This window comes from Pseudomonas shiyinii, assembly GCF_056725765.1.
This window is the reverse complement of record NZ_CM161522.1, coordinates 456,027-511,164: the sequence shown is the minus strand read 5'-3', so window position 1 is coordinate 511,164 and position 55,138 is coordinate 456,027. Positions and strand designations below refer to the sequence as shown.

The 55,138-nt window shown below is 60.2% G+C and carries 53 protein-coding genes, 6 tRNA genes and 3 rRNA genes (2 of these 62 only partly in view); 17 read left to right on the top strand and 45 right to left on the bottom strand.

The annotated features are described in order from the left end of the window. The 6 genes in view from ACXHGZ_RS02500 to ACXHGZ_RS02475 are tightly spaced (at most 25 nt apart) and all read left to right on the top strand, a layout consistent with a single transcriptional unit that may run on beyond the window. A protein-coding gene (locus ACXHGZ_RS02500; protein WP_480462222.1) for an arsenic transporter crosses the window boundary here: on the top strand, nt 1–974 show its 3' portion. It extends 310 nt beyond the left edge of the window; only the last 974 of its 1,284 coding nucleotides appear in the window; its start codon lies beyond the left edge, outside the window; its stop codon occupies nt 972–974. A 14-nt stretch (nt 975–988) separates the two neighbouring features. Continuing rightward, the gene (locus ACXHGZ_RS02495) at nt 989–1,459 is read left to right on the top strand and encodes an arsenate reductase ArsC (protein WP_480462220.1); all 471 of its coding nucleotides are present in this window, start codon (nt 989–991) and stop codon (nt 1,457–1,459) included. Between the two features lie 23 nt (nt 1,460–1,482). Next, the gene (gene arsH / locus ACXHGZ_RS02490) at nt 1,483–2,196 is read left to right on the top strand and encodes an arsenical resistance protein ArsH (RefSeq protein WP_023048559.1); all 714 of its coding nucleotides are present in this window, start codon (nt 1,483–1,485) and stop codon (nt 2,194–2,196) included. Nucleotides 2,197–2,200: 4 nt separating this feature from the next. After that, nucleotides 2,201–2,704 (top strand): cyclin-dependent kinase inhibitor 3 family protein, encoded by a 504-nt coding sequence (locus ACXHGZ_RS02485; RefSeq protein ID WP_023628512.1) that lies wholly within the window; start codon nt 2,201–2,203, stop codon nt 2,702–2,704. Between the two features lie 25 nt (nt 2,705–2,729). Next, the gene (locus ACXHGZ_RS02480) at nt 2,730–3,812 is read left to right on the top strand and encodes an ArsO family NAD(P)H-dependent flavin-containing monooxygenase (protein WP_480462217.1); all 1,083 of its coding nucleotides are present in this window, start codon (nt 2,730–2,732) and stop codon (nt 3,810–3,812) included. Beyond that, a complete protein-coding gene (locus ACXHGZ_RS02475; RefSeq protein WP_480462215.1) occupies nt 3,805–4,365 on the top strand; it encodes an arsinothricin resistance N-acetyltransferase ArsN1 family B in 561 nt (186 codons plus the stop codon). Before ACXHGZ_RS02480 ends, ACXHGZ_RS02475 begins: the two co-directional genes overlap by 8 nt. A gap of 179 nt (nt 4,366–4,544) precedes the next feature. On the opposite strand, the gene ACXHGZ_RS02470 is transcribed toward ACXHGZ_RS02475, so the two are convergent. The 10 genes from ACXHGZ_RS02470 to ACXHGZ_RS02425 form a co-directional block, all read right to left on the bottom strand. Further along, nucleotides 4,545–5,402, bottom strand: a complete 858-nt coding sequence (locus ACXHGZ_RS02470) for a coiled-coil domain-containing protein (RefSeq protein WP_480462214.1) — start codon at nt 5,400–5,402, stop codon at nt 4,545–4,547. Nucleotides 5,403–5,491: 89 nt separating this feature from the next. Next, nucleotides 5,492–8,380, bottom strand: a complete 2,889-nt coding sequence (locus ACXHGZ_RS02465) for a DUF927 domain-containing protein (protein ID WP_480462212.1) — start codon at nt 8,378–8,380, stop codon at nt 5,492–5,494. After that, complete coding sequence (locus ACXHGZ_RS02460) at nt 8,377–8,661, bottom strand: DUF3077 domain-containing protein (protein ID WP_480462210.1); 285 nt, start codon at nt 8,659–8,661, stop codon at nt 8,377–8,379. Before ACXHGZ_RS02460 ends, ACXHGZ_RS02465 begins: the two co-directional genes overlap by 4 nt. Then, complete coding sequence (locus tag ACXHGZ_RS02455; RefSeq protein WP_480462209.1) at nt 8,658–8,945, bottom strand: hypothetical protein; 288 nt, start codon at nt 8,943–8,945, stop codon at nt 8,658–8,660. Before ACXHGZ_RS02455 ends, ACXHGZ_RS02460 begins: the two co-directional genes overlap by 4 nt. 541 nt (nt 8,946–9,486) lie before the next feature. Next, nucleotides 9,487–9,819: a hypothetical protein gene (locus tag ACXHGZ_RS02450; RefSeq protein WP_480462208.1), complete on the bottom strand. Its 333-nt coding sequence runs from the start codon at nt 9,817–9,819 to the stop codon at nt 9,487–9,489. Continuing rightward, entirely contained in the window at nt 9,816–10,076 is a 261-nt protein-coding gene (locus ACXHGZ_RS02445) for a helix-turn-helix transcriptional regulator (RefSeq protein ID WP_480462206.1), read from the bottom strand. The genes ACXHGZ_RS02450 and ACXHGZ_RS02445 overlap by 4 nt, the downstream gene beginning before the upstream one ends. A 69-nt stretch (nt 10,077–10,145) precedes the next feature. Beyond that, a complete protein-coding gene (locus tag ACXHGZ_RS02440; protein WP_480462204.1) occupies nt 10,146–10,934 on the bottom strand; it encodes a hypothetical protein in 789 nt (262 codons plus the stop codon). A gap of 271 nt (nt 10,935–11,205) precedes the next feature. Further along, entirely contained in the window at nt 11,206–12,495 is a 1,290-nt protein-coding gene (locus ACXHGZ_RS02435; RefSeq protein WP_480462203.1) for a tyrosine-type recombinase/integrase, read from the bottom strand. Between the two features lie 161 nt (nt 12,496–12,656). Further along, nucleotides 12,657–12,732: transfer RNA gene (locus ACXHGZ_RS02430), tRNA-Thr, on the bottom strand. Between the two features lie 82 nt (nt 12,733–12,814). Continuing rightward, complete coding sequence (locus ACXHGZ_RS02425) at nt 12,815–13,225, bottom strand: pilin (protein ID WP_465001721.1); 411 nt, start codon at nt 13,223–13,225, stop codon at nt 12,815–12,817. A gap of 220 nt (nt 13,226–13,445) precedes the next feature. On the opposite strand from ACXHGZ_RS02425, the gene ACXHGZ_RS02420 reads away from it, so the two are divergent. Genes ACXHGZ_RS02420 through yacG form a run of 4 tightly spaced genes read left to right on the top strand, consistent with a single transcriptional unit; the run spans nt 13,446 to nt 16,342 of the window. After that, a complete protein-coding gene (locus ACXHGZ_RS02420) occupies nt 13,446–14,654 on the top strand; it encodes a type II secretion system F family protein (RefSeq protein ID WP_480462200.1) in 1,209 nt (402 codons plus the stop codon). Nucleotide 14,655: 1 nt separating this feature from the next. Then, entirely contained in the window at nt 14,656–15,522 is an 867-nt protein-coding gene (locus ACXHGZ_RS02415; protein ID WP_084857053.1) for a prepilin peptidase, read from the top strand. After that, a complete protein-coding gene (coaE, locus tag ACXHGZ_RS02410; RefSeq protein ID WP_084857051.1) occupies nt 15,522–16,145 on the top strand; it encodes a dephospho-CoA kinase in 624 nt (207 codons plus the stop codon). Before ACXHGZ_RS02415 ends, coaE begins: the two co-directional genes overlap by 1 nt. Then, a complete protein-coding gene (gene yacG / locus ACXHGZ_RS02405; RefSeq protein WP_084857049.1) occupies nt 16,142–16,342 on the top strand; it encodes a DNA gyrase inhibitor YacG in 201 nt (66 codons plus the stop codon). The genes coaE and yacG overlap by 4 nt, the downstream gene beginning before the upstream one ends. A gap of 1,137 nt (nt 16,343–17,479) precedes the next feature. On the opposite strand, the gene ACXHGZ_RS02400 is transcribed toward yacG, so the two are convergent. The 5 genes from ACXHGZ_RS02400 to ACXHGZ_RS02380 form a co-directional block, all read right to left on the bottom strand. Beyond that, nucleotides 17,480–17,839, bottom strand: a complete 360-nt coding sequence (locus ACXHGZ_RS02400) for a hypothetical protein (RefSeq protein WP_480462198.1) — start codon at nt 17,837–17,839, stop codon at nt 17,480–17,482. 112 nt (nt 17,840–17,951) lie between these two features. After that, on the bottom strand, nt 17,952–18,317 hold the full coding sequence (locus tag ACXHGZ_RS02395) for a hypothetical protein (protein ID WP_480462196.1): 366 nt from the start codon (nt 18,315–18,317) through the stop codon (nt 17,952–17,954). Continuing rightward, on the bottom strand, nt 18,317–19,291 hold the full coding sequence (locus ACXHGZ_RS02390; RefSeq protein WP_480462194.1) for a hypothetical protein: 975 nt from the start codon (nt 19,289–19,291) through the stop codon (nt 18,317–18,319). Before ACXHGZ_RS02390 ends, ACXHGZ_RS02395 begins: the two co-directional genes overlap by 1 nt. A gap of 9 nt (nt 19,292–19,300) precedes the next feature. Then, nucleotides 19,301–19,789 (bottom strand): Hcp family type VI secretion system effector, encoded by a 489-nt coding sequence (locus ACXHGZ_RS02385; RefSeq protein WP_084857041.1) that lies wholly within the window; start codon nt 19,787–19,789, stop codon nt 19,301–19,303. 396 nt (nt 19,790–20,185) lie between these two features. Beyond that, nucleotides 20,186–20,866 carry an energy-coupling factor ABC transporter permease gene (locus tag ACXHGZ_RS02380; RefSeq protein ID WP_368829381.1) on the bottom strand — a complete coding sequence of 227 codons (681 nt, stop codon included), beginning with the start codon at nt 20,864–20,866 and terminating at the stop codon, nt 20,186–20,188. 141 nt (nt 20,867–21,007) lie between these two features. Here ACXHGZ_RS02380 and ACXHGZ_RS02375 point away from each other — a divergent pair, with 141 nt between their 5' ends. The 3 genes from ACXHGZ_RS02375 to ACXHGZ_RS02365 all read left to right on the top strand — a co-directional run bounded on the left by ACXHGZ_RS02375 (nt 21,008) and on the right by ACXHGZ_RS02365 (nt 23,323). Then, nucleotides 21,008–21,637, top strand: coding sequence for a DUF1780 domain-containing protein (locus ACXHGZ_RS02375; RefSeq protein ID WP_084857037.1), 630 nt, complete (start codon nt 21,008–21,010; stop codon nt 21,635–21,637). Between the two features lie 132 nt (nt 21,638–21,769). Beyond that, the gene (locus ACXHGZ_RS02370) at nt 21,770–21,943 is read left to right on the top strand and encodes a DUF3094 family protein (RefSeq protein ID WP_084857035.1); all 174 of its coding nucleotides are present in this window, start codon (nt 21,770–21,772) and stop codon (nt 21,941–21,943) included. An 84-nt stretch (nt 21,944–22,027) separates the two neighbouring features. Beyond that, nucleotides 22,028–23,323 (top strand): NAD(P)/FAD-dependent oxidoreductase, encoded by a 1,296-nt coding sequence (locus ACXHGZ_RS02365; protein ID WP_084857033.1) that lies wholly within the window; start codon nt 22,028–22,030, stop codon nt 23,321–23,323. A gap of 178 nt (nt 23,324–23,501) precedes the next feature. Here the strand turns inward: ACXHGZ_RS02365 and ACXHGZ_RS02360 are convergent. The 6 genes from ACXHGZ_RS02360 to rluD all read right to left on the bottom strand — a co-directional run bounded on the left by ACXHGZ_RS02360 (nt 23,502) and on the right by rluD (nt 28,626). After that, nucleotides 23,502–23,577 (bottom strand) — tRNA-Lys (locus tag ACXHGZ_RS02360). 6 nt (nt 23,578–23,583) lie between these two features. Next, nucleotides 23,584–23,660, bottom strand: a tRNA-Pro gene (locus tag ACXHGZ_RS02355). A gap of 4 nt (nt 23,661–23,664) precedes the next feature. Further along, nucleotides 23,665–23,740 (bottom strand) — tRNA-Asn (locus ACXHGZ_RS02350). A 368-nt stretch (nt 23,741–24,108) separates the two neighbouring features. Continuing rightward, entirely contained in the window at nt 24,109–26,673 is a 2,565-nt protein-coding gene (gene clpB / locus ACXHGZ_RS02345; protein WP_480462191.1) for an ATP-dependent chaperone ClpB, read from the bottom strand. Between the two features lie 256 nt (nt 26,674–26,929). Continuing rightward, nucleotides 26,930–27,667, bottom strand: coding sequence for a peptidoglycan editing factor PgeF (pgeF, locus tag ACXHGZ_RS02340; protein WP_480462190.1), 738 nt, complete (start codon nt 27,665–27,667; stop codon nt 26,930–26,932). Next, nucleotides 27,664–28,626 (bottom strand): 23S rRNA pseudouridine(1911/1915/1917) synthase RluD, encoded by a 963-nt coding sequence (gene rluD / locus ACXHGZ_RS02335; RefSeq protein WP_196144454.1) that lies wholly within the window; start codon nt 28,624–28,626, stop codon nt 27,664–27,666. Before rluD ends, pgeF begins: the two co-directional genes overlap by 4 nt. A gap of 148 nt (nt 28,627–28,774) precedes the next feature. Between rluD and ACXHGZ_RS02330 the strand changes: the two genes are divergently transcribed. Both ACXHGZ_RS02330 and ACXHGZ_RS02325 read left to right on the top strand, forming a co-directional pair. Beyond that, complete coding sequence (locus tag ACXHGZ_RS02330) at nt 28,775–29,794, top strand: outer membrane protein assembly factor BamD (protein WP_084857026.1); 1,020 nt, start codon at nt 28,775–28,777, stop codon at nt 29,792–29,794. A gap of 94 nt (nt 29,795–29,888) precedes the next feature. Continuing rightward, nucleotides 29,889–30,119: a PP0621 family protein gene (locus ACXHGZ_RS02325; protein WP_084857024.1), complete on the top strand. Its 231-nt coding sequence runs from the start codon at nt 29,889–29,891 to the stop codon at nt 30,117–30,119. A 63-nt stretch (nt 30,120–30,182) separates the two neighbouring features. Here ACXHGZ_RS02325 and thiO read toward each other — a convergent pair whose 3' ends face one another. The 5 genes from thiO to ACXHGZ_RS02300 are packed head-to-tail and all read right to left on the bottom strand — an operon-like array spanning nt 30,183 to nt 33,192. Further along, complete coding sequence (gene thiO / locus ACXHGZ_RS02320; RefSeq protein WP_480462188.1) at nt 30,183–31,283, bottom strand: glycine oxidase ThiO; 1,101 nt, start codon at nt 31,281–31,283, stop codon at nt 30,183–30,185. A 35-nt stretch (nt 31,284–31,318) separates the two neighbouring features. Further along, on the bottom strand, nt 31,319–31,723 hold the full coding sequence (locus ACXHGZ_RS02315) for a type IV pilin protein (RefSeq protein ID WP_480462186.1): 405 nt from the start codon (nt 31,721–31,723) through the stop codon (nt 31,319–31,321). 1 nt (nt 31,724) lies between these two features. Next, a complete protein-coding gene (locus ACXHGZ_RS02310; protein ID WP_480462185.1) occupies nt 31,725–32,207 on the bottom strand; it encodes a hypothetical protein in 483 nt (160 codons plus the stop codon). Next, a complete protein-coding gene (locus tag ACXHGZ_RS02305; protein WP_480462183.1) occupies nt 32,204–32,869 on the bottom strand; it encodes a PilW family protein in 666 nt (221 codons plus the stop codon). Before ACXHGZ_RS02305 ends, ACXHGZ_RS02310 begins: the two co-directional genes overlap by 4 nt. After that, nucleotides 32,866–33,192 carry a type IV pilus modification PilV family protein gene (locus ACXHGZ_RS02300; RefSeq protein WP_480462181.1) on the bottom strand — a complete coding sequence of 109 codons (327 nt, stop codon included), beginning with the start codon at nt 33,190–33,192 and terminating at the stop codon, nt 32,866–32,868. The genes ACXHGZ_RS02305 and ACXHGZ_RS02300 overlap by 4 nt, the downstream gene beginning before the upstream one ends. A 128-nt stretch (nt 33,193–33,320) precedes the next feature. On the opposite strand from ACXHGZ_RS02300, the gene ACXHGZ_RS02295 reads away from it, so the two are divergent. Next, the gene (locus tag ACXHGZ_RS02295) at nt 33,321–33,812 is read left to right on the top strand and encodes a GspH/FimT family pseudopilin (RefSeq protein WP_480462179.1); all 492 of its coding nucleotides are present in this window, start codon (nt 33,321–33,323) and stop codon (nt 33,810–33,812) included. On the opposite strand, the gene ispH is transcribed toward ACXHGZ_RS02295, so the two are convergent. From ispH to murJ, 6 genes are all read right to left on the bottom strand, one after another. After that, nucleotides 33,813–34,760 carry a 4-hydroxy-3-methylbut-2-enyl diphosphate reductase gene (gene ispH, locus ACXHGZ_RS02290; protein ID WP_084857016.1) on the bottom strand — a complete coding sequence of 316 codons (948 nt, stop codon included), beginning with the start codon at nt 34,758–34,760 and terminating at the stop codon, nt 33,813–33,815. It abuts the gene before it with no gap. 14 nt (nt 34,761–34,774) lie between these two features. Further along, nucleotides 34,775–35,212 (bottom strand): FKBP-type peptidyl-prolyl cis-trans isomerase, encoded by a 438-nt coding sequence (gene fkpB, locus ACXHGZ_RS02285; RefSeq protein ID WP_480462177.1) that lies wholly within the window; start codon nt 35,210–35,212, stop codon nt 34,775–34,777. Continuing rightward, on the bottom strand, nt 35,205–35,720 hold the full coding sequence (lspA, locus tag ACXHGZ_RS02280) for a signal peptidase II (RefSeq protein ID WP_196144465.1): 516 nt from the start codon (nt 35,718–35,720) through the stop codon (nt 35,205–35,207). The genes fkpB and lspA overlap by 8 nt, the downstream gene beginning before the upstream one ends. Then, nucleotides 35,713–38,544 (bottom strand): isoleucine--tRNA ligase, encoded by a 2,832-nt coding sequence (ileS, locus tag ACXHGZ_RS02275; RefSeq protein WP_084857011.1) that lies wholly within the window; start codon nt 38,542–38,544, stop codon nt 35,713–35,715. The genes lspA and ileS overlap by 8 nt, the downstream gene beginning before the upstream one ends. Beyond that, on the bottom strand, nt 38,541–39,491 hold the full coding sequence (gene ribF / locus ACXHGZ_RS02270) for a bifunctional riboflavin kinase/FAD synthetase (protein WP_480462175.1): 951 nt from the start codon (nt 39,489–39,491) through the stop codon (nt 38,541–38,543). The genes ileS and ribF overlap by 4 nt, the downstream gene beginning before the upstream one ends. A 118-nt stretch (nt 39,492–39,609) precedes the next feature. Beyond that, nucleotides 39,610–41,148, bottom strand: a complete 1,539-nt coding sequence (gene murJ, locus ACXHGZ_RS02265; protein ID WP_480462173.1) for a murein biosynthesis integral membrane protein MurJ — start codon at nt 41,146–41,148, stop codon at nt 39,610–39,612. A gap of 251 nt (nt 41,149–41,399) precedes the next feature. Here murJ and rpsT point away from each other — a divergent pair, with 251 nt between their 5' ends. After that, nucleotides 41,400–41,678, top strand: coding sequence for a 30S ribosomal protein S20 (gene rpsT, locus ACXHGZ_RS02260; RefSeq protein WP_023382471.1), 279 nt, complete (start codon nt 41,400–41,402; stop codon nt 41,676–41,678). A gap of 130 nt (nt 41,679–41,808) precedes the next feature. Here rpsT and ACXHGZ_RS02255 read toward each other — a convergent pair whose 3' ends face one another. The 13 genes from ACXHGZ_RS02255 to ilvN all read right to left on the bottom strand — a co-directional run. Beyond that, nucleotides 41,809–44,109 carry a PqiB family protein gene (locus ACXHGZ_RS02255; protein ID WP_480462171.1) on the bottom strand — a complete coding sequence of 767 codons (2,301 nt, stop codon included), beginning with the start codon at nt 44,107–44,109 and terminating at the stop codon, nt 41,809–41,811. After that, complete coding sequence (locus ACXHGZ_RS02250; protein ID WP_324818724.1) at nt 44,102–44,725, bottom strand: paraquat-inducible protein A; 624 nt, start codon at nt 44,723–44,725, stop codon at nt 44,102–44,104. The genes ACXHGZ_RS02255 and ACXHGZ_RS02250 overlap by 8 nt, the downstream gene beginning before the upstream one ends. Next, on the bottom strand, nt 44,712–45,371 hold the full coding sequence (locus ACXHGZ_RS02245; RefSeq protein WP_368829389.1) for a paraquat-inducible protein A: 660 nt from the start codon (nt 45,369–45,371) through the stop codon (nt 44,712–44,714). The genes ACXHGZ_RS02250 and ACXHGZ_RS02245 overlap by 14 nt, the downstream gene beginning before the upstream one ends. A 299-nt stretch (nt 45,372–45,670) precedes the next feature. Then, a 5S ribosomal RNA gene (gene rrf, locus ACXHGZ_RS02240) occupies nt 45,671–45,786 on the bottom strand. A gap of 127 nt (nt 45,787–45,913) precedes the next feature. Continuing rightward, nucleotides 45,914–48,806: ribosomal RNA gene (locus ACXHGZ_RS02235) — 23S ribosomal RNA — on the bottom strand. Nucleotides 48,807–49,048: 242 nt separating this feature from the next. Beyond that, nucleotides 49,049–49,124, bottom strand: a tRNA-Ala gene (locus tag ACXHGZ_RS02230). A gap of 21 nt (nt 49,125–49,145) precedes the next feature. Beyond that, nucleotides 49,146–49,222, bottom strand: a tRNA-Ile gene (locus ACXHGZ_RS02225). An 85-nt stretch (nt 49,223–49,307) separates the two neighbouring features. Further along, nucleotides 49,308–50,844, bottom strand: a 16S ribosomal RNA gene (locus ACXHGZ_RS02220). Together the 16S, 23S and 5S rRNA genes with 2 tRNA genes alongside form the textbook arrangement of a ribosomal RNA operon. A gap of 486 nt (nt 50,845–51,330) precedes the next feature. Beyond that, nucleotides 51,331–51,939, bottom strand: coding sequence for a protein-methionine-sulfoxide reductase heme-binding subunit MsrQ (msrQ, locus tag ACXHGZ_RS02215; protein WP_480462168.1), 609 nt, complete (start codon nt 51,937–51,939; stop codon nt 51,331–51,333). Then, complete coding sequence (gene msrP, locus ACXHGZ_RS02210; RefSeq protein ID WP_480462167.1) at nt 51,939–52,952, bottom strand: protein-methionine-sulfoxide reductase catalytic subunit MsrP; 1,014 nt, start codon at nt 52,950–52,952, stop codon at nt 51,939–51,941. Before msrP ends, msrQ begins: the two co-directional genes overlap by 1 nt. 71 nt (nt 52,953–53,023) lie before the next feature. Then, nucleotides 53,024–53,881 (bottom strand): CDP-diacylglycerol--serine O-phosphatidyltransferase, encoded by an 858-nt coding sequence (gene pssA, locus ACXHGZ_RS02205; protein ID WP_084855446.1) that lies wholly within the window; start codon nt 53,879–53,881, stop codon nt 53,024–53,026. A gap of 154 nt (nt 53,882–54,035) precedes the next feature. Further along, nucleotides 54,036–55,052 carry a ketol-acid reductoisomerase gene (gene ilvC, locus ACXHGZ_RS02200; protein WP_043215774.1) on the bottom strand — a complete coding sequence of 339 codons (1,017 nt, stop codon included), beginning with the start codon at nt 55,050–55,052 and terminating at the stop codon, nt 54,036–54,038. A 58-nt stretch (nt 55,053–55,110) separates the two neighbouring features. Further along, nucleotides 55,111–55,138: the 3' portion of an acetolactate synthase small subunit gene (ilvN, locus tag ACXHGZ_RS02195; protein ID WP_003250040.1), read on the bottom strand. 464 nt of this gene lie beyond the right edge of the window; the window shows 28 of its 492 coding nt (coding positions 465–492); the start codon falls outside the window, past its right edge; the stop codon is at nt 55,111–55,113.

Here is a 55,138-nt window from a genome sequence, read left to right as displayed (position 1 = left end):
CCGTCTCGGCGCTGTTCGCTAACGACGGTGCGGCACTGATCCTGACCCCGATCGTCATCGCTATGCTGCTGGCCCTGCGCTTCTCCCCGGCGGCGACGCTGGCATTCGTCATGGCGGCGGGCTTCATCGCCGATACCGCGAGCTTGCCGCTGGTGGTGTCCAACCTGGTGAACATCGTTTCCGCCGACTACTTTGGCATTGGCTTCAACGAGTACGCCTCGGTCATGGTGCCGGTGAACCTGGTCAGCATCGCCGCCACCCTGGGAATGCTGCTGTGGTTCTTCCGCAAGGACCTGCCGCGTACCTATGAACTCGACCAACTGAAGGCTCCCGAAGCCGCTATCCGCGACAAGGCGACGTTCGTTGCCGGCTGGTGGGTGCTTGCGCTGTTGCTGGTGGGCTTCTTCGCCGTCGAGCCACTGGGCGTTCCGATCAGCGCCATCGCTGCGGCCTGTGCGCTGATCCTCTACCTGATCGCCGCACGCGGGCACGTGATTTCTACCCGCAAGGTGCTCAAGGACGCGCCTTGGCAGGTCGTGGTGTTCTCGCTTGGCATGTACCTCGTGGTCTATGGCCTGCGTAACGCCGGCCTCACCGAATACCTGACGCAGATCCTCAATGTTTTCGCCGGCTACGGGATATGGGGCGCATCCCTCGGGACGGGGCTGCTCGCTGCTGGCCTGTCGTCGGTCATGAACAACATGCCCACTGTGCTGGTAGGGGCCTTGTCGATCCATTCCGCCGAGGCCAACGGCATCGTGCGCGAGGCCATGGTCTACGCCAACGTCATCGGTTGTGACCTCGGTCCGAAAATCACCCCCATCGGCAGCCTGGCCACTTTGCTGTGGCTGCACGTGCTGGCCCGCAAGAACATCGTCATCACCTGGGGTTACTACTTCCGCACCGGCATCGTCCTGACGCTGCCGATCCTGCTTGCCACCTTGGCCGCATTGGCCATCCGCCTGAGCTTTTGAACCGGAGATACCTGATGAAAGTCTTGTTCATGTGCACCCACAACAGCTGCCGCAGCATCCTGTCCGAGGCGCTGTTCAATCACCTGGCCCCCGAGGGTATGGAAGCTGTGAGCTCGGGCAGCTTCCCAAGCGGTAAGGTCAATGAGCGGGCACTGAATACCCTGGAAGCCGCCGGTATCCCCACCGCTGGCCTTTCAAGCAAGGCCTCGGATGCCTTCGAGAGCTCTCCTCCCGACATCGTTGTCACCGTGTGCGATCGCGCTGCCGGCGAAGCCTGCCCGATCTTCTTCGGTCCATCGCTCAAAGCCCACTGGGGCCTGGCCGATCCTTCGGCGGTCACCGGGAGTGAGGCAGAAATCGAAGAAGCCTTCCAGACAACACTTGCGAAGATCGATGAGCGAGTGCGCGCCTTCATTGCGCTGCCTCTCTCGCAACTGAGCCAGGACGAACTGAAAGCCGAACTTGCCCGCATCGGCGCGCTGTAGGCCCTGGATCAATGGAGACCGAAATGAACGACCATCTGCCAAATGTCCAACCAGAACTGATTGATCTGCCGTCGCTGGAGCGGCTGGCGCCGAAGGATCCTTCCACACACAAACCGCGCATCCTGCTGCTGTACGGATCGACCCGCGAACGCTCATTCAGCCGCTTGATGGTTCAGGAAGCTGCGCGCCTGCTGGAAGAGTTCGGCGCCGAAACCCGTATTTTCGACCCTTCCGGTCTGCCGCTGCCGGATGACGCTCCGGACTCCCACGAGAAGGTGCTGGAACTCCGCGAGCTGATGCAATGGTCCGAAGGCCAAGTGTGGTGCTCGCCCGAGCGTCACGGCTCAATGAGTGCTGTCTTCAAGGCGCAGATCGATTGGGTACCGCTGGCCATGGGCGCCGTTCGCCCAACCCAGGGCAAGACCCTCGCCGTGATGCAGGTTTGTGGAGGCTCGCAGTCTTTTAACGTGGTGAACCAACTGCGCGTGCTTGGCCGCTGGATGCGAATGTTTACCATCCCCAACCAGTCGTCGGTGCCGAAAGCCTTCCTGGAGTTCGATGAAGCCGGGCGCATGAAGCCGTCTTCTTTCTACGATCGACTGGTCGACGTAATGGAGGAACTGACCAAGTTCACGCTGCTGCTGCGTGATCGCCAGGATTATTTGGTAGACCGCTACTCCGAGCGCAAAGAGTCGGCGGAAGAACTATCCAAGAGAGTCAATATTCGGTCCATTTGAGGTCATGAGCATGTCGCATCCTTACTCATTGAAATCGTTGCCCCATGCTCCGGGCGTACTGATTTTCACGCCTTGTCCGGGCACCCAGAGCAGCGCTCTCGCTGAAAGCCTGGAAACGCTCAAGCAGGCCGGTGCCGTAGCGCTGGTTACGCTGATGTCGGACGCAGAGCTTCAGGAAAACGGCGTCGGCGAGCTTGGCATCGCGGCCAAGCAGCATGGGTTGGAGTGGTACCAGCTGCCGATCGAGGATGATCAGGCCCCGGATAAAAACTTCGAGGCCGGGCTGGGAGAGATCCGCCACCAGTTGGACGCTTTGCTCGCATCCAACAAGGCCCTGGCCATCCACTGCAAGGGCGGCTCCGGCCGCACCGGGCTGTTCGCTGCCCGTCTGCTGATCGAAACCGGAATGCCGCGCCGCGAGGCGATCGCATGGGTGCAGGAACTGCGCCCACGCGCGATTCAGAAGCCTGCGCACATCAACTACATCAACCAGTTCGGCGAAGACTGAGCGCCTCAGCCTGACAGGAGAAACCATGGCCACCGAAGGCGAACTACTCGATGTCATCGTAATTGGCGGCGGGCAGTCCGCGCTGACGGTGGCTTATTTTCTCAAACGGGCCAAGCTGTCGTTCCTGCTGCTCGACGCCGAAGAGGCAGCGGGCGGGGCCTGGCGCCATGGCTGGAACTCGCTGACACTGTTCTCGCCCTCCGCTTGGAGCTCGATCGCGGGCTGGCCGATGCCGCCAGTCACCGAAGGTAATCCCGATAGGGATCACGTGGTCAGCTATCTGGAGCAGTACGAGGCACGCTATGGGTTTCCTATCGTTCGCCCCGTCAGCGTCACGGCGGTGGAGCGAACCGGGCGTGGCCTTCGTGTGCGCTCTAAGGACCGCAACTGGGAAGCCCGTGCCGTCATCAGCGCGACGGGGACCTGGAGCAAGCCCTATGTTCCGGCCTATCCGGGAATAGAGCTGTTCCAAGGGCAGCAGATTCACTCTGCCCATTACCAGTCACCAAAGGCTTTCCAAGGGAAGCGTGTGCTGGTCGTTGGTGGTGGCAACTCGGGGGCGCAAATCTATGCGGAGCTGTCCGAGGTCGCCGACGCAACGTGGGTAACCTCGGAGGAGCCGGCGTTTCTGCCTGATGACGTCGATGGCCGGGTGCTGTTCGAACGGGCTACCGAGCGCCTCAAGACTCAACAGGAGGGCCGTGTTATCAACGCACCGGTCGGCGGGCTTGGCGATATAGTCATGGTGCCCCCGGTGGTCCGGGCCCGCGAGCGAGGAGCCCTGCGGTCTGTAAGGCCTTTTGTCTCATTCACGCCTGACGGGGTCGTCTGGCCCAATGGTGAGAAAACCCAGGTCGATGCGATGATCTGGTGTACAGGTTTCCGGCCGGCTCTGGATCACTTGCGGGACTTGGACGTGCTGGATGACAGCGGTAAGGTCGAGGTTGACGGGTCGCGCTCTATTCGCGAGCCGCGCCTCTGGCTGGTCGGATATGGCGACTGGACCGGGCTAGCCTCGGCGACGCTGATCGGCGTCACCCGTACCGCGCGCAGCACCGTAAACGAAGTAGTGGAATACCTGAGCAGCTTGGAGCAGACGGATGCATAGCGGAATCGAGATTCGTGTCGCCAGATCAGAGGATGCAGAAGAGATTCAGGCCATTTACGCGCCCATCGTACTTGATACGGCCATTTCATTCGAAGAGGCAGTGCCGAGCGTGGAGCAAATGCGTGAGCGGATTGCCACGACACTGCAAACCTACCCGTATCTGGTGGCTGTGCGAGAAGGACGGGTAGTCGGCTATGCCTACGCCAGTCAACACCGGGCGCGCGCGGCGTACCGGTGGGCGGTGGATGTGACGGTGTATGTCGCCGAGGGGCAACGCCGCAGCGGGATTGCTCTCCAGCTCTATGACGTGCTGCTGCAGGTTCTGAAGCGCCTGGGATATCGCTCGGCGTATGCCGGCATTGCCTTGCCGAATGAAGGCAGTATCGGGCTGCACGAGCGACTCGGTTTCCAGCACATCGGTACGTTTCCGCAGGTCGGATTCAAGCTCGATGCTTGGCATGATGTGGGGTATTGGCGGTTTGATTTCGGAGACGAAGGCCTTCGCCCCGAGGCTCCAATAAGCTTCCTATCCCAAATTCCAATGCCACGTTAGAGCGTCCAGTGAGTTTAGCTGTCTTCCGCGAAAGGCAGCTATAGGTCGATAACGGTCCGTCGCGGCTAGCTGTTCTCGAACCCTATTGGACATCCACGAGCTTCGCCAAACTGCTTTATGACGGGATCAACGAAACCATAGCAATAACAAACAGCCCGCATCTGCGGGCTGTTTCAGGGTTACGCTTCGATCAGGTCTGCTAAGGTGATGCCCTCAGCGCCGTCTAGCACATCATTGCGGCGGAGCTCCCTGGACGAAGGACCGAAGCCCGGTATCGACAGCTCTATCAGCTGCATCCCGCCTCCACCTCGATGACGATTAGCGGCCAGGATCTTCGAGCCGACGGCGGCCAGTTGCTTGACCAAGCGATTCCATTCCTCGCCGAGGACCAACTCGGCGGCGACCAGAGCGTTGTCCTGGGCCTGGCTACGCTGCTGTTGAGCATCGGCAATCTGGGTGTCGAGCGTATCAATTTCTGCCTGCAACGCCGCGACAATCAGATCCTGGCGCCTTGCATGTTCATCAGCCTCAATAAGCAAAGTGCTAGCTTTTTGCATCTCATTGGTTGCAGCTTTTTCACCTGCGCTGTCACCGGTTGCTACGCTACGTGCGTAGAGGTTCGCGGCATCAACCTCAGCTTTTTGTGCCCTTTCGATGGCCAGATCTGTTTCTTTTTGAATCGCCTGGAGACGCTCAAGCACGAGCCTGCGAGTGTTCTCCAATGCAGCGACGGTGTTAGCGGAATCGGACATGACTTGGCGTGCCTCAGCCTTGACCTGTTTCGCATTCGCCAAGCGTTCTTGATAACTGATCTCGAGATCAATTCGTTCAATAGCACCAGGAATACTGCGCAAGCGACCCTCTGCGTTGGAAAGCTTATCCATAGCCGCCCTTGACTCTGGGCTACCTATGCAATTGCCCCGGTGGTCATAATTACTTGGCATCGTTTGCCAAGCTGCCCGAAGGCCTGGAATGCTGGCCTCAAGAGCGTCACGTTCGGAAATCAATGCATCGCGTTGTTTTTTCAGTTCTTTCATGGTCAGTCCCTAAAGATGGAAAATTGTCGTGTCGAGGCTGGCAAGGCCATATGTTGCCGACACCACCTCGTGGGTTTAGAGGTAGTGGTTCAAGCGGCCTGTGCTTCGTTTTCAGCCGGTTCAGGGATAGTAACGACGACGTAGCAGCGCTGTAGGCCGAGGCCGGGCAGGCGCACAGAGGTGGAGGCCTTGCCATCTTTGCCAGGCTCTAATACCCGACGCCTCAGCAGCTCTTTGTTCACTGCATTGATGTTCATGCCTCGGAAGATTTCAGAGCGCCAAGCTTCGGGAAGTACGTAATAGGTTGTCGTCGTGTGCGACGTGTCACCCATGCCGTGCTCCATCGATTTGCGAAAGCCGAGCCGGTCAATAGTGCGGGGGCCGTGTTCATCTACCTTGGCAGCCGTCGATTCCCAGCGTGTAAAGCGACTTTCTCCAAACCTCTCGATCACTTGGCGGAGGCGGGCAAGAACTGCATCGCCCTCCATGTTCCCGGCGCCGCCTCTCTCAGCCAACCAAGCCTTCAGGCATACGCGGGCAGAGTCGAGAGCTAAGCCATCCGGCCACCCGGTAACGCCCAGGGCGGTGGCCAACTCTCCAGCCGCTGCTGCCAACCCAAAGCGAGTAGCCGCTCGCTGAGCCTGTCCGCTCGCTGTGACTGGCAGTGCCTCTGCAGTAAAGCGCTCCACTGTACTGCGGACCATGGCTATGTAGGCGCGTAGTTTGACCGGGTCGCACAGGGCCGACAGGAATGCCAGTGCAGGTGATCCGTAGGACTTGGTCACACGGGCTTTCAGCGCATCCGAAAGCGCAGCGGCATCTTCAAAACCATGCAGTTCCTCAAACAACCCCAGTCCTTTTCCGGCATCAGCCGGCACGGCTAATAGCCGTACTTCCATACCCGCCTTCAAATCCTTGTTTGCTTCGGCCATGTGCTGCGCAAGGGTCTTTTCCCCCGTGGAAAGGAACAGCAGTCGCCATTCTTGTACCTGGCGCCCGCTCATCCCACGGTCATTCGCCCGGGCTTTGCCTGTGCCGTTGCCAAGCATGTAGACCGTCTCCCCGATGATCCGTGGATCGCACATCCCGATTTCATCAAGCACCAGAAGGCCGTCGGAGTGTGCCGCCGCGATACTCTCCAGCGCGTTATCGGTAGAACGCCAGGAGCGCACCAGGCGTGGCCCTCCCCAAACCGAAGCGGCCACCTGTAAATGGGTGGTCTTCCCGCCGGAGCTGTCGCCGTAGAGGTGGAAGCCGCCTGATTCATGGCCAAGTAAGTGCAGCACCGCTCCAGCAAAAGCTACGCACACGACGAACGTCAGGCGGTTGTTCCCCACGCACAACGTACCGATTTGCTGTTGCCACTGCTCTAGTGTTCCAACTTGGGTAATGGGTGGGAGCTGGGCGCCGGCTTCATAGAAGTGCAGGTATTCCGTGCTGGCACCGATCTGCCGATCCGGCACTAGGTAAGCATCCCCATGCCAGCCCAGACGAGTGACCAAGCGAGCGCGCTCGGAGCCGTCATAGCCTTGCAGGTAGCTCTGCAGGTCGTTGCGCGAATTGCGAGCAGTACGCACGGGCGCCAGGCGCAGCCCCATGTCGACCAGTGGAGCGAGCACCTCCTTACCAAAGTCACCCGCCATCGCCCTGGCCGGAATGTTGAGGCGTTTGCTGGCCCCATCCGGATCATCAAACTCCACCAGCAGGCCCCAGCCGTGGCCCTTTTCGTCACGGGTGCGAGCCAATATCTCTAGCCGTGAACAAACCTGGCGTGCTTCGCCATCATTGCCGGCATAGAACACCCCATCTTTTGTGACACGGAAGCCGCTCGGGGCCGGGGCGGTTTTCTTCTCGGGTTGCGACTTGGCCTGGCCAGTGGTCTTGCTCTGCTTAGTGGGTGTGGCGGCAGGTGCGAGGGCGAACAGCTCCCCGGTGCGCTGCAGCTCTGCCAAGTGTAGAGCAGTCCAGCCTTTGGATTGGGCATCCGCCGCATCGTCACCTTCTCCCCACTCACCGCCTAGGGCGAAAGTGGGGCGCTCACCGTCAATACCAGGGAGTTGCCCGAACACCGCCAAGGCTACTGTTCGTACCGTGGCTGCTCCGAGCTTTCGCAGGTGATCGGCCAAGGCATCCATGCATTTCAAGCCTGGAGCGTCGTTGTCTGGCCACAGCAATACGTCGCGCCCGACTAGCGCCGCGAAATCAGCCTTCTGCCAAGAGTTCGTCCCGTTAGGCCAGCAGGTGGCAACATGCTCGGGCAACAGATCGGCAGCGGCATCAGCGGCCTTCTCACCCTCGCACAATACGACTGGTGCCGAGGGACGTTTAGCCAGCTCATCAAGGCGCAGGAGGGGGCGTGGCTCCGATAAGCCCTGCCAGCGCCAGGCCAGCGAGCCGTTAGCAGAGTTTTTGCACCAGGTGAGGGGCGCGAAGACTTTGCGCGCCGCGCCGGTCTCATCCGGCCCAAGGTCAAAACGGTACAGCACCATAAGTGGCTGACCGTTGGCGTCATGGTAAATCCAAACCTTGGAAGGTTTACCGTGCTGCCGGTGCACTTGCAGCACCTTCTGCATTGCCTGCTCAGGAATGGGCAACACGGGCACCCACTCTGGCTTTTTGGCTTGGCCAGTGGGTGGTGTGACGTTGTTGCTATTCGTTGCCTCGACACCGAGGAAAGCCGCCAGCTTGTTGCAAGCTTCCACATCGGTGCCGCGATCAAGGTAGCGCACCAGGTCGATCAAATCGCCGCCTTTGTCACCGGTGGCGAAGTCGCACCAGGTAGCTTTGGCCAGATTCACCTTGAGCGATCCTGAATGCTTGTCAGCTCGGGTTGGGTTGGGAGCGGTGTATTCCTTGCCGCCGTCTACACGCTTGCCATTGGGAAGCCAATGGGCTAGCACGCGATCAATCGCCGCCAGGGAAGCCGCTTTGACCTGGGCAAAGGTCGGATGCCGGAAATTGGGGGTGGTCCTGCTCATGCTTGGCCCCCCTCGGCAATCTGAATCCCAGTGGTCACATCATCGACAAGCGCCTTAGCCTGCTCGCCCAGATAATGTGCCGCCCACACCAGTGCATTGTTGTCTTCGCTTACGCCAGCCAGCTGGGTCAGTTTGCTCACGCAGCTCATCAGCACCGACGCCTGCTCCAACGCTTCCTCACCGGAGATACCGGGGCATACCCGGAAGAATGGTTGATTCAAGGAGTTGTGCTTAGAGAAGGTGGCTTCACCCGCTGTATTAACCTGAATGTGCGCGCTCATTTCCGCCCCCTTTCCGCGACATGGCAGGTCGAGTCGTCGGCATGCACGACCAGGGTACGGATCTGCTCCAGCGTTCCGCGTACGTCCCACAGGGCCCCGAGGATCACACGGTTAGCCAAGCGTTGGCCCTGTTCCGACTCGAACTGATCCTCCAGCAAGCACAGCACTGCTTGGGCTCGCTCAATGGCGCAGGTGAGCGCATCAATCGGGACGCCTGCCGGCGCTTTCGCTGTGATGCAAAGCAGGTCTTCTGGCTGAGAAAAGTGCTGTGTTGGAGTGGTCATTGGGCACCCCCGTTTGCTTCCAGGGCGCGAGCACGGGCCATCGCAGCGTTGTAACGCGCCAAGCGGACGGAGAGGGACGAGTCGGCGTGCAGTGCCGCAATGGCACGGGCCTTCAGGGCAGCAATGTGGTTCTGGAGGGCGGACGGATTGAGGGCGTGCATGGGCGGAGCTCCTTCTTAAATGGGAGCTGCCACGGTCCGTCGCCAAACGAATTAGGGTGGCAGCTGTGCGCAGGTTGGCGAACCGGGTAAGAAGGAACCCGGCAGACCCGAAGGTCTCCCACGCACAGCCGCCATAACACGGGAATGCGGGCACAAAAAAAGCGCCTGCAATCGTGATGGGGGCGCCTGTGCGCCTTCTTAAGCTCGGGTCGCCAAACCCGGTCGCTGAATTTGCAGCGACCTGCGAAGAGTAACGTGTGAACCGACGAGGCGCAAGCTGATAAGTGTGGGCAGGTTGCATGGCTCTGGGCCATGGCATAGAGTAGGCGGGCAAAGTGAATATCCTCAGACGCCCTCGGTTGCAGCCGGGGGCGTTCTCGTTAGTGGGCGGCGACCGGGCGGCGCTCAAGCTTGAGCCAGGTGAGATTGCGGCCTTGCCGCGCCTTCTCATACATCTGCCCTAGTGCATCGGGATTGGCGAGCACGTTGGGAACCAACTGCGCCGCATCTCGAATCGTCACGTCGCCAGGCGTCTCGATAGCCAGTAGCCCCCAATCGAGAGTCGGCCAAATCAGCAGCAGTACGTGCGCCCCTTTGGCCAGCGCTTCGTCCCGCAGTTTTTGCAAGCGCACCAACCGCCCATGTGTTGGAGCCTTTTGACCCAGTTCGTCGATTGCATCGAGCGCTGCGTGAGGGAGGAAAATGGGCGTCATGCGGCCACCTTGTCACGCGCAGCGATACGAGCGCGCGTCCAGGCCTGAACTTCAGAAAGAACCCAAGCCACGGGAGCGCCGCGGGCGGTGCTGTCAGTGAGTTTCACAGGCTGAGGGAAGGTGCTTTCAGGTTGGCTCATGAGTTTGTAGATTGTCGGGCGTGCAAGCCCCACGAGCTCTAAAACTTCTTTCATACGAATGAGCCTGGCCGACTGATCGATTACGGCGCCGGCCAGCGGTGCGGATTGGAGTGTCATGGCTGTATCCCTGTATTGGTTTTACAGGGCGGAGCCTATGCAGGGGCTACCTAGCTGTGAACGTTCACTTTACTTTTTGCTTAGTGAACTGGGAGGGTTATAACCCAGCCAGGGAATGCGCTTTAGGATTGTCCCCATCTGAACTTTCGATAGCGACGCCCCTGTTTCGCGCTCCTGCCAGGCACGTAGTTTGCTGTTCAGATTGTGCATGGCTGTTCCTGCGTTGATGAGTTCCAGCGCTTTCGCTTCGATGGATTGATCACGGCTCTCCAAGCCTTCCCGACGCCGAGCAATCCTACTCAACACCCCGTCGATTTTGGTGTCCGCATGCCTCGACGCTGCGTTGGCCAAGTCGCCTATCTCGCAGCATGCTGCATTTTCATCAGGATCTAGCCAGGCGCTAGCACCAGGCACGTAGTTCTCAATGCAGTTGAGGTGCATCTGATAATACTCAAGTGCCGGTATTTCCTGCCCCGGTGTACTCAGGTGCTCGGCTAAGCCGCATAAGGCATGGACTGCACTTGCCAGTGCGAAAGCGGCAATAAGCTGTATATCTGTTGCCGCTTCGAGGTCGGTGAAGCTGCGAAGCTGGGCCGCTAACTGGCTAGCCCCATAGTGAGAAATCACCTGATAAATCGCGTCATTGTGTTGCAGCGCAGCATTGCTCAGCTCTGCGCCGATTTCTTCCGGGAGCCAGTGGCGGCAGAGCTCCATGATATTCAGCACGGCATCAACCTCTGGAGCGTAGCCGCTGAAGATTGGAAGACGCTTCAGATGTTCCCTTATGGTGCTGGATTCAGTCCGGGTTGGGTGGATGGCCAGCCCTTCAATAGACCACGAGTCACGCTGCATCAACATTCCCCCACGCCCCGGCAGTTTGCGCCGAGCCCGCGATTCGCATTGACCTGAGAGAGCATGCGCATGGGCCAGCAGGCGGGCGAGGGGCTATTGGCGTTACACGGGACGGCGAGGTTACACCGGGTGTACGAAAATATTCTAGTCGGTGTTACGTGCCTAATCCCCAATGATTTCAGCGTCTTGGCCTGATCCGTTACACGGGTTACACCTGGTACACCGGCTTTTGATGGGACAAGCATTGTCATGCCCTCCACCATCATCTCAGTCTGCTTCATGGATGGAGGGACCTCCCATGGGCAAAATCATAGGGAGTAATTGCATCCCTGCGATTAGCATCCAGATAGTCGGCCCACCACTGCACCATAAGCCTCCGCTCTTGTAAGTGCTCAGCCTTGTGAATGTAGGCGGCACGTACTGTGTTTCTCTCTTGGTGGCTCATTTGCCGCTCGACCGCGTCTTTACTCCAAAGTCCAGACTCAACCAGTGCAGAACAGGCCATTGTCCGAAAACCATGGCCGCATACCTCTGCTTTGGTGTCATACCCCATTCGTCGCAGCGCTTTGTTCACGGTGTTCTCGCTCATGGGCTTCCAGTGATTGTGGTCACCCGCAAACACCAGATCGAAACGACCAGTGAGGTTACGAACTTTCTCCAGCACCTCTACAGCCTGTCGGCTGAGCGGCACCAAGTGTGGCGTGCTCATCTTGGTGCCTCGATGGGAGTTCTTCACCCCCTCAATAGCCACCCTTTCGCCAGGGATTTCCCACATCAGCCTCCCCATGTCTATCTCTCCCCAGCGAGCGAAGCGGAGCTCGCTGGAGCGGATGAACACCAACATGGTCAGCTGCACCGCGAGCTTGGTCAGGCCGCGCCCGCTGTCGGCATCTATCCGCTGGAGAAGCTCAGGTAAGCGCTCGAATGGCAAAGCAGGCCGATGCGCTGTTTTGCGGGTAGCCGTGGCGCCTTGCAGATCGATCGCAGGGTTGAAATCTAGATGGCCATGCTGAACCGCCATACGGAGGATGCCCGTCATGTACTGGCGTAGGCGTGCAGCCGTATCCAAGGTATCCCGCTTTTCCGCCGCTTTCAGCGGAACAAGCAGATCCCGTGTTTTCAGCTCCGCGACCGGACGATCACCGAGAGTGGGCAACAGGTGGGATTCAATGCGTCGCCAAACTGTGGAGGCATGACCAGGTGTCCACTTACGAGCGCAGGCCGCATGCCATTCCTGTGCAAGCAAACGGAAGGTATTCGCCCGGGCATTGACCGCTTCCTGTTTGTCCAAGCGCGCCTGCTCGATGGGGTCTTTCCCAGCAGCAAGGAGTTCAAGCGCCTGAGCGCGTCGCTCCCTGGCCGCTTTCAAGCCGAGCGCCGGATAGTTGCCAAACGTTGCTAAACCATCACGGCCATCAGGTTTGGTGTACTTCATACGCCAAGTCTTGACGCCTGACGGCTTCACCAGCAGGTAGAGGCCTTTGCCATCGAACAGCTTGTAGTCCTTCTCCCGAGGCTTGGCCGCATCACATTTGGGATCGGTGAGAGGCACCACTGTGCGCGCCATAGGGATACGTTTCCTTGTCGAACCGAGATATCCCTAACCATATCCCTAAATCGCATAGATGCCCAGAGACAAAAAGAGACAGACAGAAACAACAAAGCCCGCAATAGGCGGGCTTTGTGAGGTGTTTCGTAGACAGTCATAGACTTCTGGAAACTGGTCTCTGGTGCCGGAGACAGGAATCGAACCTGCGACCTTCGCGTTACGAGTGCGCTGCTCTACCGACTGAGCTACACCGGCGTGAGCGCAACGCTACCACTGCCGCGGGCGTTACGCAAACCCCTGTTTCCCCTCGCTTATTCCCCCTCCCCTGGCGCCAGCCTCAGGCGCCCTTGCAGCCGTTCGGCGCGAGGTCTACTTCCACCGTGGTGGTGCAGCGCCAGCCGGTGGTGGTGCGGGTCAAGGTCAGGGTCTTGCCGAGTACGTTGGCCGGTGCATCGGCGAGGGTACAGGTGATTGCCGCGGTGCCGTCGGCTGCGGTACCACGGGCGGTGATGGCGCAGTGGGCGGTGGTGGGCTGGCCGCCGAGGGCGGTGACGTCGGCGACGTCCTTGCCTTCGTTCAGGCGCAGTTCCATGGCGGTCTTGAGTGCGGAGATTTCCGCAAGGCCGGCGCTGGCTTTGGCGCGGGCTTGCTGGTTGGTGTACATGGGAATGGCGATGGTCGCCACGATGCCGATGATCGCCACGACGATCATCAGCTCGATCAGGGTGATGCCCCGTTGCCCTTTCATGAACGCTTTTCCTTGTTGATACGGCTATGCCTTGGATCCAATCTCGGACACCTAGGACAGACAGGCGCGCAGTAGAGCCGAACCGACACCTTTTGTCACCCCTGCCCGCCTGGATGCCGGGCTCGCTGGACTACTCTAGTGACCAACAGGGAAACCCGCCCGGCCATGGGCACGGCAAGCTGTTACGAGGCTTGTCGGCATTGCAACAAAGGACTTTTGCATGAGCCATTCGACACGCGTGTACGCCTGGGAAGGCACCACCATCAACGGCAACAGAATCAACGGCCGCACCGAGGGGCGCAGCCTGGCATACGTGCGCGCCGACCTGCAGCGCCAGGGTATCCGCGTGGGGCGGGTGCGGCCTGCGAGCCGCGTGCAATGGCGCTGGCCAGCAGGGCGTGGCAAGGCGGATGCGGCGGGGTTCAGTCGGCAGCTGGCGACTTTGCTCAAGGCGGGCGTGCCGCTGCTGCAGGCATTCGAGGTGATGGGGCGCAGCGGGGGCGATGAGCACCTGGGGCGGTTGCTGGCGCAATTGCAACAGGATGTTGGCGCGGGGCTGGGCCTGGCCGAGGCGCTGCAACGCCACCCGGCGTGGTTCGACCGGCTGTACTGCAACCTGGTGCGGATGGGTGAGCAGTCCGGCACGCTGGATGGGCAGCTCGAGCAACTGGCGGGCATGCTGGAGCAGCGCCAGGCGCTGCAGCGGCGGGTACGCAAGGCGATGCTCTATCCGTTGCTGCTGTTGCTGACCGGGCTGGGGGTGTCGGCGCTGTTGCTGCTGGAGGTGGTGCCGCGGTTCCAGGGGTTGTTCGCCAGCTTCGATTCGGCGCTGCCGGCGTTCACGCAGTGGGTGATCGACTTGTCCACAGGGCTTGGTCGTTATGCGCCTTGGTTGGTGGCGGTGGTTGTGTTGTTGATGGTGGGCGTGCGCGAGCTTCACCGGCGTCATGCGCCGGCTCGACTGTGGATAACACGCCAGGCGTTGCGGGTACCGGTGCTGGGCAAGCTGCTGGGGCAGGCGGCGTTGGCACGCTTTGCGCGGGGCCTGGCCACGGCCTATGGGGCTGGGGTGCCATTGCTCGATGCGCTGGGTACGGTGGCGACGGTATGTGGTGGGCAGGTGCATGAGCAGGCGGTCTTGCGCCTGCGCCAGGCCATGGGCAACGGCCAGGGGTTGCACCAGGCGATGGGGGCGGACCCGCTGTTTCCGCCCTTGCTGGTGCAACTGGCGGCGATCGGCGAATCCAGCGGCACGCTCGACCAGATGCTGAAAAAAGCCGCCACACACTACGAAGAACAGGTCAGCCAGGCTCTCGACCAGTTGACCAGCCTGCTGGAGCCAGCCATCGTGCTGGTCCTCGGCGTGGTGGTGGGTGGCCTGGTGGTCGCCATGTACTTGCCGATCTTCCAGTTGGGTAACTTGGTCTGACATGAATCTCTGGACTTTTCTCGCCGGCCAGCCGGCACTGTTTTTGACTTTTGCAGGCCTGCTGGGCCTGCTGGTCGGGAGCTTCATCAATGTGGTGGCGTATCGGCTGCCGATCATGCTCGAACGCCAATGGCAGCGCGAGGCGCAGGACGTGCTTGGCCTGCCCGTGCAAGAGCACGAGCGCTTCGACCTGTGCCTGCCGGCATCGCGTTGTTCTCATTGCGGGCATCGTATTCGCGCCTGGGAGAATATCCCGGTGCTCAGTTACCTGGCCCTGCGTGGGCGGTGCTCGGCGTGCAAGGCCTCCATCGGCATCCGCTACCCGCTGGTGGAGCTGGGGTGCGCTGTGCTTTCGGTGGTTGTGGCTTGGCAATTCGGGCCGACGCTGCAGACGCTGCTTGGTCTGGTGCTGACCTGGAGCCTGTTGAGCCTGAGCCTGATCGACAGCGATCACCAGCTGCTGCCCGATGCGCTGGTCAAGCCGGTGCTTTGGCTGGGGCTGGCCTGCAACACCTTCGGCGTGTTCGTGCCGCTGCCTGAAGCCGTGTGGGGGGCGATCATCGGTTACCTGAGCCTTTGGGCGGTGTACTGGCTGTTCAAGCTGGTCACCGGCAAGGAAGGGCTGGGCTACGGCGATTTCAAACTGCTGGCACTGATCGGCGCCTGGGGCGGCTGGCACGTGTTGCCGCTGACGCTGTTGTTGTCATCGGTGGTGGGGGCGGTGATCGGCGTATGCCTGTTGCGCCTGCGCAAGGCATCGATGGGCTCGACCATGCCTTTTGGGCCGTACCTGGCCATTGCGGGCTGGATCGCGATGCTCTGGGGTGATGAAATATACGTCTCTTACATGCAACTGCTTGGAAACTGATGACCACTGCGGCATTTACCCCCTGGATTCTCGGGCTCACCGGCGGCATCGGCAGCGGCAAGAGTGCCGCGGCAGCGCGTTTCGTGGAGCTGGGTGTGCACCTGGTCGATGCCGACCAGGCGGCGCGTTGGGTCGTGGAGCCTGGCCGGCCGGCATTGGCGAGCATCGTCGAGCGCTTCGGGCCTGGCGTGCTGCAGGATGACGGGCAGCTTGACCGCGCGGCCCTGCGCCAGCTGATCTTTGCCGATCCCACCCAACGCCGCTGGTTGGAAGAACTGCTGCACCCGTTGATCGGGCAGGAGATCTTCAGCTACCTGGCCAAGGCCGAGTCGCCCTATGCGATCTATGTCTCGCCGCTGTTGGTGGAGTCTGGCCAGATCGAGAAGACCCAGCGGGTGCTGGTGATCGATGCACCGCAGGCGCTACAGATCCAGCGCACCCTGGCGCGGGACAACACCAGCCCCGAGCAGGTGCAGGCGATCCTCAAGGCCCAGGCGGCCCGCGAGGAACGGTTGCGCCATGCCGATGACGTGGTGGTCAATGACCGTGACCTTGGCTGGTTGCATGAGCAGATCGACCGTCTGCACCACTTTTACCTGACGTTACGAGGAGGCCAGCCATGAGCCAGCCGATGACTGTGGACTGCCCGACATGCGGTGCACCTGTGGAATGGAGCGAGAAGAGCCCGTTTCGGCCGTTTTGTTCTGACCGTTGCAAACTGATCGACCTGGGGGCCTGGGCGGCTGAGGAACATAAGATTCCGGGGGCGGATGAGTCGGAGGATGAGCTTTATTCTGGGGATCTTGAGCCTCGGCATTGAACTGTGGACAAGCGTCCCGAGTGCTCTGGGGCGCTTTCCGTAAATTGTTGCCAGCCTATTTAAAGCATTGACCTCACGCCTTACATACCGCTAGCCCCCCTTTGGATCACAGATCATCATCGCCCCTATTACAAAAACGCTAAAATAAAAATTGAATGCAAGCCACAATCTTGCAGGAGCAGGGAAGTGTTCAAAATCATTAGAATCGAGCAACCCTCTCTATATAAAAAACCTAGGAAATGCCAGCAACAACGCGATTGAGTAAAGACGCGTCATCCTGCTCCGCACGCCACCATCCAGAGCAACTCGATTCGCGATGATAAAAGTGCTATTTGACAACAGCGCCTCTACATAGCCCAAGTACCGGCCCGACATACAAAACAAAGAGCACGAAATCAAAATCATCGCTAAAAATAAAAAAAGCTCTATCAAGCCAAGATCACCACACATTTAAAAAATCAACCAGATACATTTATATCTTTACGCCCCGCAACCAAACGAAGACTAACAACACCTCATAACCCCCAAGACCACACTGCCTTTTTATTTGCTCAGACGCTTATATTCCAGCAATATCTCAAAAAGGGGCCAATATAAATAACAGCACACAGAGTATTGAATTAAGGTTCCACGTCGAGACTAAAGCCCACCTCATGCCAGCAGGGAACTTTTTTAGCGCAGCCATATCAATAGCCCCTCTAAGCGCGTAAAGTTTAGGAACAGTCAACACCCCGGCAACCACGCCCGTATACATAACTTTACCTACAAGCCCAAACCCAAAAAAAAGATTCTCCCCCTGATTCAGAAATACATTCCCCATTAATGACTCTATATATTCAGCATGGCGATGAGCGATATACACCAAGACTGAAAAATTAAGAATCATTATTACAAATAGACACAATAGAGCCAAACGTAAATCAATATCCTCCACGCTGCCCCCAAAACGCTTAACTCATCGCCATCCACATACGGAAATAACCGCCCGCTTCGACAGGTACAGCCAAAGTTTCCTATAACCACGTGTCCCTACGACAAAAGCATGGCAGCTCGGAAAAGATAACGCGGCCCGTCGCTGGGCAAGCCCGCTCAACAGTGCATGACAAGCACCTATCGATTACCGGCATAAACTTTAAATCAGGCATCTATCGAATAAGCAAAAAACATCGCAGCCGCAATTAAAAAAACCATGAGAAACCAAATGCCAACCAGCAAAAACCTTACACCAATTGGAACACCATAAACTTCCCTTATATCAATCAAGCTCTTGCTAGAAGCAAACTTAGGAACGCTCAAAATTAGTGCAATCGTGCAAGTACGCACCACCTTTCCCGGCAATCCTGCGTAAGCAAAGTTCCTCTTATTCAAGCGTACCAATGCACTACCAGGCAATAGACCCTCAAAATACTCAACATAGCGATACGATATATAAATCAACACACAAAAAACCAGAACGAGCGCCAAAAACACCCCCAACCAAAATCCATTAACTTCCATTTCATCACCATTCTATTTCATCATAGATACACACCTATCTTTTTCCCCAACGTACCCACGCCATTCCCTCCCCGACAGCACTACACTTAGCTAAAACAAAACCCGAGCCTCGTTATATTCCAATGAAAAAACCAACCCCCAACAATATAAACAATAGAGCCACCCACCCATTCCATAGAAATATTAGAAACCACTTCATTCGCAAAGGAAAATTTTCTATCTCTTTAAGATTTACCGCCCCCTTACGAGCAAATAGGTTGGGTGCCGTTAAAGCCACTGCTATCGCACCCGCACGCAAAACCTTACCAAGCAGCCCCATCTCTGAGAAATACAACTTATTACCCCTCATATAATGACTGGTAGGTAGATATGACTCCATATAGTCCACATAACGGGCTGCTACGTAACAAAACATTAAAAAACCACTAACAGCCAATAAAAATAATAACAACATCAACAGTGCCGGATGAATACTCATCAATCACCTACACGTTCGTACAAGTATTTCCCAACAAATTCCCCATGGTTACTTCCTAATGCTCCTCCAACCATTCCCCCTACAGCCCCACCTGCAATTCCACAAAAAAAAGTCCCCAATCCATATGTCGAAAAACCCAGCGCCACGCACAATGAGCTCGCAGCTGTAGAGCCTACAGCCCCCAACAAAAATCCTTCCCCAACTCCCCCTACGAGCGCTCCCCATTCGACATATTTTGCTTCCCGACATTCCTCCTCACGCCCCAACGTACAAGCCTTATAAATAGACACTCCCGTCATCGTAACATCAAGCGAAATACCAATAGGCGTCCCCATTTTTAACAACTTGCTGGCCTTGGCAACTCCGGAGAGCTTTTCTGCATACTCAGCTATCTCTCCGGTATGCAGATAGCTCTTGGTCGAGATATTCAGCGTTCTTTTAACCGAACTTTCTCGACGCAAGCGTGAGCCATATGAGGCCATATTGTCCAGTTGCTCCCCCAGTTTCAAAAACAAGGCACTGCGCTTGGCGTAGAACTCATCCCGTGCCTTCAGGGTACCTTTCCCCAAATATTCCCGATAAAGACTCTCGATCTCCAGAAGCGTAGCGTGAATTCTGTCCAGGTGTTTACTCCAAGCCCCGCTGACTACACCAATGCCCAACGATGCATTGGGGAGTAGACTCTTCAGCAGATCGAAATTCTCTAGAAGAAAATCATCCGCGCCAGGGCCACGTAGTAATACGTCCCTATGCACACTAATAGCCAGATTCATCAGATAGGCTTCGTGACTAGTACAGCCGGGGGTGATCGGGTCACCTAAGATGACGAGCTCCCCCGGCAGCACTACACTATCGACAATATGCGCATTCAGAACATCGAATTTCGCTCGCTCATTTCTTGAGAGTACCAAACCGGCCTTGAGCGATTCGTAAGTTTGTGTCTTGGCATTAATGAAGGATCGAGCGCTGGACATCTCAATACCTCATGCGTATTTTTTGTTGCCGATCCGATCCCAGCCCCCTGCTACGCTACCGCCACCGGTACCGTCCTGCCGTTTCTGCTGGATATACGTCGTTTTGATTCGCCCGTAATTCAACTGCACTATCTCGACAGGCACGCCACCACCCACTTCTTGCGTATAGTCGGCGATGATCACTTCTTCGAGAATGACTTCATAATATTTGAGCTTCTCGCCGCCCGCTCTGCAGAGTGCAAGCTTCACCTCCTTCAGATGCTGCCCGGCGCAACTGGCTTCCATCAGTTTGCAACTGGCACTGTCCAAGAACTTAGTGAAAGTAAAATTCGTCAGGTTGGTACGCCCCGACGCTGCACCGCCTGCAGAGCTTGCTGTCGCAGATGTGCTTTGATTCACGCCAAAACTATAACCGGTGATTTCAATCCACTTGTTGTACTTCTCATCCAGCGCTTCGCCTGGAATTCCATCGATTTGAATGAATGCGTCGAACGACATACGTACCTTCTCCTTGGTCATTATTAAAAGAAACAGACCTCGCAATGGGTCGTGCAGAGCGAGGCTAGGCGCTGGAGAACGACGCTGCAATGGAGAAAAGGCGGTAAAATGGCAAATCGGAAATGGACTACGAACAATAAGGAAAAACTGATTTATATAGTTAGGAAATTGTTTCTGGGAATGCCAAAGGAGCGCGGCCCATCGCGGGGCAAGCCCGCTCCTACAAGAAGGGGTTCGGAGTTTTGAAGTTAGCCTGGCTCGGTGGGTGCGGCGGCCCGACTGGCCCTGCGATTAAAACCGGCCCAGCCCTCCGCGGCGGCATAGCAAGGGCTTCGCCCTTGATCGCGGGACAAGCCCGCTCCCACAGGGCCGCGCCTTATTGGCTGCGACACGGCCTCAGCGATCTTCGTCGTTCCAAGGTGCCTGCAGGTATCGGGTGCGGTTGAACGTTTCCAGCCATTCCGGGCAGAACACCACCAGCGCGCTGATCACCGTGCCGTTGATGAAGGCCTCGGGGAAAATGATCAGCCATAGGTAACCGATGAAGTCCGACAGCCATTCCGGCATAGCGAAACGCCCATCGAGCCATAGCAGGCCCAGCGCAGCGAGCAGGCAGAGCAGCGCCGACAACGCCGCGGCGAAGAACCCCGAGAAGATATAGACGAACAGGTTACGCGGCTGGGCGCGTTCGACCAGGATGGCGCACACCTCCGTCACCAGCACTGGCAGGCCGATGATCAACAGGCCGTTGACGCCCAGCGCAGCCAGCTCCAGGCGCCCGAGGGCGAGCAGGCCGAGCTGGGCCAGGGCACCACCGACAATCGCCAATGGCCAGTCGAGCAGAAGGGTCACGGCGGTCATGCCGATGAAGTGGTAGGACACGCCCGTGTCGAAGTCGCGTCGCACCAACCACAGGATGAACAGGCCGAACACGGTGCCGAACAGCAGGTGCTGGCGGCGGCTGTCGCTGAACAGTTCCACCCAGCGTGTGCGGCCCAGGGCCCAGATGAGCAGGGGCACGTAGCCGAGCCAACCCAGGGTGAGGCTGGTGGTGGACAGGACCTGCGCGCTGATCACCGGTTCGCTCCTTCTGCCGTGCCGAATAGGCCGAGTCTACACCCTATCGTTGCCAGCGCCGGCCGGGCCGGGCTGGGCGAAGGGCGATTCTTGCGCACAAACAGCATCTTACCGTCATCGATAGCGACTAAGCTTGTTCCCATGGATGACTCAGACTACCTGCGCCTGCTCACCATACAGGCCGAACAAGCGAATGCGTTTCTGTCCAATGCCCGCAAATGGGAACGCGAGCGTTGGGTGTGTCAACGCCTGCTGCAAGGGCTGAATATTCCCTACCGCAGCGAGGATTTCACCCCGGCCGGCCAGGAGCCGCCAGACGTATTGTTTCGCGATGCGGCGTTCGAGGTGTTCTTCGTGCTCGATGAAGGGCGCCGGCTCAATGACGAGTGGCGCGAGGAGTTGCAGCGCCGACGCAGCGCGTTTTCCCTGAGCCAGCTGGTGCGCCGCGAGGCCAGGCCACGGCGGATCAGTGCCCAGGAACTGCTCGGGCGCCTGGCGCCGACCCTGCGCAAGAAGGCGCACAACTACCAGGAACGCGGGCTGGACCTGGGCGAGCTGGACATCATCGCCTTCGCCAGCCTCAAGCGCGAAGTACTGGACCTCAACAGCCATTTCCCGCCGCCCACCGAGTACCTGCGCCAGGGTTGGCGGTCACTGTCGCTGGTGGGGCCGACATTTGCCCGAGTGCTGTTCGCCCACCCCGACGCGCCGGATTTCCTACGCGGCAACCTGGGGCGCAGCATTGTCTTCGACGTGGGCATCAGTCTTTGATCCAGTGCCGAGAGTCTTTGCGATGGCGTACACTCGGCGCCAGGGATAGAACGCATTATCATTTGTTTCAAGCGCTTGCGTGAACGCTGTGGCGTGCACGCAGTCACAAACGTCTATCTGACGAGGCCCACCATGACCAGCCGCCTGAATCCTGAAGATCAGCGTCGCGTCGATGAGTACCTGCGTGCCCCCCAGCATCGAGTCGAGCGCAGGCCCTTCCGGCCGTTGCTGCTCCTTGTGCTGGTGGTCGCGGTGACCATCGGTCTGGGCCTGTTGAGCCGCCTGCTGAGTGGACTGGTGCTATGAGCTGCCTCGCGCTCGCCCTCCTCTCCTGCAAGCCGCGGCCGGCCGACATGGCCACGAATTCCGTAAAACTTGTGAGATATCCCAATGACTCATCGCATCGTGATTGTCGGCGGCGGCGCCGGCGGCCTGGAACTGGCGACCCGCCTGGGTAAAAGCCTGGGCAAGCGCAAGCAGGCCGAGATCACCCTGGTCGACGCCAACCTGACGCACATCTGGAAACCTTTGCTGCACGAAGTGGCCGCAGGCTCGCTGAACTCCTCGGAAGACGAACTGAACTACGTGGCCCAGGCCAAGTGGAACCACTTCAATTTCCAGCTGGGACGCATGAGCGGGCTGGACCGGGAAACCAAGCAGATCCAACTGGCCGCGACCCTCGATGAAGAGGGCCGCGAGCTGTTGCCTGCGCGCACCCTGGGCTACGACACGCTGGTGATCGCCGTCGGCAGCAACACCAACGACTTCGGCACCCTGGGTGCGGCGCAGCACTGCCTGTTCCTGGACACCCGCAAGCAGGCCGAGCGCTTCCATCAGCAGCTGCTCAACCATTACCTGCGCGCCCATGCCGGTGATGTGGCCAGCGAGAAGATCAGCGTGGCCATCGTCGGCGCCGGCGCAACAGGCGTGGAACTGGCGGCCGAGCTGCACCATGCGGCCCATGAACTGGCGGCCTATGGCCTGGACCGCATCCAGCCCAAGGACATGCACATCACCCTGATCGAGGCCGGCCCCCGCGTGCTGCCCGCCTTGCCCGAGCGCATCAGTGTGCCGGTGCACAAGACCCTGGAAAAGCTCGGGGTGACGGTGATGACCAATGCGGCGGTCAGTGAGGTGACCGAGGATGGGCTGAAGACGGCTTCCGGCGAAGTGATCCAGGCCAGCCTGAAGGTGTGGGCGGCCGGTATCCGTGCGCCGGGCTTCCTCAAGGACATCGACGGGCTGGAGACCAACCGTATCAACCAGTTGGTGGTGCGCCCTACCCTGCAGACCACCCGCGACGATGACATCTTCGCCTTCGGCGACTGCGCCGCCTGCCCGCAACCGGGCAGCGACCGCAATGTGCCGCCACGGGCACAGGCGGCGCACCAGCAGGCTTCGATGCTGGCCAAGAGCCTCAAGGCACGCCTGGAGAACAAGCCGCTGCCGAGCTACGAATACAAGGACTATGGCTCGCTGGTGTCGCTGTCGCGCTTCTCGGCGGTGGGCAACCTGATGGGTAACCTGATGGGCAGCGTGAAGCTGGAGGGCTGGCTGGCGCGGATGTTCTATGTATCGCTGTACCGGATGCACCAGATGGCGCTGTACGGGTTCTTCCGCACGGCGATGATGATGCTCGGGAGCAAGATTGGACGGGGTACCGAGCCGCGGTTGAAGTTGCACTGACGATCGCTGGGGGCGCTTGACGCCCCTTTCGCGGCGCAAGGCCGCTCCTACACAGGATCGCGTTTTCCTGTAGGAGCGGCCTTGTGCCGCGAAGGCCTGCAAGGCAGGCCCAAAATCGCAGGCGTATCAAATTCGAGGCAAAGAAAAAGGGCATCTCATTGGAGATGCCCTTTTTACATGGTGGGTCGTGTAGGATTCGAACCTACGACCAATTGGTTAAAAGCCAACTGCTCTACCAACTGAGCTAACGACCCTGAAAATGGTCGGGGTGAGGGGATTCGAACTCCTGACATCCTGCTCCCAAAGCAGGCGCGCTACCGGACTGCGCTACACCCCGAAATTGGCTCCGCGACCTGGACTCGAACCAGGGACCCAATGATTAACAGTCATTTGCTCTACCGACTGAGCTATCGCGGAACTGAACTTCGTACAACTTCGAAGGCTGTGTTAGCTTCGAACTCTTCAGCGTTGTCGCTGCTGAGGCCGGCTATTCTACATTCTTCGTTTTGCTTGTCAACCCCCAATTTGCTTTCAAGTTACTGATTTGCAAATTGTTTTCAGATCCCTTGTACCGCCGGTGATCTGTGTAGTGCCTGACAGCGGGGCGTATATTAGGGGCACTCGATTTTCTGTGCAAGTATTTTTTTCAAAATTTTCAGCAAGTTAGATCGGGTCCAGAAAAATCAGGGGGTTGCGTTGTCCCGCAACTGCGTCGGCAGGCCCAACACCAGGAAGCCGATACGAAAGAGCCCCGCCAATGCGGGGCTCTTTCTTTACTGCTGGGCTCAGGCGAAGACGATTTCGTCGCCTTCGACCTTGGCGGTGATCGCCGCGCCAGGCAGGAACTGCCCGCTGAGGATCAACTGCGCCAGCGGGTTTTCGATCCAGCGCTGGATCGCACGCTTGAGCGGACGTGCGCCATACACCGGGTCGTAGCCGACGGCGATCAGCTTGTCCAAGGCCTCCGGGCTCAGGCTCAGCGACAGCTCGCGCTCGGCCAGACGGCTGCGCAGGCGGCCGAGCTGGATCTCGGTGATGCCGGCGATCTGGTCGCGGCCCAAGGGCTCGAACACCACCACTTCGTCGATCCGGTTGATGAACTCCGGACGGAAGTGCGAGCTCACCGCATCCATCACCGCAGCCCGCTGGGCCTCGCGATCACCGGCCAGTTCCTGGATCTGCGCCGAGCCCAGGTTGGAGGTCATCACGATCACCGTGTTGCGGAAGTCCACCGTACGGCCATGGCTGTCGGTCAGGCGGCCATCCTCGAGCACCTGCAGCAACACGTTGAATACATCCGGGTGCGCCTTCTCCACTTCGTCGAGCAGCACCACCGAGTAGGGTTTGCGCCGCACAGCCTCGGTCAGGTAGCCGCCCTCCTCGTAGCCCACGTACCCGGGCGGGGCACCGATCAACCGAGCCACGGAGTGTTTCTCCATGAATTCGGACATGTCGATACGCACCATGGCCTCTTCGGTGTCGAACAGGAATTCGGCCAACGCCTTGCACAGCTCGGTCTTGCCCACGCCGGTAGGGCCAAGGAACAGGAACGAGCCACTCGGCCGGTTCGGGTCGGCCAGGCCAGCCCGGGAGCGGCGCACGGCGTTGGCCACGGCGGTAACGGCTTCGTTCTGGCCGATGACGCGCTGGTGCAGCAGCGCTTCCATCTTCAGCAGCTTCTCACGCTCGCCTTCGAGCATCTTGGCCACTGGGATGCCGGTCCACTTGGACACCACTTCGGCGATTTCTTCCTCGGTCACCTTGTTGCGCAGCAGCTGGTTCTCGCTCTTGCCATGCTGGTCGACCATCTGCAGGCTGCGCTCCAGGTCCGGGATCACCCCGTACTGCAGCTCGGCCATGCGGCTCAGGTCGCCCTTGCGGCGGGCGGCCTCCAGTTCCTGGCGTGCCTGCTCGATCTTTTGCTGGATCTGTGCCGACCCCTGCACCTCGGCTTTTTCCGACGCCCAGATTTCCTCGAGGTCGGAATATTCGCGCTCAAGGCGCTGGATTTCCTCGGTGAGTTTCTCCAGGCGCTTCTTGGCCGCTTCGTCCTCTTCCTTCTTCAGTGCCTGGGATTCCACCTTCAGCTGGATCAGGCGACGGTCGAGACGGTCGAGCACTTCCGGCTTGGAGTCGATCTCCATACGAATGCGGCTGGCCGCTTCGTCGATCAGGTCGATGGCCTTATCCGGCAGTTGGCGGTCGGTGATGTAGCGGTGGCTGAGCTTGGCCGCTGCGATGATCGCACCGTCGGTGATGGCCACCTTGTGGTGTACCTCATAGCGCTCTTTCAGGCCGCGCAGGATGGCAATGGTGTCTTCCTCGCTCGGCTCGTCGACCAGCACCTTCTGGAAACGGCGCTCGAGGGCGGCGTCCTTCTCGATGAACTGGCGGTACTCGTTCAGCGTGGTGGCACCGACGCAGTGCAGCTCACCACGGGCCAGGGCCGGCTTGAGCATGTTGCCGGCGTCCATGGCGCCCTCGCCTTTACCGGCGCCGACCATGGTGTGCAGTTCGTCGATGAACAGGATGATCTGGCCTTCCTGCTTGGACAGCTCGTTGAGCAGGGCCTTCAGGCGCTCCTCGAACTCGCCGCGGTACTTGGCGCCGGCGATCAGGGCGCCCATGTCCAGCGCCAGCAGGCGCTTGCCCTTGAGGCCGTCGGGTACTTCACCGTTGATGATGCGCTGGGCCAGGCCTTCGGCGATGGCGGTCTTGCCGACGCCAGGCTCGCCGATCAGCACGGGGTTGTTCTTGGTACGGCGCTGCAGCACCTGCACGGTACGACGGATCTCATCGTCACGGCCGATGACCGGGTCGAGCTTGCCTTCCTCGGCACGCTTGGTCAGGTCGACGGTGTACTTGTCCAGGGCCTGGCGCGACTCCTCGGCATTGGGGTCGTTGACCGCCGCGCCGCCGCGCAGGTTGTTGATGGCGTTCTCCAGGGCTTTCTTGCTCACGCCCTGGCTGAGCAGCAGCTTGCCAAGCTTGCTGTTCTCGTCCATGGCAGCCAGCAGCACCAGCTCGCTGGAGATGAACTGGTCGCCCTTCTGCTGGGCCAGGCGGTCAGCCTGGTTGAGCAGGCGCGCCAGGTCCTGGGACATGTTCACATCGCCGGTAGGGTTCTGGATCTTCGGCAGATGGTCCATCTCCTTCACCAAGGCCTGGCGCAGGCCATTGACGTCGAAGCCGACCTGCATCAGCAGGGGTTTGATGGAGCCGCCCTGCTGGTCGATAAGCGCCTGCATCAGGTGCACGGGCTCGATGGCCGGGTGGTCCATACCCACGGCCAGGGATTGGGAATCGGATAACGCCAGTTGCAGCTTACTGGTCAAACGGTCTATTCGCATGAGGGATACCTTCCTATAAGGGCAGGCGGAGCGATGGATAGCACCTGTAATGAAGAAACCTGCCTGAGATGACCAATAGATAAGGGTGATTCTGAAAGATTCAAGCGTAGCGGGGTTGACACGGGTCAGCAGGTTGAGTTGTGACTGGGCTGCTTTGCAGCCCAATCGCCGGCAAGCCGGCTCCCACAAGGATCGGGCCAGTGCTCAGAAACTTTGCAGGGCAGTTGCTCCCACCGTTCCTATAAGGAAATGTGGCTCAGGCTTGCAGCCAGACCAGGGAGGCGAAGCGCCCGCCTTGCGGCGTGCGGCGATAGGAGAAGAAGCGTGGGTCGTTGACCGTGCACAGGCCGCCGCCATATACGGCGGTGACGCCACGGGCCGCCAGGCGGATGCGGGCGAGCTGGTAGATATCGGCCATCAGCTTGCCCGGGCGCCCCCCTGGCACAAAGGCTTGGGCCGCTTCAGGATGTTGGGTGGTGAAGGCATCGCGCACTTCCACGCCGACTTCGAAGGCCTGGGGGCCAATGGCCGGGCCAAGCCATACCAGTACATCCTCGGCAGGCACGCCAAGACGGTCGAGGGTGGCCTCGAGCACACCGCCCGCCAGCCCGCGCCAGCCGGCATGGGCCGCTGCCACGCGGGTGCCGACGCGGTCGCAGAACAGCACGGGCAGACAGTCGGCGGTCATCACGGTGCAGGCGATGTTGGGCTGGTCGGTGAAGCTGGCGTCGGCCTCGGCCACACATGCCGGGTCGGCGTCGGCCACGACCACGCCATGGACCTGCTTGAGCCAGGCCGGGCGAATGCCGAATGCGTCGCTCAGGCGGCGACGGTTCTCGGCGACCGCGGCCGGGTCGTCGCCGACGTGGTCACCGAGGTTGAAGGTGTCGTAGGGCGGCAGGCTGACGCCGCCCTGGCGAGTGGTGACGCAGGCGCGAACCGAGGCCGGGGCCGGCCAGTCGGGGAACAGCAGCGACTGCGTCAGGCCGCTCATCCGATGAAGCTCTCGCGGTCCTGGTTGAGCAGCGACAGCAGCCAGACGAAATCATCCGGCAGCGGCGAGGCCCATTCCATGCGCTCGCCGGTGGTCGGGTGGTCCAGTGCCAGGAAGCGCGCATGCAGGGCCTGGCGCGGGAAGTTCTTGACCGCCTCGACCATGGCCACGCTGGCTGCCGGCGGGATGCGGAAACGACCGCCGTACGTCTGGTCGCCGACCAGCGGGAAGCCCACATGCGCCATGTGCACGCGAATCTGGTGGGTACGGCCGGTTTCCAGCTTGACCCGCACATGGGTGTGCGAGCGGAAGCGCTTGAGGACACGGTAATGGCTGACCGCAGGCTTGCCGCCGTCGGTCACCGCCATGCGCTGGCGCATGCCACCATGGCGACCGATGGGCGCATCGATCTTGCCACCGGCGGTGACCACGCCAACCACGATGCATTCATAGATGCGGCTGACCGAACGTTTTTGCAGCTGGTCGACCAGGTTGGTCTGGGCCTGCAGGGTCTTGGCGACCACCATCAGGCCGGTGGTGTCTTTGTCCAGGCGGTGCACGATACCGGCGCGCGGTACGTTGACGATGTCCGGCACGTGGTGCAGCAGGGCATTGAGCAAGGTGCCGTCGGCATGGCCCGCCGCCGGGTGCACAACCAGCCCGGCGGGCTTGTTGATCACCAGGATCTGGTCGTCTTCGTAGACGATGTCCAGCTCGATGTCCTGGGCCACCCATTCGCCCTGGGCCTCCTGCTCGGCCTCCAGGGCCAGGATGGAGCCACTGTGGACGGTGTCGCGCGGGCGCAGCACCGCGCCGTCGACCGTCAGGCGACCGTCCTTGATCCACGAGGCCAGGCGCGAGCGCGAGTACTCGGAGAAGAGTTGGGCGGCGACCTGGTCGAGGCGTTGACCGCCCAGTTCGGACGGGACCTCTGCGCTAAGTTGAATGATCTCGGACATGCTCGATTCGGCGGGCGCACAGCCTTTGGTTTCGGCTGCACGCTTGTGGTTAAATACGACTTCTTTTGCCCCGGGTTCGGCCGGGGGCGCTCATCATAACAGGACGGCACCGCCCAAGACAGCGGCCGTCAAAGGGACGCAAGCCGCCATGCAAGTGAAACACCTGCTGCTGATCGCCATCCTCGGGCTCACCGCTGCCTGTTCCTCCAACAAGGAAGTCGTCGACGAGAACCTCAGCGAGGCCGAGCTGTACCAGCAGGCGCAGGCCGACCTGGACAACCACAGCTATACCAGCGCCGTGAGCAAGCTCAAGGCCCTGGAGTCGCGCTACCCGTTCGGCCGCTACGCCGACCAGGCCCAGTTGGAGCTGATCTACGCCAACTACAAGAACGCCGAGCCGGAAGCCGCCAAGTCCGCCGCCGAGCGCTTCATCCGCCTGCACCCGCAGCACCCGAACGTCGACTACGCCTACTACCTCAAGGGCCTGACCTCGTTCGACCAGGACCGTGGCTTGGTGGCGCGCTTCCTGCCGCTGGACATGACCAAGCGTGACCCGGGCGCCGCCCGCGACTCCTACAACGAGTTCGCCCAGCTCACCAGCCGCTTCCCCAACAGCCGCTACGCGCCGGACGCCAAGCAGCGCATGATCTACCTGCGCAACCTGCTGGCGGCCTACGAGATCCACGTGGCCGACTACTACCTGAGCCGCCAGGCCTACGTGGCCGCGGCCAACCGTGGCCGCTACGTGGTCGAGAACTTCCAGGAAACCCCATCGGTCGGCGACGGCCTGGCCGTGATGGTCGAGGCCTACCAGCGCCTGCACCTGGACGAACTGGCAGCCACCAGCCTGGAAACGCTCAAGCTCAACTACCCAGACCACCCAAGCCTGGTCGATGGCCAGTTCGAGCCCAAGCAGGACGAAGCCGACAACCGCTCGTGGCTGTCCAAGGCGACCCTGGGCCTGATCGAAACCGACACCCCGCTGCCGCCGGGCGAAACCCGCGCCAACCAGGACGTGGTCAAGCAGTTCCAGGATGCTCGTGCAGAAATGCCTGAAGAACTGCTGCCCAAGGACGAAGACGGTGATGCGATCCGTCCTGAAGGCCCGAAGGAAGCCGAGAAGGACCGTTCGTGGTTCAGCTACATGACCTTCGGTCTGTTCGACTGATCGACCGCAGCATGAGAAAGGGAGGCCCGAGGCCTCCCTTTTTTATTGGCGCCGCCCTAGACTGTCGCTCTTCATTCTCGACAAGCTGGACACCATGGTTCGTCTACTTTTCTGGATCGCCCTGATCGCCGCTGCGTTCTGGCTGTGGCGCAAGTTCAAGGCCAGCCAACACACTCCTGCCGAGCCCAAGCTCGACGACCCGCTGAAGATGGTGCGCTGCGCCCACTGCGGCGTGCACCTGCCCAATGACCGCGCCCTGCGGCTGGGCAACGACTGGTATTGCAGCCAGGCGCACCTGGAGCAAGGGCCCGGCTCGCAGCGTTGATGTTTCGGGGAGTGGCCCGCTCCCACAGGTTATTGTGTGGGCGCGGGTTTACCCGCTCTTACATCACGCGACCAGACGCGGACCTGGCGCATAAGGCGCCGGGTCGATGATCGGCTCGCGGCCGGTCAGCAGGTCGGTGAACAGCTGGCATGATGCCGGTGCCAGCACCAGCCCGTTGCGGTAATGCCCGCAGTTCAACCACAGCCCATCGTGCCCCGGCACGCGCCCGATATAGGGGATACCCTCGGGCGACCCTGGGCGCAGGCCTGCCCAGTGCGCCACCACTGTGGCATCGGCCAAGGCGGGCAGAAGCTCCACCGCAGATGCCTTGAGGCTCTCCAGTGCCTCGCCGGTGGGCGTCTTGTCGTAGCCGGCATGCTCCAGGGTGCTGCCGACCAGGATATGCCCGTCGCGACGCGGAATGGCGTAGCGCCCCTTGGCCAATACCATGCTCGGCAGGAAGTCTTCGGCGCATTTGAACAGGATCATCTGCCCCTTGACCGGCTCGACCGGCAACGCCAGCCCCAGCGTCTTGAGCAGGTCGCCGCTCCAAGCGCCAGCGCTGAGCACCACGTCGTCGGCTTCCAACACTCCTTGGGCGGTCTGCACACCGGTTACACGCCCCTGCTCCTGCCGGAACCCGGTGACTGCGCAGTGCTCGAGCAGGGTCACGTTGGGCAGGGCCTGCAAGGCAGCCTTGAGCGATTTGACCAGCCGCGGATTGCGCACATTGGCCACGCCTGCCATGTAGATGGCGCGCTTGAAGCCGGGGCCGAGCACCGGCACGGCGTCGTAGGCCGCCGAGATGTCCACGGCGCTCAGCGGCCGCTGCTCGCGCGCGGCCCATGCCAGGGCTTGGGCTTCGTCGTCCAGGTCCAGCCAGTACAGGCCCGTGGTGTGTACTTCAGGATCGATCCCGGTCGTGGCGAACAGCCGCTCGCCCAACTGCGGGTAGAAGTCCTGGGACCAGTGCGCCAGCGCGGTCACCGCCGGGCTGTAGCGCCAAGGGTAGAGCGGCGAGACGATACCTCCGCCGGCCCAGGACGACTCGCGCCCTACTTCGCCCTGGTCGCAGACCACCACCCGGTCGACCTTCGGCGCGAGGTTGAACGCAGTCAACAGGCCGATCACGCCGCCGCCGACAATCACTACTTGCTTGCTCATCTGTCGTTCCACTACCTGAAATAAGAACCGGGCCTTCAATAACCCCAGCAACCTTCGGCCGTCGCACCTGCGCCTGCGCCTGGGTTGTCACGCGCGCCGGCATGGTCGAGCTGATAGTCGCCGCAGTGGTCGTCGGCCATCAGCCCATCGGGCTGGCGCCTGGCGAGCAGGCGGAAGCTGTCGTCATCGCGTTGCACCTGCACGTTGTAGTAGCGGGTGCCGGCAGGCAGTGGCGGTAACTGAGGGTCGGAACCTGCGTATTGGCCCGTGCGCGCACGGTGGCGCTCCAGGCGCAGGGCTGCGTCCTGCAGCAGGCCGACCACTTCACTTCGCGCGGCACGCCTGAGCTGGTCGCTGTAACTGGGGTAGGCAATGGCTGCCAGAATGCCGCTGACGGCCACGACAATCAACAATTCGATCAGGCTCAGGCCTCGCTGCATGTCATGGCTCCCTCAAGCGTTGGCGCCACAGGATGCGCCGAAGTGGGGCGTTCGGCCCCGGCTGCAGGGCATAGACCGCCTCCAGCACGTGCCGCGCCTGCTGCTGGCGGCTGACGGCGGTCACCCGATACAGGCGCGCCCGGGCGCCGTCGGGCAGGTGCGCGACCAGGGTGCTTTCGCCCAGGTTCTGCAGCAGGAAGAACCCTTGCTCAGCGGATTGCCAGCCAGGCTCCCCGCCCTGCACGTCATGGGCATCGCCAGGTGGCCGACAGCGCTGGCACGGCCCTGGTGGTGCCAGCAACAACCGCGCCCTGCCCTCCAGCAACACAGCTTCGGCCTGCTCCAGGGCCTGGGCACTGGCCCGTAACTGCCCGGCCATATGGGCCTGCACCAAGGCGTCGCGCAGGGCCGAGGCGGCCAGCAACCCGGCCAACAGGCTGAGCACCAGCCCCGTCAAAAGAGCGATGCCACGTTGACGCTTCATACGTCGGGCTCCCCGTTACGCAGGGCAACGCTCACCTCGTGCCGCAGCTCGACCTGGTGTTGCGGATCGAACAGCGTGAGCTGCAGATCGACCCGGCCACCTTGGTGGGTTGGCACCAGGACCACGCGCAGATCACGCACCCGGTCGATCAAGGCTTGTGCCTGGCCCGCGCGCCCAAGCCTCAAGGTATCGCCATGCAATTGGTAGGTGACACGCTGGATAGGAACCACCAGTGCCGCCCCGCTGCCCGGTGGGGGGCGATGCCTGACCTCTGCCCAGCTCAGGCAGTCCGTGAGCAGCACCCAGTCGGGCTGCCGCCCGGTACCAGGCAATTGCTCACCGACCAGCTCCAGGCGCTCTAGGCGTCCATTCCCGGACAGGGTGATCTGCAATGGCTGGGCGAACGCCTCGGCAGCGGCCTGGCTTTCAAAAACGATGGCATCCTGGCGCAGGCAGCCGAACATGCCAGCCATGCGGATGTCCTGGGCCATCCGTTGCAGTGCCAGGCGGGCATCGCCCTGCAATCGTACGGCGACAGACTGCACTTGCCAGGCGTGGTAGGCCGAGACGAACAGCTGACTCGCCGCCCCCAGCAACATCAACCCGATCGTCAGCGCCAGCAGGGCTTCGAGCAAACCGAAGCCGGCCTGGCAGCGGCTCATGGCCATGCCCTGGCCTGCAGTCTGGTTAATAACTGGCCTGCTTGATGGACCTCAACCACCAAGGCGTGGCCGGCCTCCGTTACGCGCCCTTGCGCCGAAGCCCCCAGGAGCTGGTCGAGCCGACCTTGCCAGGCGGCCCTCTCGCCCGGCGCCAAGCTGCCAGCGGCCCTACTGCGCTCCAACAACCCTTGCGCCAGGAACACTGCCTGGGTCTCGCGCCGCGCGTCATCGAGCGCCTGCAAACCACGCATTTGCTGGGCCGCCGCGGCAAACAAGCCAAGCGCCAGCACCACGATCGTCAACACCACTTCCAGCAGCGTCATGCCGCGCTCCCTCGCGTCCATTCATCCCTCCGGGAAATTTCCTGCCGCTTCACTTCGACCTGGCCGACTGGACGCTCCGCCCACCGGCCTTGAAGCTACAGCGAAGCACTTCCAGGGAGGAATGCACGGTGAAGCAACGTGGCGTAACACTGATACAAATGATGTGCGCGCTGGCATTGGCCAGCCTTCTGGCAAACGTAGGGCTACCGGCCTACAACCAACTCAGTGACGACCTACACCGCGCCTCTGCAGCCCGGGACCTGGCACAGGCCCTGCGCAGCGCACGCAGCCACGCTTTGCTGCAGCAACAAACGGTGTTGGTTGAACCCTTGGAGGGTGATTGGGGCAAGGGATGGCGAACACGCTTGGCGCATAACAACCAATCGCTGCGCGAGCAACGCCTGGCGCGCAAGTTGAGTATCGCCAGCAACCTGGGCAAGGAAGTGAAGTTCAGTGGATTGGGCGTACCGCTGCGAGGCAACGGTGGGTTCCTGGGTGGAACACTGGAGATTTGCCGCCGCACGGCGCAGGCAAGTCGTTACTGGATAGTGCTGGCCCCCAGCGGCAGGGTCGACCTGCGCACCGTGTCGAACGAGCCGTCACGGTGCGCAGGTGCCTGATCAGATCAGCGAGCGAACCCGCAGTTCCTTGGGCATGGAGAACGTGATGTTCTCTTCGCGGCCATCGAGCTCTTCGGCACCGGTGGCGCCCCAGGCGCGCAGCTGTTCGATGACACCACGCACCAGCACCTCGGGCGCCGAAGCGCCAGCGGTGATGCCGATGCGAGCGACACCGTCGAACCAGCCTTGCTGCATGTCCTCGGCGCCGTCGATCAGGTAGGCCGGGGTGCCCATGCGCTCGGCCAGCTCACGCAGGCGGTTGGAGTTGGAGCTGTTGGGGCTGCCGACCACCAGAACCACGTCGCACTCACCGGCCAGTTGCTTGACCGCATCCTGGCGGTTCTGGGTGGCGTAGCAGATGTCGTCCTTGCGCGGGCCGCCGATGTTCGGGAAGCGCTCGCGCAGCGCATCGATGACGCGGCTGGTATCGTCCATCGAGAGCGTGGTCTGGGTGACGAAGGCCAGGTTCTGCGGGTCGCGGACCTCAAGCTTGGCGACGTCTTCCTCGTCTTCCACCAGGTAAATCGCGCCGCCATTACTGGCGTCGTACTGGCCCATGGTGCCTTCGACCTCCGGGTGCCCGGCATGGCCGATGAGGATGCACTCCTTGCCGTCGCGGCTGTACTTGGCCACTTCGATGTGCACCTTGGTCACCAGCGGGCAGGTGGCGTCGAATACCTTCAGGCCACGGCCTGCAGCTTCCTGGCGCACGGCCTGGGAAACGCCATGGGCACTGAAGATGACGATGACGTCGTCCGGCACCTGGTCGAGCTCTTCGACGAAGATGGCGCCACGGTTGCGCAGGTCCTCGACCACGAACTTGTTGTGCACCACTTCGTGGCGCACATAGATCGGCGGGCCGAAGACTTCCAGGGCGCGGTTGACGATCTCGATCGCCCGGTCCACCCCGGCGCAAAAGCCGCGAGGGTTGGCGAGTTTGATTTGCATGCTCGGCTCCAGGCTCACAGGGCCTTGACCTCGAGGATTTCCACCTCGAAGGTCAGGGTCTTGCCGGCCAGTGGGTGATTGAAGTCGATGGTCACCTGGTCGTCGTCGAATGCCTTGACCACACCGGGCAACTCGGCGTTGGCGGCGTCATTGAAGATCACCAGCAGGCCTTCGGACAATTCCATGTCGGTGAATTGCGAACGTGGCATGACCTGCACGTTCTGCGGGTTCGGCTGGCCGAAGGCGTTCTCCGGGGCGATGGCCAGGGTGCGCTTGTCACCCGCCTTGAAGCCGAACAACGCATTCTCGAAACCTGGCAACAGGTTGCCGTCGCCGACCTTGAAGGTGGCCGGCGACTTGTCGAAGGTGCTGTCGACGGTGTCGCCGTTTTCCAGATGCAACGCGAAGTGCAGGGTAACTTCGGTGTTCTGGCCGATACGGGTCTCAGTCATGGACAGGTTCTCCGGACTTCTTGCTCTTGAACATATCCAGCGCCAGCATCACCGCACCGACGGTGATTGCGCTGTCGGCCAGGTTGAAGGCCGGGAAATACCAACGGTTCTGCCAGTGCACCAGGATGAAGTCGACCACGTGGCCCAGCACGATACGGTCGTACAAGTTGCCCAGCGCACCGCCAAGCACCAGGGCCAGGGCAACGGCCAACCAGGTCTCACCGCGCCCCAGGCGCTTGAGCCAGACCACCAGCACGGCGCTGACCACCAGGGCGATCAGGGCGAACAGCCAGCGTTGCCAGCCGGAGCTGTCGGCGAGGAAGCTGAACGCAGCGCCGGTGTTGTAGGCCAGGGTCCAGCTGAAGTAGTCGGGGATGACCACGATCTGCTGGTACAGGCTCAAGGCCCCTTCGAAGTAGACCTTGGTGGCCTGGTCCAGGACCAGTACCACCAGGCTCAGCCAGAGCCAGGCAAGGCGCCCGAAGCGCCCCGCTGCAGGGTTAGGCATAGTGGCGCACCTCACCGGTACCGCTGAGGTTGTCTACGCAGCGGCTGCAGATTTCCGGGTGCTCCGGATGGCTGCCGACGTCGGCACGGAAGTGCCAGCAACGGCCGCACTTGGCATGGCCGGATTTGACGACCTTCAGCTTGAGGCCTTCGACTTCGGTTGTCACGGCATCGGCCGGCGCCTGGACGAACGGCACCACACTGGCCGCCGAGGTGATCAGCACGAAGCGCAGCTCGTCACCCAGCTTGGCCAGGTCGGCGCTCAGGCCCTCTTCGGCGAACAGGGTGACTTCGGCCTGCAGGTTGCCACCGATGGCCTTGGCGGCGCGCTGGTTCTCCAGTTCCTTGTTGACCGCGGCCTTGACGGCCATGACGCGGTCCCAGTAGGCGCGATCCAGCTCGAAGCCCTCAGGCAGCTCGGACAGGCCCTGGTACCAGGTGTTGAGCATGACCGACTCGTTACGCTCGCCCGGCAGGTACTGCCAGATTTCGTCGGCGGTGAACGCCAGGATCGGCGCGATCCAGCGCACCAGCGCTTCACTGATGTGGTACAGCGCGGTCTGGCAGGAACGACGGGCGACGCTGTTGGCGCCGGTGGTGTACTGGCGGTCCTTGATGATGTCGAGGTAGAAGCCACCCAGCTCCTGGACGCAGAAGTTGTGTACTTTGGAGTAGACGTTCCAGAAACGGTACTCGCTGTAGTGCTCCTCCAGCTCGCGTTGCAGCAGCAGGGTGCGGTCGACGGCCCAGCGGTCCAGGGCCAGCATATCGTCGGCCGGCAGCAGGTCGCGGGCCGGGTCGAAGCCGGACAGGTTCGACAGCAGGAAGCGCGCGGTATTGCGGATACGACGGTAGGCGTCGGCGCTGCGCTGCAGGATCTGCTCGGAAACGGCCATTTCGCCGGAATAGTCGGTGGCCGAAACCCACAGACGCAGGATATCGGCACCCAGGGTATCGTTGACCTTCTGCGGCTCGATGGTATTGCCCAGCGACTTGGACATCTTGCGGCCGCTCTCGTCCACGGTGAAGCCGTGGGTCAGCAGCTCGCGGTACGGCGCGTGATTGTCGATGGCACAACCGGTCAACAGGGAGGAGTGGAACCAGCCGCGATGCTGGTCAGAACCTTCCAGGTACAGGTCGGCGCGCGGGCCGGTGGCGTGGCCGATGTCGTGAGAGCCACGCAGCACGTGCCAGTGGGTGGTGCCGGAGTCGAACCACACGTCCAGAGTGTCGCTGATCTTGTCGTACTGGCCGGCTTCTTCACCGAGCAGTTCGGCGGCGTCGAGCTTGAACCAGGCCTCGATGCCTTCCTTCTCGACACGCTTGGCCACTTCTTCCATCAGCTCGACGGTGCGCGGGTGCAGCTCGCCGGTCTGCTTGTCGAGGAAGAACGGAATCGGCACACCCCAGTTACGCTGGCGCGAGATGCACCAGTCTGGGCGGTTGGCGATCATCGCGTGCAGGCGCGCCTGGCCCCAGGACGGGACGAACTTGGTCTGTTCGATGGCCTTGAGGGCACGCTCGCGCAGCGGCTCGCCGGTGTTGGGCTGCTTGTCCATGCCGACGAACCACTGGGCGGTGGCGCGGTAGATCAGCGGGGTCTTGTGGCGCCAGCAGTGCATGTAGCTGTGGCTGATGGTCTCGGTGTGCATCAGCGCACCGACTTCGCTGAGCTTGTCGACGATGGCCGGGTTGGCCTTCCAGATGAACTGGCCGCCGAAGAACGGCAGCGAATCGACATACACGCCATTGCTCTGCACCGGGGTGAGGATGTCGTCGTTGACCATGCCGTACCGCTTGCAGGTGACGAAGTCGTCTTCACCATAGGCGGGCGAGGAATGGACAACGCCGGTACCGGCGCCCAGTTCGACATAGTCGGCCAGGTAGATGGGCGACAGGCGGTCGTAGAACGGGTGGCGGAAGTTGATCAGCTCCAGCGCGGAGCCCGGGGCGGTGGCCAGCACCGAACCTTCCAGGTTGTAGCGCTTGAGGCACGACTCGACCAGCTCTTCAGCCAGTACCAGCAGGCGCTCGCCGGTGTCGACCAGTGCATAGCTGAACTCCGGGTGGATGTTCAGCGCCTGGTTGGCCGGGATGGTCCAAGGGGTGGTGGTCCAGATCACGATGGCGGCGGGCTTGGCCAGCGAGGCCAGGCCGAAGGCCGCGGCCAGCTTGGCCTCGTCGGCGACCGGGAAGGCCACGTCGATGGTCTGGGACTTCTTGTCGGCGTACTCGACCTCGGCCTCGGCCAGGGCCGAACCACAATCGAAGCACCAGTTCACGGGCTTGAGGCCCTTGAATACGAAGCCTTGCTTGACCATTTCGGCCAGGGCGCGGATTTCACCGGCCTCGTTGGCGAAGTCCATGGTCTTGTAGGGGTTGTTCCAGTCACCCAGCACGCCCAGGCGGATGAACTCGGTCTTCTGCCCTTCGATCTGCTCGGCGGCATATTCGCGGCACAGCTCGCGGGTGCGGTCGGCAGTCAGGTGCTTGCCGTGGGTGACCTCGACCTTGTGCTCGATCGGCAGGCCGTGGCAGTCCCAGCCCGGTACATAGGGCGCGTCGAAGCCCGACAGGGTCTTGGAGCGGACGATCATGTCCTTGAGGATCTTGTTCAGCGCATGACCGATGTGGATCTTGCCGTTGGCGTAGGGCGGGCCGTCGTGCAGGACGAACTTCGGACGATCCTTGCCAATTTCGCGCAGCTTCTGGTACAGGCCAATGCTGTCCCAGCGCTGCAGGATCTGCGGTTCGCGCTGAGGCAGGCCGGCCTTCATCGGGAAGGCGGTGTCCGGAAGGTTTAGCGTGGCTTTGTAGTCGGTCATTTCAGGCTCTTCGTTAGCGGTTGAGCGTGCCAGTGGGCACGTGCGGCGGCGATGTCCGCGTCGATCGCCGACTTCAGCGCCTCCAGGGAGGCGAAACGCTGCTCCTCGCGCAGCTTGTGGTGGAATTCCACCGTCAGGCGCCGGCCATAGAGATCGCCGGCATAGTCCAGTAGATGAATCTCGAGGTGCGGCCGGCCGTCGCCAGCGACGGAGGGGCGCACCCCGATGTTGCCGACACCCGGCCAGGCCTTGCCGTCGATCTCGATGCTGGCCAGGTAGACCCCGGACAGCGGCACGCGGCGGCGCTTGAGCTGGATGTTGGCCGTCGGCGTGCCGAGCTGGCGGGCCAGCTTCTGCCCGTGCAGCACACGCCCGGTAATACGGTATGGGCGGCCCAGCAGGTGCTCGGCCAGCTCGAAGTCGCCATCGGCCAGCGCCTTGCGCACTTCGGTGCTGCTGACGCGCAGGCCGTCCTGGATCACAGTGTTGGCGGCCTCGACGGAGAAACCGTAGTGCTTGCCGGCCTCGACCAGGAAGGCGAAGTCGCCGGCGCGGTCACAGCCGAAACGGAAGTCATCCCCCACCTCGAGGTGGCGCACACCCAGGCCGTCGACCAGGATCGCCTTGACGAATTCGTCGGCACTGAGCGTGCTCAAGCGCTGGTTGAAGGCCAGGCACAGGACCCGGTCGATGCCTTCGGCGGCCAGCAGCTCGACCTTGTCGCGCAGGCGCGCCAGGCGTGCCGGTGCAGTGTCGGGGGCGAAGTATTCGCGCGGCTGCGGCTCGAAGATCACCACGCAAGTCGGCAGGCCAAGCGCCTGCCCACGCTCACGCAGGCGCGCCAGGATTGCCTGGTGGCCACGGTGAACCCCGTCGAAGTTGCCAATGGTGGCGACACAGCCCCGGTGCTCGGGGCGCAGGTTGTGAAGACCTCGAACCAGCTGCATAACGCGCTTCTTGCTCATAAAGTGGCCGATTATAACCACACCCGGGCGCCGGTGACAGGCAGCAGCGCCACAGGGCGGCGTTGAATGCGAAAAACCGACGCCTGGCCCGCCATCGGCCTCAATGCAAGGCCTTGCGAGCGAAATGCCGGGGCCGGAAACCGCACAGGTACAGGCAACCAAAGTAGGTCACCACACCCGCCAGGATCAACGCCCCCAGGCGCAAGAACCGCTCGAGCATGCCCCCCTGCTCCCAGGCCGGCAGGTAATGCATGCCGGCCAGCAGCACGCCGGACATCAAGGCAACCGCCAGCAGCAGCTTGAGCAGGAACATCGTCCAGCCCGGCTGCGGCTGGAACAGCTGCTGGCTGCGCAGCTTCCAGTACAACAGGCCGGCATTGAGGCAGGCGCCGAGGCTGATGGCCAAGGCAAGCCCGGCATGCTGCAGCGGGCCGATGAGCGCCAGGTTGAGCAGCTGCGTGCAGACCAGGGTGAAGATCGCGATCTTCACGGGCGTGCGAATATTCTGCTGCGCATAGAAGCCCGGTGCCAGTACCTTGACCAGGATGATCGCCAGCAGGCCAACGGAGTAGGCAATCAGCGCTCGCTGGGTCATGGCCGCATCGAACGCAGTGAACTTGCCGTACTGGAACAACGCCACGGTCAGCGGTTCGGCGAGGATCGCCAGGGCCAGAGTGCAAGGCAATACGAGCAGGAAGCACAGGCGCAGGCCCCAGTCGAGGATCCGCGAATACTCGTGGCGATCACGGTTGGCGTAGGTCTTGGCCAGGGTTGGCAGCAGGATGGTGCCCAGGGCCACGCCCAGCACGCCCGAGGGCAGCTCCATGAGACGGTCGGCGTAGTACATCCACGAGACCGAACCTGCTACCAGGAACGACGCGAAGATGGTGTTGATGATCAGCGAGATCTGGCTGACGGACACACCGAGGATCGCCGGCAGCATCTGCTTGAGCACCCGCCAGACGCCGGTGTCGCGCAGGCTCACGCGCGGCAGCACGAGCATGCCGATCTTCTTCAGCGCCGGCAGTTGGTACAGCAGCTGCGCCAGGCCCCCGGCCAGCACGCCCCAGGCCAGGGCCATGATCGGCGGGTCGAAGTAGGGTGTGAGCAGCACGGCAAAGGCGATCATCGCCACGTTCAGCAGGGTCGGTGTGAACGCGGGGACGGAAAAGCGGTTCCAGGTATTGAGGATCGCGCCTACCAGCGAAGACAACGAAATCAGCAATATATAAGGAAAGGTCACCCGCAGCAGGGCCGTGGTCAGCTCGTAGCGCTCGGCACTGTCGACGAAACCGGGGGCCGTCACCCAGACGATCCAGGGCGCGGCGAGGATGCCCAGGGCCGTGACCACGGCCAGGACCAGGGTCAGCAGCCCGCTGATGTAGGCGATGAAGGTCCGAGTGGCCTCCTCGCCCTGCTGGGTCTTGTACTCGGCCAGGATCGGTACGAACGCCTGGGAGAAGGCCCCTTCGGCGAAGATGCGCCGCAGCAGGTTGGGCAGCTTGAAGGCGATGAAGAAGGCATCGGTGGCAATGCCGGCGCCGAATACACGGGCCAGGATGGTATCGCGTATGAACCCGAGCACCCGGGAAATCATGGTGATGGAGCTGACGGCGGCCAGGGATTTGAGCAGGTTCATGGAAAAAATTCGCGCCTGAGACGGAGGGCGCTGCCAGAAAGCGCCCGAATATGCGATACTTCCGCGCCTTTTGACGGGGAAGCCAAAACTCCCGAGTTTACAGGTCGCTGCGCAGAAAGAAATCCTTCCTTCTCGCTTGCGCACCGCTCGGCGGATCCCTCAAGGTGGCCTTGACAACCGTTCGACTGATCGGCATGATTCGCGGCCTATTTTGTTTGCTATTTACCTAAAGTCTTTCGAGGAGCTCGACGGTGGCCAACACACCTTCCGCCAAGAAACGTGCAAAACAGGCTGAGAAGCGTCGCAGCCACAACGCCAGCCTGCGTTCCATGGTCCGCACCTACATCAAGAATGTAGTCAAGGCCATCGACGCAAAAGACGCCGAAAAAGCGCAAGCCGCCTACATCCTGGCTGTGCCTGTAATCGACCGTATGGCCGACAAGGGCATCATCCACAAGAACAAGGCTGCTCGCCACAAAGGCCGTCTGAATGGCCACATCAAGGCACTGAAAGAAGCTGCAGCTGCCTAAGCGACGCGCTTGTCGAAAAACCGACCCTAGGGTCGGTTTTTTATTGCCTGCGATTTAGGGGCGCATTCACGCCCGCTCCTGCACAGGAAAAGCCGTCCAGTAAAAAGGGCCGCATAGCGGCCCTCTACGCTTACTTGCCGACCTGGATCTTCGGCGCCCACTTCAGCCACTCATCCTCGGGCTTGTCGAACAAGGCGAAGGTCTGCTGCGGCCGGGCTGGGTTGCCCATCTGCTCGCCTTCCGGCGTGGCGAAGGCGATACCGCCATCGATCAACGTCTCCAGCGACTCGGTACGCACCGTGGCGCCCTTGAACAGGCCCCAGTCGAAGCCGAAGCCACTGCTGTTCCAGAAACGGCTGCCGCCGCGCACCAGGGCCGCATAACGAGGCTCGATGAGGATGTGGATCAGCACACGGTCTGCCGTTTGCCCCAACTCGAAGCCAGTGACCTTGCCGACCGTAACCTCGCGATAGGTCACCGGTACGCCTGGCTTGATCGAACCACGCCGGGGCGCACTGAGGGTCAGCGGCAGCCCGACCACCGGGCCGGCCACCTCGGGGGCTTCGGGCAAGGCGATGAAGTCATGCTGGGGCCCCTTGTCCTTGATGGCTGGCAAGACTTCCAGATATTGCCCTCCCACCAGGGTGTCGAGGTTTTCGGTACGTACCAGGCCGAAGGCAGGCTTGACCACCCAGAACTGGGTGCCGGCACGGGCGATGCGCGTCTGCGCCTGGGTGATGCGCGCCCGCAGCAACACGGCCTGCAGGTCAGCGGTCAGGTCGACACTCTCGACGCTGCCCACATCCAGGCCGCGGAAGCGAATCGCCGTACCCGGCTTGAGGCCATCGGCGCGATCGACGCGAATGGTGATCAGGGTACCGGCACGGTCGGCGGCTTCCTGGTTCTCGTGAAGGCGGAAACGTGGAATGTGGCGCTTGAGAGGCACATCCGGCTTCGGCGTGTCGAAGGCAATACCACCGGCCATGAGCGTCTGCAACGACTCACTCTTGACCTTGATCCCTGACAGGTCACCAGAGAGAGTGATGCCGCTGGCGTTCCAGAACCGTGACGAGCCGTTGACCAGGTTGGCGTATTCCTTCTCGATATGCACGCCGATCAGGATCCGCTTGCTGTTGCGGGCGAACTGGTAGCTCTGCACGCTACCGACCTTGACCTGGCGATACATCACCGGGCTGCCGACTTCCAGCGAGCCGAGGTTCTCAGCGAACAACACCATGTGCAGGCCCGGCGCCTTGAGGTCCAGCGGCGGCGCCTTGGCACGCGCCTCGAACTCACGCAGGGGCTTGGCGCCCTTCTCGCCCGGGCGGATGGCAATGTAGTTACCTTTGACCAGGGCTTCCAAGCCAGTGATACCCGCCAGCGAGATGGATGGTTTGACCACCCAGAACTGCGTGCCTTCGACGAGGTAGTCTTCGGCCAGCGGGTCCAGGGTCAACTCGGCCGTGGCGCTGCTCAGGTCATCGGCGATCTTCATGGTCTTGAGCGAGCCGACCTGGATACCTTTGTACATGACCGGCGTGCGACCGGCCTGCAGCCCCTCGTAGTCCGCCAGCTTGACCTTGATGCGAATACCGGCCTGGGCCGCGTCGAAGTCTTCGTACAGGCGGAACGGCAGGGTCGGATCGGTCGGCGGGCTGTCCTGGCGGTGCTCGGGGGTCGCGAAGGCGATGCCTCCCGCCACGATGCTGGCCAGGGACTCGCTGCGCAGCTTCACGCCCGACAGGTCGGCATCGATGCTGATGCCGCTGGCATTCCAGAAACGCGTGTGCTTGCGCACCAGGTTGGCGTAGGCAGGCTCGATGAAGACTTTGATCTCAACGGTATCCTGGTCTTCGGAGAGGCGGTAGCTCTTCACCCGACCGACTTTGATCTGCTTGTAGAAGACAGGACTGTCGCGGTTGAGCGACCCCAGGCGATCCGCCTTGAGGGTCAGGTGCAGGCCCGGTTCGGTGTCAGACAGAGGTGGCGCCTCCGACAAGGCCGTGAAGCGCTTGGTCTTCTCACCCTCACCAGGGCTGACGGCAATGTAGTTGCCGGATACCAGGGTTTCCAGACCGGAGATGCCCGCCAGGCTGACGCTGGGCTTGACCAGCCAGAAGCGCGTGCCGGTCGTCAGGTGCGGCTCGGCGGCCTTGTTCATCTCGATGGTGGCGATGACACCGGTGTTACTGCCCTCCGCATCGAGCACCAAGGTCTTCACCTTGCCGACCGACATGCCTTTGTAGATGACTTCGGTCTTGTTGGCGACGATGCCTTCACCGGACAGGAAACGCACCTGGATATCCACCCCCGAATCACGGTAGGCCTGCCAGGCCAGCCAACCGCCGATCACCAACGCGATCAGCGGCAGGATCCAGATGGCCGACCAGTTCGAGGCTGGGCGGGTTTTAGCCGTAGGCATGTCACTCATGGTCGTCATCCGACTCCGTGTTATCCCAGATCAGTCGGGGATCGAAAGTTAAAGCAGCGAGCATCGTCAGGATCACCACAGAGGCGAAAGCGACGGCGCCCAGGTTGGCTTCGACGCTGGCGATGCGGCCGAAATTCACCACTGCCACCAGGATGGCAATGACGAAAATATCCAGCATGGACCAGCGTCCAATGAATTCGATGAAGCGGTACATCAATATCCTCTGTCGGGCCGACAGGGGCTGGTGCCGCTGCACCGAATAAAGCAGCAGCCCGATGCCGACCAACTTGAACGTCGGCACCAGAATACTGGCGATGAACACCACGGCAGCAATAGGCAGCATGCCGTGCTTGAGCAGGGTGATGACGCCGGACATGATTGTGTCCGGGCTGCCCTGCCCCAACGCACTCACCGTCATGATCGGCAAGACGTTGGCAGGGATGTAGAGAATGGTCGCCGTGATCAGCAACGCCCAGGTACGCACGATGCTGTTAGGCCGACGCGCATGCACGATCGCCCCACAGCGGGTGCAGGTCTGCGAATCACTACCAGGTTCCTGGCGGTTGAGTTCATGGCATTCATTGCAGACCAGGATGCCTGCATCAAGCGCTCGCATGCTCATCCTCCCCCGACAGTGCACTCCAGATCTGGTGTGGCGACATCACGACTTCCAGCCACACCTGAACCAGCAACAGGCTGATGAAACAGAACAGGCCAAGCCCTATGGTCAGTTCAGCCAGGTCGACCAGTTTGACGATCGCAACCAGAACCCCCATGAAATACACCTCGAGCATGCCCCAATCACGCAGGTGGTGATAGACACGATAGAAGAGCAGGCCATGGCTGCGCCCGATATCCAGACGGATGCTCAGCAATACCAGCAACTGGCAGAGCAGCTTGAGCAACGGAATCGCCATGCTGCACAGGAACACCACTACGGAAACACCACGCATCTGCGAGTTGTACAGGCCCAGCACACCGCTCCAGACAGTGTCGTCGGAGGTCTGGCCAAGCAGGTGCAGCTGCATGATGGGCAGGAAGTTGGCGGGTACATAAAGCAACAGTGCAGTGATCACCAGGGCCAGGCTGCGGTTGACCACGTTATGGCGGTGAGCATAGAGCTCGTAACCGCACCGGGGGCAATGCGCCTTTTCGTCATTCTGCAACGTTGGCTTGCGCATCAGCAGGTCGCACTCATGGCAGGCGACGAGCTTTTCCAGCGGCAGCTGAGCCAGCGCTTCGGAGTCGGGGGGGTTGGGCATATCAGACGTCTGAATGGAGGAATGGGCTCTATTCTAGTGTTCTGACTCAAATTGTGGGAGATGGCCATAACGGTAACCCACCTTTGTAGGCGCGGCCTTGTGCCGCGAAGCGGGCGCGCAGCGGCCGTAAGCCCAGGCGACGCGGTGCACCAGGGTGATCGAGGTGGCAGGGTTGGCGGCCGCTGCGCGCCCGCTTTCGCGGCACAAGGCCGCTCCTACAGGGGGAGGCGCGAATCTTTCGAGGACCAGAAAGACAAAACCCCTACCTGCTCACGCAGATAGGGGTTTTGCGAAATGAATCTTGACGATGACCTACTCTCACATGGGGAAGCCCCACACTACCATCGGCGATGCATCGTTTCACTGCTGAGTTCGGGATGGGATCAGGTGGTTCCAATGCTCTATGGTCGTCAAGAAATTCTGTTGCCAGAACGTCCAGATGGACATGCCAGCCAATTCGGATATGTGAATTTGTGATGCAAACTTTCGGTTCGTTCGTCTTCACCACCGCAATTCGCAACAGCAAATTGCTTGGGTGTTATATGGTCAAGCCTCACGGGCAATTAGTATCGGTTAGCTCAACGCCTCACAGCGCTTACACACCCGACCTATCAACGTCGTAGTCTTCGACGGCCCTTCAGGGGATTCAAGATCCCAGTGAGATCTCATCTTGAGGCAAGTTTCCCGCTTAGATGCTTTCAGCGGTTATCTCTTCCGAACATAGCTACCCGGCAATGCCACTGGCGTGACAACCGGAACACCAGAGGTTCGTCCACTCCGGTCCTCTCGTACTAGGAGCAGCCCCTCTCAAATCTCAAACGTCCACGGCAGATAGGGACCGAACTGTCTCACGACGTTCTAAACCCAGCTCGCGTACCACTTTAAATGGCGAACAGCCATACCCTTGGGACCGGCTTCAGCCCCAGGATGTGATGAGCCGACATCGAGGTGCCAAACACCGCCGTCGATATGAACTCTTGGGCGGTATCAGCCTGTTATCCCCGGAGTACCTTTTATCCGTTGAGCGATGGCCCTTCCATACAGAACCACCGGATCACTAAGACCTACTTTCGTACCTGCTCGACGTGTGGGTCTCGCAGTCAAGCGCGCTTTTGCCTTTATACTCTGCGACCGATTTCCGACCGGTCTGAGCGCACCTTCGTACTCCTCCGTTACTCTTTGGGAGGAGACCGCCCCAGTCAAACTACCCACCATACACTGTCCTCGATCCGGATCACGGACCTGAGTTAGAACCTCAAGGTTGCCAGGGTGGTATTTCAAGGATGGCTCCATGAGAACTGGCGTCCCCACTTCAAAGCCTCCCACCTATCCTACACAAGCAAGCTCAAAGTCCAGTGCAAAGCTATAGTAAAGGTTCACGGGGTCTTTCCGTCTAGCCGCGGATACACTGCATCTTCACAGCGATTTCAATTTCACTGAGTCTCGGGTGGAGACAGCGCCGCCATCGTTACGCCATTCGTGCAGGTCGGAACTTACCCGACAAGGAATTTCGCTACCTTAGGACCGTTATAGTTACGGCCGCCGTTTACCGGGGCTTCGATCAAGAGCTTCGCTTGCGCTAACCCCATCAATTAACCTTCCGGCACCGGGCAGGCGTCACACCCTATACGTCCACTTTCGTGTTTGCAGAGTGCTGTGTTTTTAATAAACAGTCGCAGCGGCCTGGTATCTTCGACCGGCATGGGCTTACGGAGCAAGTCCTTCACCCTCGCCGGCGCACCTTCTCCCGAAGTTACGGTGCCATTTTGCCTAGTTCCTTCACCCGAGTTCTCTCAAGCGCCTTGGTATTCTCTACCCGACCACCTGTGTCGGTTTGGGGTACGGTTCCCAGTTATCTGAAGCTTAGGAGCTTTTCTTGGAAGCATGGCATCAACCACTTCGTCGCCTAATGGCAACTCGTCATCAGCTCTCGGCCTGGAAATCCCGGATTTGCCTAAGATTTCAGCCTACCACCTTAAACTTGGACAACCAACGCCAAGCTGGCCTAGCCTTCTCCGTCCCTCCATCGCAATAACTGGAAGTACAGGAATATTAACCTGTTTTCCATCGACTACGCTTTTCAGCCTCGCCTTAGGGACCGACTAACCCTGCGTCGATTAACGTTGCGCAGGAAACCTTGGTCTTTCGGCGTGCGAGTTTTTCACTCGCATTGTCGTTACTCATGTCAGCATTCGCACTTCTGATACCTCCAGCAAGCTTCTCAACTCACCTTCACAGGCTTACAGAACGCTCCTCTACCGCATCACCCTAAGGTGATACCCGTAGCTTCGGTGCATGGTTTGAGCCCCGTTACATCTTCCGCGCAGGCCGACTCGACTAGTGAGCTATTACGCTTTCTTTAAAGGATGGCTGCTTCTAAGCCAACCTCCTAGCTGTCTAAGCCTTCCCACATCGTTTCCCACTTAACCATGACTTTGGGACCTTAGCTGACGGTCTGGGTTGTTTCCCTTTTCACGACGGACGTTAGCACCCGCCGTGTGTCTCCCATGCTCGGCACTTCCAGGTATTCGGAGTTTGCATCGGTTTGGTAAGTCGGGATGACCCCCTAGCCGAAACAGTGCTCTACCCCCTGGAGTGATACATGAGGCGCTACCTAAATAGCTTTCGAGGAGAACCAGCTATCTCCGAGCTTGATTAGCCTTTCACTCCGATCCACAGGTCATCCGCTAACTTTTCAACGGTAGTCGGTTCGGTCCTCCAGTCAGTGTTACCTAACCTTCAACCTGCCCATGGATAGATCGCCCGGTTTCGGGTCTATACCCAGCGACTAAACGCCCTATTAAGACTCGCTTTCGCTACGCCTCCCCTATTCGGTTAAGCTCGCCACTGAATATAAGTCGCTGACCCATTATACAAAAGGTACGCAGTCACCTAACAAAGTAGGCTCCCACTGCTTGTACGCATACGGTTTCAGGTTCTATTTCACTCCCCTCTCCGGGGTTCTTTTCGCCTTTCCCTCACGGTACTGGTTCACTATCGGTCAGTCAGTAGTATTTAGCCTTGGAGGATGGTCCCCCCATGTTCAGACAAAGTTTCTCGTGCTCCGTCCTACTCGATTTCACTGGCAAGAGATTTTCGTGTACGGGGCTATCACCCACTATGGCCGCACTTTCCAGAGCGTTCCACTAATCTCAAACCAGCTTAAGGGCTGGTCCCCGTTCGCTCGCCACTACTAAGGGAATCTCGGTTGATTTCTTTTCCTCAGGGTACTTAGATGTTTCAGTTCCCCTGGTTCGCCTCTTGCACCTATGTATTCAGTGCAAGATACCTAGGTTATCCTAGGTGGGTTCCCCCATTCAGAGATCTCTGGATCACAGTCTGTTTGCCGACTCCCCAAAGCTTATCGCAGGCTACCACGTCTTTCATCGCCTCTGACTGCCAAGGCATCCACCGTATGCGCTTCTTCACTTGACCATATAACCCCAAGCAATCTGGTTATACTGTGAAGACGACATTCGCCGAAAATTCGCATGTCGCGCGTTCGCGCAGAACTCACAAATTTTACCTTAGCCTGATGGCCCACCAGTGAAAGTGGTCATCAGTCTATCTATCACATATCCGAATTTTTAAAGAACGATCTGACAAAAGTCAGAAATCAACATTCACAGCGGAATGCTCATTTCTAAGTTCTGCAGGTAACTGCGTAGCAAAGCAAATGGTGGAGCCAAGCGGGATCGAACCGCTGACCTCCTGCGTGCAAGGCAGGCGCTCTCCCAGCTGAGCTATGGCCCCGTCGTCTCTGCACCCAGCGAATGGTAGGTCTGGGCAGATTTGAACTGCCGACCTCACCCTTATCAGGGGTGCGCTCTAACCAACTGAGCTACAGACCTATAACAGGGTCGCGTTACAGCATCGTCTTCTTCAAGGAATCAAGCAATTCGTGTGGGAGCTCATCAGCAGGCTGATGTCTTCGATTAAGGAGGTGATCCAGCCGCAGGTTCCCCTACGGCTACCTTGTTACGACTTCACCCCAGTCATGAATCACACCGTGGTAACCGTCCTCCCGAAGGTTAGACTAGCTACTTCTGGTGCAACCCACTCCCATGGTGTGACGGGCGGTGTGTACAAGGCCCGGGAACGTATTCACCGCGACATTCTGATTCGCGATTACTAGCGATTCCGACTTCACGCAGTCGAGTTGCAGACTGCGATCCGGACTACGATCGGTTTTGTGAGATTAGCTCCACCTCGCGGCTTGGCAACCCTCTGTACCGACCATTGTAGCACGTGTGTAGCCCAGGCCGTAAGGGCCATGATGACTTGACGTCATCCCCACCTTCCTCCGGTTTGTCACCGGCAGTCTCCTTAGAGTGCCCACCATGACGTGCTGGTAACTAAGGACAAGGGTTGCGCTCGTTACGGGACTTAACCCAACATCTCACGACACGAGCTGACGACAGCCATGCAGCACCTGTGTCAGAGTTCCCGAAGGCACCAATCCATCTCTGGAAAGTTCTCTGCATGTCAAGGCCTGGTAAGGTTCTTCGCGTTGCTTCGAATTAAACCACATGCTCCACCGCTTGTGCGGGCCCCCGTCAATTCATTTGAGTTTTAACCTTGCGGCCGTACTCCCCAGGCGGTCAACTTAATGCGTTAGCTGCGCCACTAAAATCTCAAGGATTCCAACGGCTAGTTGACATCGTTTACGGCGTGGACTACCAGGGTATCTAATCCTGTTTGCTCCCCACGCTTTCGCACCTCAGTGTCAGTATCAGTCCAGGTGGTCGCCTTCGCCACTGGTGTTCCTTCCTATATCTACGCATTTCACCGCTACACAGGAAATTCCACCACCCTCTACCATACTCTAGCTCGCCAGTTTTGGATGCAGTTCCCAGGTTGAGCCCGGGGCTTTCACATCCAACTTAACGAACCACCTACGCGCGCTTTACGCCCAGTAATTCCGATTAACGCTTGCACCCTCTGTATTACCGCGGCTGCTGGCACAGAGTTAGCCGGTGCTTATTCTGTCGGTAACGTCAAAACAGCAAGGTATTAACTTACTGCCCTTCCTCCCAACTTAAAGTGCTTTACAATCCGAAGACCTTCTTCACACACGCGGCATGGCTGGATCAGGCTTTCGCCCATTGTCCAATATTCCCCACTGCTGCCTCCCGTAGGAGTCTGGACCGTGTCTCAGTTCCAGTGTGACTGATCATCCTCTCAGACCAGTTACGGATCGTCGCCTTGGTGAGCCATTACCTCACCAACTAGCTAATCCGACCTAGGCTCATCTGATAGCGTGAGGTCCGAAGATCCCCCACTTTCTCCCGTAGGACGTATGCGGTATTAGCGCCCCTTTCGGAACGTTGTCCCCCACTACCAGGCAGATTCCTAGGCATTACTCACCCGTCCGCCGCTGAATCAAGGAGCAAGCTCCCGTCATCCGCTCGACTTGCATGTGTTAGGCCTGCCGCCAGCGTTCAATCTGAGCCATGATCAAACTCTTCAGTTCAATACTGCTTGGGTTTTTAAGAAACCCTAAACTTGGCTCAGCAATCTCAAATGACTATGTGATTTCTCGCATGGCCACTTGTGATGCTGATAATCTTGGCGACTATCAGTCCGTACTCACAAGCACCCACACGAATTGCTTGATTCGATTGTTAAAGAGCGATTTGGTTAAGCGCTTTGCTCAACCGAGGCCGCGCATTCTACGCTTTCCTCAGAGCCTGTCAAGCGTTTATTTTGAAGTTTTTCGTTCAACTTCAACCGCTTAACTCGCTGCGATCTCTCGTAGCGGGAGGCGAATCATACAGCGTTAAAACCTGCTGTCAACTGCCTTTTTCACCGCTGCCGATCTGTGAGACCGAAGCCTTCCGATACTACCTGAAGCGTTCAACTCATTGAATCTCAAGGAGTTTTGCGTTTCGACTGCGTCGGAAGTGGGGCGCATTATAAGGGGATTCAGAAGGACGTCAACCGTTATTTCAATAAAGTTTCAACTTGCCCTCCCTCGCCCCACCAAGCGAGGGACACGACGCCATACCGGCGGCAATCGCACGACCAACAACAGCGCACCAATAGAGGCATACACCACCCACTCCTTGAGGTCCGAACGCACGATCCAGAGAAAGTGCAGCAGCCCCAGCCCCAGGATGACGTATACCAATCTGTGCAACTTCTTCCACCGGGCACCCAGCCGCCGTTGACTGTATCGATTGGAAGTGGCCGCCAGCGCGAGCAGGCCCAGGAAGCCCAGGAAACCGACGATGATGTACGGCCGCTTGCGCAGCTCGACACCCAACTGCCCCCAATCCAGCCCCAGGATAAACACCATATAGGCCGTCATGTGCAGCACGATATAAGCAAAGCACCACAATCCCAGCTGTCGGCGCACCACAATCCAGCCCGACCACCCCGTCAGCCGTTGCAGAGGCGTCATGCCCAGAGTGACCAGGAGAAAGGTCAACGCGCCCAACCCCAGGCGATCCACCAGGATCTTGCCAGGGTCGGGCCCGAGCAAGCCCATAGCTGCCCCATAGAGCCACCAGGCCGGGAGCACGCACCCCACCAGGAAGATAGCCAGGCGAAACCAGGGATAGCGCATCAATAGTTCTTCCGCAGGTCGAGCCCGGTATACAGCGACGCCACTTCATCGGCGTAGCCGTTGAACATCAAGGTATCGCGCACATTAGGACTGAACAGCCCGCTGGGCAGGCGCCGCTCCCTGGCCTGACTCCAGCGGGGATGATCGACCGTCGGGTTGACGTTGGCATAGAAACCGTACTCCTCAGGGGCCAGGCTTTCCCAGGTGGTACGCGGCTGCTGCTCCACCAGGCTCATGCGCACGATCGACTTGATACTCTTGAAACCGTACTTCCAGGGCACCACTAGGCGCAGCGGTGCGCCATTCTGATTGGCCAGTTCACGGCCATACATCCCCACCGCCAGGATTGCCAGCGGGTTCATCGCCTCATCCAGGCGCAGCCCTTCTACATAGGGCCAGTCGATCAAGGCAAAGCCTGAACGCTGGCCGGGCATGGATTTGGGGTCCTGCAGGGTTTCGAAGCGCACATAACGCGCCTTCGAGGTCGGCTGCACCTGCTTGAGTACTTCGGCCAAGGGGAAGCCCAGCCAGGGAATGACCATCGACCACGCCTCGACGCAGCGCAAGCGGTAGATGCGCTCCTCGAGCTGGTAGGGTTTGACGAAGTCCTCCAGGGCATAGCGACCTGGCTTGGCCACTTCGCCATCGACCACCAGGCTCCAGGGTTCGGTCTTCAGGCTGCCGGCATTGGCGGCTGGGTCGCCTTTGTCCGGCCCGAACTCATAGAAGTTGTTGTAGTGCGTGGCATCCTTGAAGGGCGTGATCGCCTCATCTTTGACCGTGACCGCCTGCCAACGCGTACCCGCGAGCTTTTCGCCGAACCAACGTGGCGGCGCGCCTGGCGCGACATCGGCATAGCGCGACGGCTCAGCCGCCATACCGGCTGCCGGCAGCGCACCGAGCGCCAGGCCGGCAAGGGAGCCGCCGATCAAGCTACGCCGGGAAAGATAGATAGCTTCAGGGGTGATCTCCGATGTTTTGCAATCGGATGATATGGGAGATTTGATAAGCATGACGGCTCCATAGCACAGGCAACGGATGTACCTGTAAGACTATGGAGCCGGAGGGTTATTCCAGCATTAACTCATTGAGGTGTCTTGCGACGGCGACCACGCAGCAGGTACTGCACCGGGCCGGACACGGCATAACCGAGGAAGATCAGCAGCAGGATACGGGGCGGATCGCTGAACACCACGGCGAACACCAGCACTACGGCCAGGATCGCAACGAACGGCACGCGCCCCTTGAGGTCAAGCTCCTTGAAGCTGTTGTACTTGATGTTGCTGACCATCAGCATACCCGCAGCCGCCACCAACAAGGCAACCAGGAACGACAGCTTGGAGCCCTGGATACCGTAGTCGCTGAAGGCCCATACGGTACCGGCGACCACACCTGCGGCGGCCGGGCTGGCCAGGCCAATGAAGTAGCGCTTGTCGGCGGTACCGACCTGGGTGTTGAAACGCGCCAGGCGCAGTGCAGCACCTGCGACATAGATGAACGCCACCATCCAGCCGACCTTGCCCATATCGCCCAGCGCCCAGACAAAGGCCAGCAGCGCCGGCGCGACGCCAAAGGCGGCCATGTCCGACAGCGAGTCGTATTCGGCGCCGAATGCGCTTTGGGTGTTGGTCATGCGTGCCACACGACCGTCCAGGCTGTCGAGGACCATGGCCACGAAGATGGCGATCGCGGCGAAGGCGAAATACTTACTCGCTTCGCGCGGGTCGCCCGCACTGAGATAGCCGTGGGCACTGATGGAGCTGACGATCGAGTAGAACCCGGCAAACAGGTTGGCGGTCGTGAAAAGGTTGGGCAGCAGATAGATGCCACGATGGCGGACCTTGCGGCCTTCGGCGTCATGCCCTTCTTCAATATGCTCATCGACAGGTAGCAGGCTTTCGGCGTCGGAGGGCTTGTTCGGCTCTTCGGGACGTTCGCTCATGAAAAATACCTTGCAACGGAAGTGGAAAAAAATTCGACATGGGCCTGCTAAACAGGTTCTAACGGCAAGCCACTGGTCGCTTTATACCAGAAGCCGGCCGCCTAAATGAAAAAACGCGGCCGAAGCCGCGTTTTTTCATGTATCGAAGCAGACCTTAGTTCTTGGTCTTGTCGACGATCTTGTTGGCAGCGATCCACGGCATCATGGAACGCAGCTGCTCGCCGATGACTTCGATGCCATGGGCAGCGTTGTTGCGACGCTTGGCAGTCATGGACGGGTAGTTGGTGGCGCCTTCGGAGATGAACATCTTCGCGTATTCGCCGTCCTGGATGCGCTTCAGAGCGTTGCGCATGGCCTTGCGGGATTCTTCGTTGATGACTTCCGGGCCGGTGACGTACTCACCGTACTCGGCGTTGTTGGAGATCGAGTAGTTCATGTTGGCGATACCGCCTTCGTACATGAGGTCGACGATCAGCTTCAGCTCGTGCAGGCACTCGAAGTAGGCCATTTCTGGCGCGTAGCCCGCTTCGACCAGGGTTTCGAAACCGGCTTTGACCAGCTCGACGGTACCACCGCACAGAACGGCCTGCTCGCCGAACAGGTCGGTTTCGGTCTCGTCCTTGAAGGTGGTTTCGATGATGCCGGTACGGCCACCGCCGACGCCCGAGGCGTACGACAGGGCAACGTTCTTGGCGTTGCCGGAGGCGTCCTGGTAGACGGCGATCAGGTCAGGGATGCCGCCGCCCTTGACGAACTCGGAGCGCACGGTGTGGCCCGGAGCCTTCGGCGCGATCATGATCACGTCGAGGTCGGCACGCGGAACGACCTGGTTGTAGTGGATCGAGAAGCCGTGGGAGAAGGCCAGGGTAGCGCCCTTCTTGATGTTCGGCTCGATCTCGTTCTTGTACAGAGCGCCCTGGAACTCGTCCGGGGTCAGGATCATGACCAGGTCGGCGGCAGCGACGGCAGTGGCCACGTCGGCCACTTTCAGGCCGTGGGCTTCTGCCTTGGCCACGGTGGCCGAACCTTTACGCAGACCGACGGTAACGTCCACACCGGAGTCCTTCAGGTTGCACGCCTGGGCGTGGCCTTGGGAGCCATAACCGATGATGGCGACTTTCTTGCCCTGGATGATGGAAAGGTCGCAGTCTTTGTCGTAATAAACTTTCATGAAATACCCCTGTTATATCTCGGCTCCACGGAGCCATCACTGATTCTTGTATGCGTATTCAGATACTGAGCACTTTGTCGCCACGG

What these genes read in the sequence shown, in the direction of transcription:
- ACXHGZ_RS02395 (WP_480462196.1), bottom strand. Translation starts at nt 18,317, where the DNA reads ATGAGTATTCATCCGGCACTGTTGATGTTGTTATTATTTTTATTGGCT.
- msrP (WP_480462167.1), bottom strand. Translation starts at nt 52,952, where the DNA reads ATGCTTATCAAATCTCCCATATCATCCGATTGCAAAACATCGGAGATC.
- murJ (WP_480462173.1), bottom strand. Translation starts at nt 41,148, where the DNA reads ATGAACCTGCTCAAATCCCTGGCCGCCGTCAGCTCCATCACCATGATT.
- ACXHGZ_RS02325 (WP_084857024.1), top strand. Translation starts at nt 29,889, where the DNA reads ATGGTTCGTCTACTTTTCTGGATCGCCCTGATCGCCGCTGCGTTCTGG.
- ACXHGZ_RS02365 (WP_084857033.1), top strand. Translation starts at nt 22,028, where the DNA reads ATGACTCATCGCATCGTGATTGTCGGCGGCGGCGCCGGCGGCCTGGAA.
- ACXHGZ_RS02495 (WP_480462220.1), top strand. Translation starts at nt 989, where the DNA reads ATGAAAGTCTTGTTCATGTGCACCCACAACAGCTGCCGCAGCATCCTG.
- ACXHGZ_RS02425 (WP_465001721.1), bottom strand. Translation starts at nt 13,225, where the DNA reads ATGAAAGGGCAACGGGGCATCACCCTGATCGAGCTGATGATCGTCGTG.
- ACXHGZ_RS02415 (WP_084857053.1), top strand. Translation starts at nt 14,656, where the DNA reads ATGAATCTCTGGACTTTTCTCGCCGGCCAGCCGGCACTGTTTTTGACT.
- ispH (WP_084857016.1), bottom strand. Translation starts at nt 34,760, where the DNA reads ATGCAAATCAAACTCGCCAACCCTCGCGGCTTTTGCGCCGGGGTGGAC.
- pgeF (WP_480462190.1), bottom strand. Translation starts at nt 27,667, where the DNA reads ATGAGCGGCCTGACGCAGTCGCTGCTGTTCCCCGACTGGCCGGCCCCG.
- ACXHGZ_RS02465 (WP_480462212.1), bottom strand. Translation starts at nt 8,380, where the DNA reads ATGAGCAGGACCACCCCCAATTTCCGGCATCCGACCTTTGCCCAGGTC.
- lspA (WP_196144465.1), bottom strand. Translation starts at nt 35,720, where the DNA reads ATGCCTAACCCTGCAGCGGGGCGCTTCGGGCGCCTTGCCTGGCTCTGG.
- ACXHGZ_RS02460 (WP_480462210.1), bottom strand. Translation starts at nt 8,661, where the DNA reads ATGAGCGCGCACATTCAGGTTAATACAGCGGGTGAAGCCACCTTCTCT.
- msrQ (WP_480462168.1), bottom strand. Translation starts at nt 51,939, where the DNA reads ATGCGCTATCCCTGGTTTCGCCTGGCTATCTTCCTGGTGGGGTGCGTG.
- ACXHGZ_RS02435 (WP_480462203.1), bottom strand. Translation starts at nt 12,495, where the DNA reads ATGGCGCGCACAGTGGTGCCTCTCACCGATCCCAAATGTGATGCGGCC.
- fkpB (WP_480462177.1), bottom strand. Translation starts at nt 35,212, where the DNA reads ATGACTGAGACCCGTATCGGCCAGAACACCGAAGTTACCCTGCACTTC.
- ACXHGZ_RS02370 (WP_084857035.1), top strand. Translation starts at nt 21,770, where the DNA reads ATGACCAGCCGCCTGAATCCTGAAGATCAGCGTCGCGTCGATGAGTAC.
- ACXHGZ_RS02420 (WP_480462200.1), top strand. Translation starts at nt 13,446, where the DNA reads ATGAGCCATTCGACACGCGTGTACGCCTGGGAAGGCACCACCATCAAC.
- coaE (WP_084857051.1), top strand. Translation starts at nt 15,522, where the DNA reads ATGACCACTGCGGCATTTACCCCCTGGATTCTCGGGCTCACCGGCGGC.
- ACXHGZ_RS02315 (WP_480462186.1), bottom strand. Translation starts at nt 31,723, where the DNA reads ATGCAGCGAGGCCTGAGCCTGATCGAATTGTTGATTGTCGTGGCCGTC.
- ACXHGZ_RS02390 (WP_480462194.1), bottom strand. Translation starts at nt 19,291, where the DNA reads ATGTCCAGCGCTCGATCCTTCATTAATGCCAAGACACAAACTTACGAA.
- ACXHGZ_RS02310 (WP_480462185.1), bottom strand. Translation starts at nt 32,207, where the DNA reads ATGAAGCGTCAACGTGGCATCGCTCTTTTGACGGGGCTGGTGCTCAGC.
- ACXHGZ_RS02445 (WP_480462206.1), bottom strand. Translation starts at nt 10,076, where the DNA reads ATGACACTCCAATCCGCACCGCTGGCCGGCGCCGTAATCGATCAGTCG.
- pssA (WP_084855446.1), bottom strand. Translation starts at nt 53,881, where the DNA reads ATGAGCGAACGTCCCGAAGAGCCGAACAAGCCCTCCGACGCCGAAAGC.
- ACXHGZ_RS02475 (WP_480462215.1), top strand. Translation starts at nt 3,805, where the DNA reads ATGCATAGCGGAATCGAGATTCGTGTCGCCAGATCAGAGGATGCAGAA.
- ACXHGZ_RS02385 (WP_084857041.1), bottom strand. Translation starts at nt 19,789, where the DNA reads ATGTCGTTCGACGCATTCATTCAAATCGATGGAATTCCAGGCGAAGCG.
- ACXHGZ_RS02455 (WP_480462209.1), bottom strand. Translation starts at nt 8,945, where the DNA reads ATGACCACTCCAACACAGCACTTTTCTCAGCCAGAAGACCTGCTTTGC.
- rluD (WP_196144454.1), bottom strand. Translation starts at nt 28,626, where the DNA reads ATGTCCGAGATCATTCAACTTAGCGCAGAGGTCCCGTCCGAACTGGGC.
- ACXHGZ_RS02245 (WP_368829389.1), bottom strand. Translation starts at nt 45,371, where the DNA reads ATGCCCAACCCCCCCGACTCCGAAGCGCTGGCTCAGCTGCCGCTGGAA.
- thiO (WP_480462188.1), bottom strand. Translation starts at nt 31,283, where the DNA reads ATGAGCAAGCAAGTAGTGATTGTCGGCGGCGGCGTGATCGGCCTGTTG.
- arsH (WP_023048559.1), top strand. Translation starts at nt 1,483, where the DNA reads ATGAACGACCATCTGCCAAATGTCCAACCAGAACTGATTGATCTGCCG.
- ribF (WP_480462175.1), bottom strand. Translation starts at nt 39,491, where the DNA reads ATGCAGCTGGTTCGAGGTCTTCACAACCTGCGCCCCGAGCACCGGGGC.
- ACXHGZ_RS02255 (WP_480462171.1), bottom strand. Translation starts at nt 44,109, where the DNA reads ATGAGTGACATGCCTACGGCTAAAACCCGCCCAGCCTCGAACTGGTCG.
- ileS (WP_084857011.1), bottom strand. Translation starts at nt 38,544, where the DNA reads ATGACCGACTACAAAGCCACGCTAAACCTTCCGGACACCGCCTTCCCG.
- ilvC (WP_043215774.1), bottom strand. Translation starts at nt 55,052, where the DNA reads ATGAAAGTTTATTACGACAAAGACTGCGACCTTTCCATCATCCAGGGC.
- ACXHGZ_RS02375 (WP_084857037.1), top strand. Translation starts at nt 21,008, where the DNA reads ATGGATGACTCAGACTACCTGCGCCTGCTCACCATACAGGCCGAACAA.
- ACXHGZ_RS02400 (WP_480462198.1), bottom strand. Translation starts at nt 17,839, where the DNA reads ATGGAAGTTAATGGATTTTGGTTGGGGGTGTTTTTGGCGCTCGTTCTG.
- ACXHGZ_RS02485 (WP_023628512.1), top strand. Translation starts at nt 2,201, where the DNA reads ATGAGCATGTCGCATCCTTACTCATTGAAATCGTTGCCCCATGCTCCG.
- ACXHGZ_RS02440 (WP_480462204.1), bottom strand. Translation starts at nt 10,934, where the DNA reads ATGTTGATGCAGCGTGACTCGTGGTCTATTGAAGGGCTGGCCATCCAC.
- ACXHGZ_RS02450 (WP_480462208.1), bottom strand. Translation starts at nt 9,819, where the DNA reads ATGACGCCCATTTTCCTCCCTCACGCAGCGCTCGATGCAATCGACGAA.
- yacG (WP_084857049.1), top strand. Translation starts at nt 16,142, where the DNA reads ATGAGCCAGCCGATGACTGTGGACTGCCCGACATGCGGTGCACCTGTG.
- ACXHGZ_RS02330 (WP_084857026.1), top strand. Translation starts at nt 28,775, where the DNA reads ATGCAAGTGAAACACCTGCTGCTGATCGCCATCCTCGGGCTCACCGCT.
- ACXHGZ_RS02300 (WP_480462181.1), bottom strand. Translation starts at nt 33,192, where the DNA reads ATGACGCTGCTGGAAGTGGTGTTGACGATCGTGGTGCTGGCGCTTGGC.
- ACXHGZ_RS02480 (WP_480462217.1), top strand. Translation starts at nt 2,730, where the DNA reads ATGGCCACCGAAGGCGAACTACTCGATGTCATCGTAATTGGCGGCGGG.
- ACXHGZ_RS02250 (WP_324818724.1), bottom strand. Translation starts at nt 44,725, where the DNA reads ATGCGAGCGCTTGATGCAGGCATCCTGGTCTGCAATGAATGCCATGAA.
- clpB (WP_480462191.1), bottom strand. Translation starts at nt 26,673, where the DNA reads ATGCGAATAGACCGTTTGACCAGTAAGCTGCAACTGGCGTTATCCGAT.
- ACXHGZ_RS02470 (WP_480462214.1), bottom strand. Translation starts at nt 5,402, where the DNA reads ATGAAAGAACTGAAAAAACAACGCGATGCATTGATTTCCGAACGTGAC.
- ACXHGZ_RS02305 (WP_480462183.1), bottom strand. Translation starts at nt 32,869, where the DNA reads ATGAGCCGCTGCCAGGCCGGCTTCGGTTTGCTCGAAGCCCTGCTGGCG.